This window comes from Streptomyces sp. NPDC088116, from assembly GCF_044741745.1.
Classification (GTDB): Bacteria; Actinomycetota; Actinomycetes; order Streptomycetales; family Streptomycetaceae; genus Streptomyces.
The window spans coordinates 1-54,158 of sequence record NZ_JBIUTF010000014.1 but is presented as its reverse complement, the minus strand read 5'-3'; the positions used below and the strand labels follow the sequence as shown (position 1 = coordinate 54,158).

Sequence of the window (54,158 nt, the reverse complement as noted above, 5' to 3'; positions counted from 1 at the left end):
CATCCACCGCACCGGACGTCACCACCACCAACCGCGCACCAGACAAACGCGACTCAGCCAACCAACCCCGCACCACACCCAACACACCAGACACCGCCTCAGACACCTCCCCCTCAGCGGCATCAAGAGGAAGCAGCACCGTGTCCGGCACATCAGCACCCGCGTCAAGAGCAGCGGTCAACGCAGCCAGATCGGCATACCCCATCGCCGGAACACCCAGATCCGGCACGCTCTCGCCCAGCACCGCCCACACACCCAGCACAGCACGCTCGCCGGACTCCGGTGCGGGAACCCAGTCGAGACGGAAAAGGCTGTCCCGCGTCGGAGAATTCGCGGCAGCCAGATCCGCCGCCGACACCGACCGCAGCACCAACGACTCCACCTCAGCCACCGGCACACCCACACCATCAGCAACACGGAGAGAAACCTCTCCCGAGCCCTGAACGGAAACGCACACCCGTACAGCCGCAGCGCCTACCGCCGACAGCGACACGCCCGACCACAGGAACGGCAGAGACGCACCCCCGTCACCCGAATCGCCAAGCCCCAGCACATGCAGCACGGAATCCAGCAGCGCCGGATGCAGACCAAAACCAGCGGCATCACCAGCCAACGACTCCGGCAAAGCGGCCTCTACATAGAAGTCCTCACCCTGCCGCCACACCTCACGCAGACCACGGAACGCCGGCCCATACGCCAGCCCCGCACCCGACAACCGCTCATACAGACCCTCCAGCGCCACCGACTCCGCACCCGCAGGCGGCCACGCCCGCAGATCCCAGTCAGCGGCAACCGCACTGGCGGTCAAGACCCCGGTGGCGTGCAGAGTCCACGATTCGTCGGCGTCGGTGTCCTCCTGGCGCGAGTAGATCCGTACCGCACGTCGGTCGGTGTCGGGACCCTCGGCGCTTTCGATGCCTATCTGGACCTGCACCGCGCCCTGCTCCGGCAGCACCAACGGCGCCTGAAGCGTCAACTCCTCGACCTGGTTGCAGGCGACCCGGTCCCCCGCCTGAACCGCCAACTCCACAAACACCGTGCCCGGCACCAGCACCGAACCGGCCACCACATGATCGCCCAACCACGGATGCGACCCCACCGACAACCGCGACGTCAACAACACCGCGCCCGAACCCGCGACCGTCACCGCCGCACCCAGCAAGGGGTGTTCCGTGACGCCCAGCCCCAGACCACGGGCATCCGTGGCCAGGCGCGGGGCGTCCAGCCAGTACCTCTGGTGCTGGAAGGCATACGTCGGCAGATCCACCCGGGCGGCGCCCGTGCCGGCGAACAGGGCCGCCCAGTCCACCTCCGCGCCACGTACGAACATCTCCGCGACCGCCGACAGGGCCGCTTCGGCTTCCGGCCGCCCCTTGCGCAGAACAGCCGCTGCCGTGACGTCCTCCGAGGCCGACTGAGCCAGCGCGGTCAGCACCGCGTCCGGCCCGATCTCCAGCAGCCGCGCCACACCCTGAGCGCCCGTGGCCGTCTCCAGCGCTCCATGGAAGCGGACCGGCTCACGAACCTGCCGAACCCAGTAACCCCAAGACGCCCAGTCGCCCTCGGCCACCAACTCACCGGTCACCGTACTGACAGCGGGCAGAATCGGCTGCCGGTAGTCGACGGTCGCGGCGATCTGCTCGAACTCCGCCAGCATCGGCTCCATCAACGCCGAATGGAACGCATGACTCACCCGCAGCCGGGAGACTCGACGACCGTCGGCACGGCCAACGGCCATTACCCGCTCGACCGCGTCCTCATCACCGGAAACGACTACCGCTGTCGGCCCGTTGACCGCAGCCACCGCGATCCGCGCACCCTCCGACAGTCCACCCAGGATCTCCACGACCTCGGCCTCGGTGGCCTCGACCGCCGCCATCGCACCACCCTCGGGCAGCGCCTGCATCAACCGCGCACGACCCGCCACCAACCGAGCGCCATCGGCCAGATCAAACACACCCGCCGCATACGCAGCCGCGAACTCACCAATCGAATGACCGAGCACCACATCGGGAGCCGCGCCCCAGGAACGAAGGAGTTCCACCAACGCCACCTGCACAGCAAACAACGCCGACTGCGCATACCCCGTCAGATCCAGCAACGCCGCCGCATCCGAACCCTCCGCCGCGAACAACACCTCACGCACCGGAACCCCGAAGCCCGCCACACCATCCAACTCGGCGTCCAGCAGGCCACAGACCTCGTCCAGAACCCGCGCGAACACCGGGAAACTCCCATACAACTCACGGCCCATCCCAAGCCGTTGACTGCCCTGCCCCGTAAACATCCACCCCGTACGACCCTCGGTCACCGCACCCGCCGCCACCACTGACGTATCACCGTCGGCCAGCGCCTCGACACCCGTACGCAACCCGGCAAAGTCTCCGCCCAGCACCACCGCGCGGTGGTCGAGCAGCGCGCGCGTCGTCGCCAGCGACAACCCGACATCGGCACCGGAATGACGCTGCCCCTGCTCACTGACGAATTCGGCCAGACGTCCGGCCTGGGACCGGAGTGCCTCGGCGCTGCGTGCTGAGAGCACCCAGGGGACCGACGGCAGTTCAACCGAGGGCGACTCCTTCGCCACAGCGGGAGCGGAAGGGGCTTCTTCGATGATGACGTGGGCGTTGGTGCCGCTGATTCCGAACGAGGAGACACCCGCACGGCGCGGACGCTGCCCCTTCGACCACGTACGCGACTCCCGCAACAAGCGCACCGCGCCCGCCGACCAGTCCACCTGACCCGAAGGCTCGTCCACATGCAGCGTTCGCGGCAACCGCTCGGCGCCCAGTGCCAGCACCATCTTGATCAACCCGGCGACACCCGCCGCCGCCTGGGTATGACCGATGTTCGACTTCACCGAACCCAGCCACAACGGATCGTCGTCGCTGCGGTCCTGGCCGTAGGTCGCGAGGAGTGCCTGCGCCTCGATCGGGTCGCCGAGCTTCGTACCCGTACCGTGTGCCTCCACGACGTCCACGTCGGACGTCGACAGCCGCGCGGAGGACAGCGCCTGCCGGATCACCCTCTGCTGCGAGGGACCGTTCGGCGCCGTCAGACCGTTCGACGCACCGTCCTGGTTCACCGCCGAACCACGCACCACCGCAAGCACGTTGTGCCCCAGCCGCCGCGCATCGGACAACCGCTCCAGCACCAGCACACCGGCACCCTCGGACCAGCCCGTACCATCCGCACCGTCCGCGAACGACTTGCACCGGCCATCCGCCGCCAGCCCCCGCTGACGCGAGAACTCGACGAATGTCGAGGGTGTCGCCATGACGGTGACACCTCCGGCCAGAGCTGTGTCGCATTCGCCGGACCGCAGCGCCTGGACGGCCCAGTGCAGCGAGACCAACGACGACGAACACGCCGTGTCCACCGTCACCGCCGGCCCCTCGAAGCCGAACACATACGAGATCCGGCCCGAGAAGACACTGCCCGCGTTGCCGTTGGCGACGAAGCCCTCGACGTCCTGCGGCACGGACTGTAGCCGTGACGCGTAGTCGTGGTACATCAGCCCGGCGAACACACCGGTGGCCGAGCCGCGCAGGGACAGCGGGTCGATCCCGGCACGCTCCAGCGCCTCCCACGACGTCTCCAGCAGCAGCCGCTGCTGCGGATCCATGGCGAGGGCCTCACGCGGCGAAATCCCGAACAGCTCCGCGTCGAACTCCGCCGCGTCATGCAGGAATCCACCCTCACGTACATAGGACGTGCCCGCACGGTTCGCGTCCGCGTCCGCGTCGAAGAGCGAGGAAACGTCCCAGCCTCGGTTGGTCGGGAAGGCCGTGATCCCGTCTCCGTCGGAGTCGACCAGATTCCACAGCGCCTCGGGAGACGTCACACCACCGGGGTAGCGGCAGCCCATGCCCACGATCGCGATCGGCTCGTCGGCGTCCGACGACCTGGACGGCCTCCGCACGCGATCCTGGTCCGCCGTCGTCTCGCCCAGCAGCTGTTCGCGCAGGAACGTGGCGAGTGCGGTGGGGCTGGGATGGTCGAACACCAGGGTGGCGGGGAGGGTGAGCGCGGTGGCGCCGCCCAGCCGGTTGCGCAGGTCCACCGCCGTCAGCGAGTCGAACCCGAGATCCTTGAACGCCCGCCCCGGATCGACCGCGCCCGCGGAGGCGTGCCCCAGCACCGCGGCCACCTCGGACTGTACGACGTCCAGCAGCACACGGTCCCGCTCCGCTGCCGACATGCCCCGCAGGCGGCGGGCCAGTCCGCTCACATCGGCACCCCGGCCGGCCGTCCGGCGCCGGTGGGCGACGGGGAGGAGCCCGTGCAGCACGCCGGGCAGGCCCTCGCGCCGTGCGGCGAGCGCCGTGGTCCGCAGGGCGACGGGCAGTGCGAGGGGTTCGTCGATCCGCAGCGCCATGTCGAACAGCGCCAGCGCGTCCTGTGTGGGCAGCGGCGGGAAGCCTTGGCGCCGCATGCGCGCGATGTCCGGGTCACTCAGGCGGCCGCCCATGCCGTCTGCGTGCCCCCACATGCCCCACGCGAGCGACACACCGGGCAGGCCCTGGCTCCGCCTGGACATGGCGAGCGCGTCGAGCACGGTATTGGCGGCGGCGTACGCGGCCTGTCCGGCGTTGCCGATGACGCCCGCGATGGAGGAGAACAGGACGAACGCGGTCAGGTCGTCGCTGTCGGCGGTCAACTCGTGCAGATGGATGGCGGCTTCGGCCTTGGCTGCGAGCACCTGGGCGAGCCGCTCCGGCGTCAGGTCGGCGATCATGCCGTCGCCGAGGACTCCGGCGGCGTGGACGACACCGGTCAGGGGCGCGTCCTCGGGAATGCTCTCCAGCGCCTGGGCGAGCCCGTCGCGGTCGGCCGCGTCGCAGGCCGTGACGGTGACGTGGGCGCCGAGGCCGGTGAGTTCGCGTCGCAGCTCGTCCGCGCCCGGAGCCTGCGGGCCACGGCGGGAGAGCAGCAGCAGGTTCCGTACGCCGTGCCGGGAAACCAGGTACCGGGCCACGACGGCGCCGAGTCCGCTCGTACCGCCGGTGATCAGTACGGTGCCCTGCCCGTTCCAGACACCGGGCGAATCGTCTGCTGAGGCGGTTTCCGGAACCGTACCGTCGGCGGCGGCCTCCGAAGCCGTGCCGTTCTCCGTGGCGGGCATCCGTGCCATCCGGGGCAGCCACACCGTGCCCTGCCGAACAGCGAATTCGCTCTGCTCGCCGTCGGCGAGGGCCGCGGTCAGCGCGGGGTACGAGGCCGGATCACGGTCGAAGTCGGCCAGGACGAACCGGCCGGGGTGCTCGCTGATCGCCGAACGCACCAGACCCCACACACCCGCGCCCGCCAGATCGGTGGCCTCGGTGTGCACGGCGTGGGAGGTCACTACCACCAGCCGGGAGTCCGTGAGCCGCCGTTCGGCCAGCCACGCCCGTACGGTCCGAAGGGCGCCGGACACCACGTCGGTGACCCCGGCGTCGGTGCCGTGTGCCAGCTGCAGCACCACGGTGTGCGGGGCGGCATCGCCCGCGCCGAGGGCCGTGGTCAGCGCGGCGAGATCCGCGTAGCCGGTCACCGGCACCCCGGCGGCCTGCCACTCCCCCGGGTCGCCGAGCACGCACCAGGAGCCGGGCTCGTCCGAGCCGGTCCCGTCCGATTCGACGTCTCCTCGGTCGCCGAGGTCGGCGGCGGTCCAGTCCAGCCGGAACAGGCTGTCCGCGACCGGCGAGCCCTCCGTGCCGCCGACGAGATCGACGGACGACGCGGGCCGCAGCAGCAGGGAATCCACCTCGGCGACCGGCTCACCGGCCCCGTCCGCGATCCGCAGCGTGATCTCACCCGAGCCCAGAGCCGAGCCCGTACCCGTAACCGTGTCCGTACCCGTACCCGTACCCGTGTCCGAGCCCGTACCCGCGCCGCGCCGCGAGAGCCGCACTCGTACGGTCGAGGCACCCACGGCGAAGAGCGATACGCCCGACCACAGGAACGGCAGCGACGCGCCCCCGGACGTACCGCCGGACATGCTGTCGGACGACGCGTCCTCCCCGGCGGAAGCCGGCGCCGTCAGCCCAAGTGCGTGCAGGACCGTGTCGAGCAGGGCCGGGTGGAGCCCGAACTCGGCTCCCTCCTCGGCGATGCGCGCGGGCAGGGACGCCTCCACGAACAGGTCCTGGCCCCGTCGCCACACATCCGTCAGGCCTCGGAACGCCGGTCCGTAGGCGAGCCCCGCGTCGGCCAGCCGCTCGTACAGTCCCCCGATCCCGTCGGGGCCGTCGGCCGGTACGGGCTCGGCGTCCGCCGGGGGCCAGGCACGAAGGTCCCAGTCCGGGGCCTGCCTCGCGGCGGTGAGGGTGCCGGTGGCGTGCAGGGTCCACGGCTGGTCGGTCGGCGCGTCCTGCGGGCGGGAGTAGATACGGGCCGTGCGCAGCCGGTCGTCGTCCTCGGCCGGTTCGACGCTGATCTGGAGGTGGACCGTGCCGTCCTGCGGCAGGATGAGCGGAGCCCGCAGGGTCAGGTCCCCCACCCGGTCGCAGCCGACCTGGTCGCCGGCCTGCACGGCGAGTTCCACGAACACCGTGCCGGGCACCACGACGGATCCGGCCACCACATGGTCGGCCAGCCAGGGATGGGTCTGTGTGGACAGCCGCGAGGTCAGCAGCACCGTGTCCGAGCCCGCCGGCCGCAGCGCGGCACCCAGCAGCGGATGCCCGACCGCTCCGAGCCCGAGACCGCCGGCGTCGGTCACGGAATGGCCGGCCCGCAGCCAGAACCGCTGTTGCTGGAACGCGTACGTCGGCAGATCGACCCGCGCGGCGCCGGTCCCCGCGAACACCGCGGCCCAGTCCAGCTTCGCGCCGCGTACGAACACCTCCGCCAGCGCGGACAGTACGGACTCGGGCTCCGCTCGGCCCTTGCGCAGCACCGATACGGCGGTGGCGTCCGTCCCGCTCTGCGCGAGTCCGGTCAGCACGGGGTCGGGGCCGATCTCCAGCAGCCGGCTCACGGCCTGCTGCCCGGTCGTGGTGCGGAGCGCTTCGTGGAAGCGGACGGGCTTACGTATCTGCTCCACCCAGTAGTCGGGCGTGGACCAGTCGCCCTCGGCGAGCGTCGCGCCGGTGACGGTGCTGACGGCGGCAAGCGTCGGCCGCCGGTAGTCGACGGTCGCGGCGACCTGCTCGTACTCCGCGAGCATCGGCTCCATCAGCGGAGAGTGGAAGGCGTGGCTGACCCGCAGCCGGGAGACTCGACGACCGTCGGTACGGGCCACCGACATGACCTGCTCGACCGCGTCCTCATCACCCGAAACCACCACAGCCGTCGGCCCGTTGACCGCAGCCACCGCGATCCGCGCACCCTCCGACAGTCCAGCGAGCATGTCAGCGACCTCGGCCTCGGTGGCCTCGATCGCCGCCATCGCACCACCCTCGGGCAGCGCCTGCATCAACCGCGCACGACCCGCCACCAACCGAGCGCCATCGGCCAGATCAAACACACCCGCCGCATACGCGGCCGCGAACTCACCAATCGAATGACCGAGCACGACGTCGGGAGCCGCGCCCCAGGAACGAAGGAGTTCCACCAACGCCACCTGCACAGCGAACAACGCCGACTGCGCATACCCGGTCCGGTCCAGCAGCGCCGCCGCGTCCGAACCCTCCGCCGCGAACAACACCTCCCGCACCGAAGCCTCAAAGCCCGGCCGACCCATCAACTCCGCGTCCAGCAGCCCGCAGACCTCGTCAAACGACCGCGCGAACACCGGATAGCCCTCATACAACTCACGGCCCATACCCGGCCGCTGACTACCCTGCCCCGTGAACATCCACCCCGTACGACCCTCCGCGACCGCACCGGAGACCACGGAGCCATCGTCCTCGGCAACCGCCGCCACACCACCACGCAACGCGGCGAGATCCCCGCCCAAGACCACCGCACGGTGATCTAGCAACGCACGCGTCGTCACCAGCGACAGCCCGACATCCACACCGGAATCGTGGTCTCCTCCGGCAACGAAGTCCGCCAGACGACCGGCCTGCGCCCGCACCGCCTCAGCGCTCCGACCCGACAACACCCACGGAACCACCGGCGGCTCTCCCGTGGCCTGTTCAGCGGCGGCGACCGGCTCGGCAGCCGGGGCTTCCTCCACGATGATGTGGGCGTTGGTGCCGCTGATGCCGAACGCCGAGACGCCCGCGCGGCGTGCGTTCTCACCCTGCGGCCAGGCGCGTTCCTCGGTGAGCAGTCGTACGGCTCCGGCGCTCCAGTCGACGTGGGACGAGGGCTCGTCGGCGTGCAGTGTGCGGGGCAACTGCTGTGCACGCAGCGCCATCACCATCTTGATCATGCTGGCCACACCGGCGGCGCACTGCGCGTGACCGATGTTCGACTTGACCGAGCCGAGCCACAGCGGATCGCCGTCGCGTCCCTGGCCGTATGTGGCCATCAGGGCCTGGGCCTCGATCGGGTCGCCGAGCCGGGTGCCGGTGCCGTGTGCCTCGACGGCGTCCACCTCGGCGGCCGAGATGTTCGCGGCTTCCAGGGCCTGCCGGATCACACGTTGCTGGGAGGGGCCGTTGGGGGCGCTGAGGCCGTTGGACGCGCCGTCCTGGTTGACGGCGCTGCCGCGTACGACGGCGAGGACGTTGTGTCCGAGGCGCTGTGCGTCGGACAGCCGTTCCAGGACGAGGACTCCGGCGCCTTCGGCCCAGCCCGTACCGTCCGCGTCCTCGGCGAAGGACTTGCACCGCCCGTCCCCGGCCAGCCCGCCCTGCCGGGCGAACTCCAGGAACATGCCGGGGTTGGACATGACCGTGGCACCGCCCGCGAGGGCCATGGCGCACTCTCCCGCGCGCAGGGCCTGGCAGGCGAGGTGCAGTGCCACGAGGGCGGAAGAGCAGGCGGTGTCGATGGACACTGCCGGGCCTTCCAGGCCGAGGGTGTAGGCGACCCGGCCCGAGGCGACGCTCGGGATGCTTCCGGTCAGCAGATAGCCCTCGGTCTCGGCCGCCGCCTCGTGCAGCTGGCCGCCGTAACCGTTGCCCGACACCCCGGAGAACACACCGGTTCGCGAGCCGCGCAGCGAGAGCGGGTCGATCCCGGCCCGCTCCAGCGCCTCCCACGACGTCTCCAGCAGCAGCCGCTGCTGCGGATCCATCGCGAGGGCCTCACGGGGCGAGATCCCGAACAGCTCGGCGTCGAACCGCGGTGCCTCGTGCAGGAATCCGCCGACCTCGGCGAAGTCGCCGAGGGGCTGGAGGTCCCAGCCCCGGTCGGCGGGGAAAGGAGTGATGCCGTCGCCCGCCGAGGACACCAGGTCCCACAGGGTCTCCGGCGAGGTGACGTCCCCCGGGAAGCGGCAGCCCATGCCCACGATCGCGATCGGCTCCCGGGACGCGGTGACCAGGTCCTGGTAGCGCTGCCAGAGCCGGTCGTTCTCCTTGAGGGACTCCCGCAGGGCTTCGACGAGTTCTTCGGAGGATGTAGTCATTTCGCTCTCCACGGTCGCGGCCTGCTGAAGTCTGTGTCGGGCCTGAGTCGGGCCTGAAAGGGAAGCCCTGGAAGGGAAGTCCGGAACTGATGCTCGGATCTCGTGCCTGGACTGATGCCGGGCGTTCTGCCTGGAACGGATGGCTGGACGCGTCGGCAGGGCAGCAACGGTGTCGGTGCTGCCCTGCCGACCCGCGCTACATCGGCCTCAGACGCTTCATCGCCAGCTGAATGAGACTGTCGGCGCCCATCGAGTCGAGCCCTCCGGATTCGCCGCCTTCTTCGGTGGATTCCGCCGTGCTGCCGGTTCCGGTACCGGCGTCCCCGTTGGTTCCGTTGGTCCCGCCCGTTCTGCTCGTTCCCTTGGCCCCGCCCGTTCCGTTGTTCTCATTGGCCGAGGCGAGCCGGCGCAGGATGTCCAGCACCCCCGCCTCCCGCAGCCGTGCCATCGGGATCGCCGAGAGCAACTCCCTCACCTGCGGGTCCACCCCGTCACCGGCGCCGCCCGCGTCCCGTACGGTGTCCGCCGCCGGGGCGGCGTCGGCGAGCAGGCGCTCGCGCAGGACCTGAACGAGTGCTTCGGGCGTCGGGTGGTCGAAGATCAGCGTCGCCGGGAGCGTCAGCGCGGTCGCCGAGTTGAGCCGGTTGCGCAGTTCCACCGCGGTCAGCGAGTCGAAGCCGAGGTCACGGAACGCCCTGGCGGGATCGACCGCCGCGGCGGACGCGTGCCCGAGCACCGAGGCGACCTGGGACTGTACGACCTCCAGCAGCATCCGGTCCTGTTCGGGCGCCGGAAGCCCCTGAAGCCGTCGGATCAGGCCGTCGCCACTCCCGGACCCCGTCTGGTCCGCCGCGCGCCGCTGTCGTGCGGCGGCCGGGACCAGGCCGTGCAGCATGCTGGGCAGGCTGTCCCGGCGCTCGGCGAGGGTCGTCGTCCGCAGGGTGACGGGGAGCGCCACCGGTTCGTTGATCTGGAGGGCGGTGTCCAGGAGGGCCAGCGCGTCGTCGGTGGACAGCGGCGGGAAGCCCTGGCGGCGCATCCGGGCGAGGTCGGCCTCGGCCACCCTGCCTCCCATGCCGTCGGTGTTCTCCCACATGCCCCAGGCCAGCGACACACCCGGCAGGCCCTGGGCACGGCGGGCCGTGGCCAGTGCGTCGAGTACGGCGTTGCCCGCCGCGTAGGCGGCCTGGCCGGCGGTGCCGATCACTCCGGCGATCGAGGAGTACAGGACGAACGCGCCGAGGTCCGACTTCGCGGTCAGGTCATGCAGGTGCAGCGCGGAGTCCGCCTTGGCTGCGAGGACCCGGGCCAGTCGCTCGGGGGTCAGGTCGGTGATCATCCCGTCGTCCAGTACTCCGGCCGTGTGGACGACTCCGGTGAGCGGGGCCTGTTCCGGGATGTTCTCCAGCACTCCGGCCAGCGCTTCGCGGTCGCTGACGTCGCAGGCGCCGATGGTGACCCGCGCGCCCAGTTCGGTCAGTTCCCGTTCGAGTTCCGGCGCGCCGGGGGCGTCGGGGCCTCGGCGCGAGAGCAGCAGCAGGTTGCGGACCCGGTGCCGGGTGACGAGGTGGCGTGCCACCACCGCGCCGAGGCCGCCGGTGCCGCCGGTCACCAGGACGGTGCCGGACTCCTGCCACGGTGCCGGGACGGTCAGTACCACCTTGCCGATGTGCTTGGCCTGGCCCAGGAACCGGAATGCCTCCGGGGCTCGGGCGATGTCCCAGGTGGTGCTCGGGATCGGCCGTAGCGCGTTCTGCTCGAAGAGCTCCAGCAGTACGGCCATCATCTCGCCGATCCGCTGCGGGCCCGCCTCGATCACGTCGAACGCCTGGTAGGCGACGCCCTGGTGGGCGCTCCTGACCTCGTCCGCGTCGCGGATGTCGGTCTTGCCCATCTCGACGAACCGGCCGCCCGGCTTGGTCAGCCGCAGCGACGCGTCGACGAACTCACCGGCCAGGCAGTCCAGTACGACGTCCACGCCGGCCCCGTCGGTGGCCCGCGAGAAGGTCTCCTCGAACTCCGTCGTACGGGAGGAGGCGATGCGCCCGGCGTCGATTCCGAGCCCGCGTACGGCGGGCCACTTGGCCTGGCTGGCCGTCGCGAACACCTCGGCGCCCAGATGCTGGGCGAGTTGTACGGCCGCCATTCCCACGCCGCCGGCGGCCGCGTGGATGAGGATCGACTCGCCCGCCCGCAGACCGGCGAGGTCCACGAGGGCGTAGTAGGCGGTCAGGTACACGATCGGCACCGATGCCGCCTGCGCGTAGGACCAGCCGCGTGGGATCCGCGCCAGGACGCGGGCGTCCGCGATGGCCGTGGGGCCGAAGCAGCCGTCCAGCATGCCCATCACCCGGTCGCCCACGGACCAGCCCGTCACGTCCGGGCCGACCTCCAGGATCACGCCCGCGCCCTCCAGGCCGAGGCGGCCGGCGTCGCCGGGGTACATGCCGAGGACGTTGAGTACGTCCCGGAAGTTGATCCCGGCGGCGCGCACGCCGACCCGGACCTGGCCGGGCTCCAGGGGCCGCATGTCCTCGCGTACCGGGGCGATGCCGTCCAGTCGGCCCTGGGCGACGATGTCCAGCCGCCAGCCGAGTCCGGATCCCAGGTCGGATTCCGGGGTGACGGGCGGCACGAGCACCCCGCCCGAGCCCATGCGGGCGATCCGGGGCAGCAGCACCTCGCCGTGGCGTACGGCCAGTTGCGCGTCGCCGGATGCGGCGAGGCCGGGCAGCCGCTCGGCCAGTGCGCGGTAGGACTCCGCGTGGCCGTCGGTGTCGGCGAGGACGAAGCGGTCCGGGTTCTCGGTGATGGCCGCGCGGACCAGGCCCCACACTCCGGCGCCGGCCACGGTGCCCGCACCGCCACCCGCTCCGCTGCCCGTGAGACCGGGCCGGGCGGGCTCCTCGCCCGCCGACGCGGGGATGTCGACGGCTCCCTCGGTGAGCACGGCGAGCCGCGACCCGGAGAGCCGCTCGTCGGTCAGCCATGCCCGTACGACGGCGAGCACGCCGGTGACGGCGTCGGTGACCCCGTCGGTGCTCGCCTCACCGTCAACGACGCTGTGGTGAAGGGGAAGCAGCACGGTCTCCGGTGTCTCGGCGCCGCCGTCCAGGGCCGCGCCGAGCGCGGTGAGGTCGGCGTACTCGGGCGCGTCGAGGCCTGTGGCACGCCAGTTGTTCCGGGAGCCGTCGGCGTACTCGGGCGTGCTGATGCCCGTGGCACGCAGGCCGTTCCTGGAGCCTTCGAGTCCGGTCAGGACCGCCCAGCGGCCCGAGGGGGCCGGGGCCCGGTCGGCGGGTGCGGGAGTCCAGTCGAGCCGGAAGAGGCTGTCGGCCGCCGGTGAACCGGCCCCGGCCAGGTCGGCGGGCGACATCGGGCGCAGCACCAACGACTCGACCTCGGCGACCGGTTCACCGGCGGTGTCGGCCACGCGCAGGGTCACCTCGCCGGTGCCTCGTACGGTCAGGTGTACGCGTACGGCGGCGGCGCCGACCGCGGACAGCGTCACGCCCGACCACAGGAACGGCAGTGACGCTCCCTCCGTGGCCCGCTCCCGCAGCCCCAGCGCGTGCAGGACGGTGTCGAGCAGCGCCGGGTGCAGCCCGAACGCGGTCGCGTCGGCGGACAGCGCATCGGGCAGCGCCGCCTCGACGTAGAAGTCCTCGCCGTCCTTCCAGACCTCGCGCAGCCCCTGGAAGGCCGGGCCGTAGGTCAGACCGCCGTCGGCGAGCCGCTCGTACAGCCCGTCGGTCGGCACCGGTTCGGCGCCGGCCGGCGGCCACGCGGTCAGGTCCCAGGCGCTGGCGGGACGTTCACGGTCGGACGGTTCGGCGGTGAGGGTGCCGGCGGCGTGCAGGGTCCACGGCTGGTCGGACGTGGAGTCCTGGGGGCGCGCGTACACCTTCAGCGGTCGGCGCGGCTCGTCCGGGGAGTCGGCGGGCTCGACGCCGATCTGTACCTGTACCGCGCCGTCGGCGGGCAGGACGAGCGGGGCCCGCAGCGTCAGCTCCTCGACCCGCCCGTGGCCCACCTGTTCGCCCGCCCGCAGGGCGAGTTCGACGAGGGCGGTTCCCGGGACGACGATCGAACCGGCGACGGTGTGGTCGGCCAGCCAGGGGTGGGAGCGTACGGAGAGGCGCGCCGTGAACAGCACGGTCTCCGACCCCGCCACGGTCACCGTCGCGCCCAGCATCGGGTGCCCGGTGACGCCCAGCCCGAGGCCGTCGGCGTCGGTGGCGGGAGAGGTGGCCTCCAGCCAGAACCGCTCCCGCTGGAAGGCGTACGTCGGCAGATCCACCCGCCGGGCGCCGGTCCCGGCGAACACGGCCGCCCAGTCGACCTGGGCGCCTCGTACGAACAGCTCGGCCGTGGCGGCCATCACCGTCTCCGCCTCGGCGCGGCCCTTGCGCAGTACCGGGACGGCCGTGATGTCGGACGTGCTCCGGGCGGCCAGCGAGGTCAGGACCGGGTCGGGGCCGACCTCCAGCAGTCTGGCCGCCGCCTGCTCGCCGGTGGCGGTGAGCAGCGCGTCGTGGAACCTGACGGGCCGGCGGATCTGCTCGGCCCAGTAGGCGGCGGTCGTCCAGTCACCGTCGACAAGCGCCTGACCGGACACGGTGCTGACGCCCGGGAGCGTCGGCTGCCGGTAGTCGACACGCGCGGCTATCTGCTCGAACTCCGCGAGCATCGGCTCCATCAACGGCGAATGGAACGCGTGACTGACTCGCAGCCGGGAGACTCGACGGCCGTCGGCACGGGCCATCGCGATCACTCGCTCAACGGCGGCCTCGTCACCGGAAACGACCACAGCCGTCGGCCCGTTGACCGCCGCGACCACGATCCGTGCGCCGTCCGAGAGCCCGGCCGGCATCTCCGCCACCTCGGTTTCGGAAGCCTCGATGGCCGCCATGGCACCGCCCTCGGGCAGCGCCTGCATCAGCCGCGCACGACCCGCCACCAACCGCGCACCGTCGGCCAGATCGAACACACCCGCCGCATACGCGGCCGCGAACTCACCGATCGAATGACCGAACACCGCATCCGGGCCGGTGCCCCACGACCGCAGCAACTCCACCAGAGCCACCTGCACCGCGAACAATGCCGACTGCGCATACCCGGTCCGGTCCAGCAGCGCCGCCGCGTCCGAACCCTCCGCCGCGAACAACACCTCCCGCACCGAAGCCTCGAAGCCCGGCCGGCCCGCCAACTCGGCGTCCAGCAGCCCGCAGACCTCGTCCAGGGTCTGGGCGAACACCGGGAACGCGGCGTGGAGTTCGCGCCCCATCCCTGGACGCTGGCTGCCCTGCCCCGTGAACATCCAGGCCGTACGCCCCTCGGCCACCGTGCCCGACACCACCGACACACCGTCCAGGTCGGCGAGACCCGCCCGCAGAGCATCCCGGTCGGCGCCGAGCACCACCGCACGCCGTTCCAGCGCCGCACGCGTCGTCACCAACGACAGACCCACGTCCAGAGCTTCGGTGTCCCGCTCCTCCAGGAACTCCGCCAAGCGCCCGAACTGCCCTTCCAGAGCACTGGAGTTGCGTCCCGACAGCACCCACGGCACGACCGGCAGTTGCGCCGTCGGCGGCTCCTCGGCCACAGCCGGGACGGTCTCGGGAGCCTCCTCGATGATCACGTGTGCGTTCGTGCCACTGATCCCGAACGACGAGACACCCGCACGACGAACACGCTCGCCGCGAGACCATTCCCGGCCCTCGGTCAGCAGCCGGACCGCTCCGGCCTCCCAGTCCACATGGGACGAGGGCCGGTCCACGTGGAGTGTCTGCGGCAGCTGACCGGCGCGCAGAGCCATCACCGTCTTGATGACGCCCGCCGCGCCGGCGGCGGCCTGGGTGTGCCCGATGTTCGACTTGATCGATCCCAGCCACAGCGGATCGTCGTCGCCACGAGCCTGACCGTAGGTGGCGAGGAGCGCCTGCGCCTCGATCGGGTCACCCAGCCTCGTACCCGTACCGTGCGCCTCCACGACGTCCACATCGGACGCCGACAGCCGTGCGGAGGACAGCGCCTGACGGATCACGCGCTGCTGCGACGGGCCGTTCGGCGCGGTCAGACCGTTCGACGCGCCGTCCTGATTGACCGCGCTGCCGCGCACCACCGCCAGGACCTGGTGTCCCCGGCGACGGGCCTCGGACAGCCGCTCCAGTACGAGCACACCGGCGCCCTCGGCCCAGCCCGTGCCGTCGGCCGCGTCGGCGAAGGACTTGCACCGGCCATCGGCGGCGAGGCCGCGCTGCCGGGAGAACTCGACGAAGGTGGCGGGCGTGGCCATCACGGTGACGCCGCCGGCCAGGGCCGTGTCGCACTCCCCGGCCCGCAGCGCCTGGCAGGCGAGGTGGAGCGAGACCAGCGACGACGAACAGGCGGTGTCGACGGTGACGGCGGGGCCCTCGAAGCCGAAGACGTAGGAGATACGGCCCGAGAAGACACTGCCCGCGTTGCCGTTGCCGAGGAAGCCCTCGACCTCGTCGGGTACGGAGTGCAGCCGGGACGAGTAGTCGTGGTACATGAGCCCCGCGAACACACCGGTCGCCGATCCTCGCAGCGAGTGCGGGTCGATGCCCGCCCGTTCCAGCGCCTCCCACGAGGTCTCCAGCAGCAGCCGCTGCTGCGGGTCCATGGCGAGGGCCTCGCGCGGCGCGATCCCGAACAGCTCCGCGTCGAAGTCGGCTGCGTCGTGCAGGAATCCGCCTTCGCGTACGTACGAGGTACCGGCGTGGTCCGGGTCGAGGTCGTAGAGGCCGTCGAGGTCCCAGTCACGGTTGGTGGGGAAGCCGGAGACGCCGTCGCCGCCGGAGGTGACGAGCTGCCAGAGCGTCTCGGGCGAGGTGATCCCGCCCGGGTAGCGGCAGCCCATGCCGACGATCGCGATCGGCTCGTCGGCCGGGGCCGGGCCCCGGCCCCGGCCCCGTACGGCGGAACCCTCTTCTCCGAACTCTCCGGCCTCTCCGAACTCTCCGTACCCTTCGGGCTCTTCGGCCCCGAGCAGTTGTTCGCGGAGGAACCCGGCGAGCGCGGCGGGGCTGGGGTGGTCGAACACGAGGGTCGCGGGCAGCCGCAGCCCTGTCGCGCTGTTGAGGTGGTTGCGCAGCTCCACCGACGTCAGTGAGTCGAACCCGAGATCCTTGAACGCACGCACCGGATCCACTGCGGCGGCCGACGAGTGGCCGAGCACCAGCGCGACCTGGGACTGCACCACGTCCCGCAGCACCCGGTCCTGCTCGGCGGCGGGCAGGCCGCGCAGCCTGCGCGCCAGTACGTTCTCGTCACCGTCGGCGGCCTGTCCGCAGACGCGTCGCCGCCCGGCCGCCGGGACGAGTCCGAACAGCACGCTGGGCAGGCTGTCCCGGCGCTTCGCGAGGGCCGTGGTGTTCAGCTTCACCGGCAGGGCGAGGACTTCCCCGGACCGTACGGCGGCGTCCAGCAGCGTGAGCGCGTCCTCGGTGGGGAGCGCGGAGAAGCCCTGGCGGCGCAACCTGGCCAGATCGGCCTCGCCGAGGCGGCCTCCCATGCCGTCGGTGTGTTCCCACATGCCCCACGCGAGGGACACACCGGGCAGGCCCCGTGCGCGCCGGTATGCGGCGAGCGCGTCGAGCACGGTGTTGCCCGCCGCGTAGGCGGCCTGGCCGGGCGCGCCGACGATTCCCGCGAGGGCGGAGAAGAGGACGAACGCGTCGAGTTCGAGCGAGGCGGTCAACTCGTGCAGATGCAGGGCGGATTCGGCCTTGGCGGCCAGCACCCGGGCCAGCCGTTCCGGGGTCAGATCGGTGATCATCCCGTCTTCGAGGACACCGGCCGTGTGCACCACCCCGGACAGCGGGGCGGCCTCGGGGACGGCGTCGAGCGCCCGGGACAACGCGTCACGGTCGGCCACATCGCAGGCGGCGACGGTGACGTCCGCGCCGAGACCGGTGAGTTCACGCCGCAGCTCGTCCGCACCGGGGGCCTGCGGGCCACGGCGGGAGAGCAGCAGCAGGTTCCGTACGCCGTGGACGGTGACCAGATGGCGTGCGACCAGCGCGCCGAGGCCGCCGGTGCCGCCGGTCACGAGGACCGTGCCGTCCGGTCGCCACGGGGCTGGGGCGCCGGTGTCCGCCGATGTGGCGGAGGTGGTCGTACGGCCGACACGTGGCAGCAGCACTGTGCCCTGACGTACCGCGAACTGGCTTTCGCCCGCTTCGGCCAGGCCCGTCAGGCTCGCGGCCAGCGCCTCGTACGACTCCCGCGTACCGTCGACGTCGGCCAGCGCGAACCGGCCCGGATGCTCGCTGATGGCCGAGCGCACCAGGCCCCAGACACCGGCGGCGGCCAGGTCATCGGCTTCCGGATCACCGGTTTCCAGGTCGTCGGCCGCCAGGTCGTCGGTTTCCAGGTCTTCGGCTTCCGGGTCTTCGGCTTCCGGGTCTTCGGCTTCCGGGTCCGGTCCGGTCGATGTCGCCGGCCCGGTAGGGGCCGGCCGGACAGGGCCCGGGACCGCGCCCGAGGTGAGCGCGACCAGGCGGGACCGGGCGAGCCGTGGCTCGTCCAGCCACTGCCGTACCGCGTCGAACACGCCACCGACGGCATCGGCGATCCGCGCCGCGCGGGCGACGGGGAGCAGCACGGTGCCGGGAGTCTCGACGCCGCCGTCCAGCGCGGTGATCAGTTCGGTGAGGTCGGCGTAGCGGGTCATGTCGGCGTAGCCGGTCATCGGGAGGCCGGTGTCCGGGCGTACGTCGCCGAGCACGGCCCAGGTGTTCGGCTCGCCCGTCCGCGCGGAGGGGGCCCCGCCGGACTGTGCGTCGCCCGTCGGTGCCCCGCCGGCCGGTGCCTGGATCCAGTCGAGCCGGAAGAGGCTGTCGGCGGCCGGGGACGTGGTGGCGGTCAGCCCGGTGGCCGAGACCGGCCGCAGCACCAGCGTGTCGACCTCGGCCACCGGCTCGCCGGACGCGTCGGCCACCCGCAGCCCGACCTCGCCCGGCGCGCGGACGGACAGCCGGGCGCGCAGCGAGGAGGCGCCGACGGCCGACAGTGACACGCCCGACCACAGGAAGGGCAGCAGCGCCTTGCGGCGACCGCCCGTTCCGGCGTCGGTGTCGGACTCGGCACCGGCCTCGGTGTCGGGTTCGGTGTCCTCGATCCCGAGCGCGTGCAGTACGGCGTCGAACAGCGCGGGGTGCAGCCCGAAGCCGGCCGCTTCTCGCGCGTTCTCCTCGGGCAGGGCGGCCTCGACGAACAGGTCGTCGCCGCGTCGCCAGATCTCCCGCAGGCCCCGGAAGGCCGGGCCGTACGCCATCCCCGTCTCGGCCAGCCGCTCGTACAGCCCGTCGGCGGGCACCGGTTCCGCGCCGGCGGGCGGCCAGACGCGCAGGTCCCAGTCGGCGGCGGGCGCCCCTGTGGTCAGGGTGCCGGTGGCGTGCAGGGTCCACGGCTGCTCGGCGGGGGCGCCGTCCTCGCGGGAGTAGATCCGTACGGTCCGCGAGGCGTCGCCCTCGGCGGTCTCGATGCCGATCTGTAGCTGGGCCGCGCCGTCCCGGGCGAGCATCAGCGGGGCTTGCAGGGTCAGGTCCTCCACCCGGTCGCAGCCGACCTGGTCGCCGGCCTGCACCGCGAGTTCCACGAAGGCGGTGCCGGGCAGCACGACGGTGTGGCCGACGACGTGGTCGGCCAGCCACGGATGGGTCGCCACGGACAGCCGCGAGGTCAGCACCGTCGCGTCCGATCCGGCCAGCCGTACGGCGGCGCCGAGCAGCGGGTGTCCGGTCTCGCCGAGGCCGAGCCCGTTCGCGTCGAGCGCCGGGCGGGCGGGCTCCAGCCAGAACCGCTGCCGCTGGAAGGCGTACGTCGGCAGCTCGATCCGGCGGGCTCCGGTTCCCTCGAACACGGCGCCGGGGTCGATGTCCGCACCGCGTACGTACAGTTCGGCGACGGCGGTGAGCACGGTCCGGGCCTCGTCGTGGCCCGCGCGCAGGGTCGCCACAGCAACCGCCGAGTCCGTCACCGCCGGGCCCGTCACCGCGGAGTCCGTCACCGCGGAGTCCGTCACCGCCGGGTCCATCACCGACTGGGCCAGCGTGCTCAGGACCGGGTCAGGACCGATCTCCAGAAGACGGTTCGCGCCCTCATCCCCGGTCGCCGTCCGCAACGCCGCATCGAAACGAACCGGCTCACGGACCTGACGCACCCAGTACCCCGGAGACGCCCAACCCTCCTCGGCCACCAGCTCACCGGTCACGGTGCTGATGGCGGGCAGGATCGGCTGCCGGTAGTCGACATGCGCGGCTACCTGCTCGAACTCCGCCAGCATCGGCTCCATCAGCGGAGAGTGGAACGCATGGCTCACGCGGAGCCGGGACACCCGACGACCGTCGGCACGCGCCACCGACATGACCTGCTCGACCGCGTCCTCGTCACCCGAAACCACCACAGCCGTAGGCCCGTTGACGGCGGCGACCGCGATGCGCGCACCATCCGACAGTCCGCCCAGGATCTCCGCGACCTCGGCCTCAGTGGCCTCGATCGCCGCCATCGCACCACCCGTGGGCAGCGCCTGCATCAACCGCGCACGCCCCGCCACCAACCGCGCCGCATCAGCAAGGTCAAACACACCGGCCGTATAAGCAGCCGCGAACTCACCGATCGAATGACCGAGCACCACATCCGGGCCGGTGCCCCAGGAGCGGAGGAGTTCCACCAACGCCACCTGGACGGCGAACAACGCGCTCTGCGCATACCCCGTCTGCCCCAGCAGGGCCGCCGCGTCCGAATCCTCCGGCGCGAACAGCACGTCACGGACCGACACCCCGAAGCCCGCCACACCGTCCAACTCGGCGTCCAGCAGGCCACAGACCTCGTCCAGAACCCGCGCGAACACCGGGAACGTGGCGTGGAGTTCGCGCCCCATGCCGATGCGCTGGCTGCCCTGCCCCGTGAACATCCAGCCCGTACGACCCTCCGCGACCACACCGGACACAGCCGTCGTGTCACCGTCGGCGAGCGCCCGCACGCCCTCGCGCAGTGTGTCCAGGTCTGCACCGAGGACGACGGCGCGGTGGTCCAGCGCGGCGCGGCTGGTCGCGAGGGAATGGCCCACGTCGCCCGGGGACAGGTCCCGCTCCTCCAGAAGCTCCACCAGCCGGGCGGCCTGGCCTCGCAGTGCCTCTCGGGTCCGGCCGGACAACGTCCAGGGAATCAGGGGGAGTTCGGCCGGGGCCGGGGCGGGGTCTCCGGAGGACCGCTCCAGCTCGGCGGCGGGGACGTCCTCGGGCGCCTGCTCGATGATGACGTGCGCGTTGGTGCCGCTGATCCCGAAAGCCGATACGCCCGCGCGGCGGGGCCGGTCCACTTCCGGCCACGGTACGGGCTCGGTCAGCAGCTCGACGGCCCCGGCCGTCCAGTCCACGTGGGACGACGGACGGTCCACGTGCAGGGTCGGCGGCAGTTGCTGGTTCCGGAGCGCCATCACCATCTTGATGACCCCGGCGGCACCGGCGGCGGCCTGGGTGTGGCCGATGTTCGACTTCACCGAACCCAGCCAGAGTGGTTCGGCCCCGTCCCGTCCCTGCCCGTAGGTGGCGAGCAGGGCCTGCGCCTCGATGGGGTCACCGAGCCGGGTGCCGGTGCCGTGCGCCTCCACGGCGTCCACCTCGGCCGGGGCCAGGCGGGCAGCGGAAAGGGCCTGCCGGATGACTCGCTGCTGGGAGGGCCCGTTCGGCGCGGTGAGACCGTTGGAGGCACCGTCCTGGTTGACCGCACTGCCCCGTACGACCGCCAGCACCGGATGCCCGGACTTCCGCGCGTCCGAAAGGCGTTCGAGTACGAGTACCCCGGCGCCCTCGGACCAGCCCGTACCGTCCGCGCCCTCACCGAACGCCTTGCACCGGCCGTCCGGCGCCAGCCCGCCCTGCCGGGAGAACTCGACGAAGGCCGCAGGGGTGGACATGACCGTCGCACCGCCCGCGAGGGCCATGCGGCACTCCCCCGACCGCAGTGCCTGGCTCGCCAGGTGCAGCGCCACCAGCGCCGATGAGCAGGCCGTATCGACTGTGACCGCTGGGCCTTCCAGACCCAGGGCGTACGAGATCCGGCCGGAGATCACACTGGCCGCCGAACCCGTACCGACAAATCCCTCCACGCCCTCCAACCGGCCACCACTGGTGTGCAGATAGTCCTGGCCGTTGGTGCCCGTGAACACACCGGTGGCGGAGCCGCGCAGCGAGTGTGGGTCGATCCCCGCCCGCTCCAGCGCCTCCCATGACGTCTCCAGCAGCAACCGCTGCTGCGGATCCATGGCGAGGGCCTCGCGCGGCGAGATCCCGAACAACTCGGCGTCGAACTCCGCCGCGTCGTGCAGGAATCCACCGACGCGCACGTACGACGTACCCGAATGGCCCGGGTCCGGATCGAAGAGCCCGTCCATGTCCCAGCCCCGGTCGGCCGGGAACGGCGAGAGACCATCGCCCGCCGAGGACAGCAGATCCCAGAATGCCCGGGGGGAATCGACGCCGCCCGGGAAACGGCAGCCCATGCCGACGATCGCGATCGGGTCGTCCATGGCATCGGCCGCACCGACCGGCGCGCCGTGTCCGGGGACGACGTCCGTCACCGGCGCCTCCCCCACGATCTGTTCCCGCAGGAACCCCGCGAGGGCGGACGGGGTCGGATGGTCGAAGACGAGTGTGGCCGGCAACGGCAGAGCGGTGGCCTGGGCCAGGCGGTTGCGCAGATCGACACCGGTGAGGGAGTCGAATCCGAGGTCCTTGAACGCCCGGCCGGGATCGACCGTCGCGGCCGAGGAATGCCCGAGCACGGTGGCGACCTGGGACTGGACCAGTGTGAGCACCGCCCGGCGCTGCTCGGCCGCCGAACGGCCACGCAGCCGCGCCGCGAGTTCACCGCCGTTCCCGGCGGCGGGAGCAGCCACCGGGGTCGCTCCGGACAAGTCGGCGATGAGCGGGCTGGGGCGGGTGAAGGTGACGGCGGGCACGAAGCGTTCCCAGTCGACATCGGCCACGACCTGGGACGCGCGGTCACCGTCCAGCACCTGCCGCAGGGCGGCGATAGCACGCTCCGGCGCGAGCGGACGCAGACCCAGGCGACGGAAGTGCTCTGCCACGGTCGCATCGGCGGCCATGCCATCGCCACCCCACGGACCCCACGCCACCGACGTCGCCGGAAGCCCGAGTCCGCGCCGGTGCTGCGCGAGGGCATCCAGGTAGGCGTTGGCGGCACCGTAGGCCGCCTGACCCGCGTTGCCGACAACACCGGCGATGGACGAGAACAGGACGAAGGCGTCAAGCTCCCGGTCAGCCGTCAACTCATGCAGGAGACGCGCCGCATCCGCCTTCGCCGACAACACCCGCGCCAACCGCTCAGGCGTCAACTCGGCCGCCAAACCGTCCTCAAGAACCCCGGCCGTATGCACAATCCCCGAGAGAGGCGACTCCTCAGGGATACCGTCCAGCACCGCCCGAACAGCCTCACGATCAGCGACATCACACGCCACGAACCTGACCTCAGCACCCAACTCGGTCAGCTCACGCCGCAGTTCCTCAGCACCAGGGGCCTGATCACCACGGCGGGACAGCAGCACCAGACGCTCAGCACCCGAAGACGCCAACCAACGCGCCACATGCCCACCCAAAGCACCCGAACCACCAGTCACCAACACCGTGCCACGCGGCGACCAGCACTCCCCACGACCAGCACCAGCCGCATCAGACACCAACCGCGCCGCGAAAGCACCCGAAGACCGTACGGCTACCTGATCCTCACCCCCAGCACCCGCCAGCACCGACACCAGCCGAGACAGACTCCGGCCATCCACATCCCCCGGCAGATCAACCAGACCACCCCAACGCTCAGGCTGCTCCAACGCCACCGAACGACCCAGACCCCACACCTGAGACAGTGCCGGATCCACCAACAACTCACCCGACGCAACAGACACCGCCCCACGCGTCACACACCACACACGCGCCATGGTGTCGGTGTCCGCCAGCGCCTGCACCAGAGCCAGCGTCATCTCAGCGGTGGACAGCAGAGACACAACCCCGGCCGCCTCCGGCAGGGCAGTCTCGGCACTGAGCCGGGCTGCCAGAGACTCCTCGGCACCGACCCGTACGATCGTCACCTCCGCGCCCGAGCCCCGCAGAGCCTCAACCACAGCCCCGTACCCGTCAGTTCCCTCCGGCACCACCACCAGCCAAGAACCCGACAACCGGGCAGACACCGGCAACCGCACCGGCTTCCACACCACCCGATACATCCACCCCGACAACGCCACCTGCTCCCGCTGCCGCCTCCGCCAATCCGACAACACCGGCAGAACAGAACCCAACGAAGCACCCGCATCAACCCCCAGCTCCCCCGCCAGAGACTCCGCATCACCCCGCTCAACCAAATCCCAGAACTCACCGTCACCACCGCCACCGAGTTCCACCCGCCGCCCGGTCACAACATCCGGCAACCAGAACCGCTCACGCTGGAACGCATACGTCGGCAGAACCACCCGCCGAGCACCACTCCCCGCGAACACCGCCGTCCAGTCGACCTTGGCCCCGCTCACGAACATGCGGGCCAGCGCAGCCATCAACGTCCCGGACTCGTCCTGCCCCTTCCGCAGAACCGCCACCGCATCGACGCCATCGGCGTCAGTGGCGTCCGCGTCGGCGGAATCGGCGTCGGCGACGACGAGCTGGGCGAGACCGCTGAGCACCGGATCGGGGCCCAGCTCCAGCAGTCGGCCGGCGCCCTGCTCTGTGGTCGCGGTCACGACGGCGTCGCGGAAGCGCACCGGGCGGTGGATCTGGTTCACCCAGTACTCCGGGGTGGCCCAGTCCGCCGCGCCCACCGGCTTTCCGGTGACCGTGCTGACCGCCGGAAGGCCCGGCTGCCGGTAGTCGACGGTGGCCGCGATCCGCGCGAAGTCATCCAGCATCGGCCGCATCAGCGGGGAGTGGAAGCCGTGGCTCACCCGCAGCAGGGTCACCCGACGGCTCTGTTGCCACGCCCAGTCCAGGGCCGCCTCGACCATGGTCTCGTCACCGGAGACGACCACGGCTCGGGGGCCGTTCACCGCGGCGATGGCGAGCCGCTCGTCGTCCAGGAGGCCGCCGAGCAGTTCGGCGACCTCGGCCTCGGTGGCCTCGATCGCCGCCATCGCACCGCCCTCGGGCAGCGCCTGCATCAGCCGCGCACGACCCGCCACCAACCGCGCACCATCGGCCAGATCAAACACACCCGCCGCATACGCGGCCGCGAACTCACCGATCGAGTGGCCGAGCACCACGTCCGGGCTCATGCCCCACGACCGCAACAACTCCACCAGCGCCACCTGCACAGCGAACAACAACGTCTGCGCATAGCCCGTCCGGTCCAGAAGCTCCGCCGCGTCCGAACCCTCCGCCGCGAACAGCACCTCCCGCACCGGCACCTCGAAGTCCGCCACACCGCTCAACTCAGCGTCGAGCAGCCCACACACCTCGTCCAACACCCGCGCGAACACCGGGAACGCGGCATGGAGCTCACGCCCCATCCCGACACGCTGGCTGCCCTGCCCCGTGAACATCCAGCCCGTACGACCCTCCGCGACCACACCGGACACAGCAGTCGTGTCACCGTCGGCGAGCGCCCGCACGCCCTCACGCAGTGTGTCCAGGTCGGCACCGAAGACGACGGCACGATGATCGAGCGTCGCGCGCGTCGTGCCCAGGGAGAGTCCGATATCGAGAGGAGAGCCGGGGAAATCGTCCCGGCCGTCGAGGAAAGCCGCCAGGCGGCCGGCCTGGTCCCGTACCGCCTGTGCGGTCCTGCCCGAGAGCACCCAGGGCACCACCGTGGGGCGTACCGAGGGGAGTTCGCCGGCCACCACCGGTTCCGGGGTGGGCGGCTCCTCCAGGATGACGTGGGCGTTGGTGCCGCTGATCCCGAACGAGGACACACCGGCGCGACGGGTCCGTTCTCCGCGCGGCCATTCCCGGGCCTCGCTCAGCACCCGTACCGCACCCGCGTCCCAGTCCACCCGGGACGAGGGCTCATCCGCGTACAGCGTCTTCGGCAACCGCTCCTCACGCAACGCCAGAATCATCTTGATCAGCCCGGCGGCACCAGCGGCGGCCTGAGTATGGCCGATGTTCGACTTCACCGAACCCAGCCACAACGGTTCGCCATCGCCGCGATCGCGACCGTACGTCGCCAGCAGTGCCTGCGCCTCGATCGGGTCACCCAGACTCGTACCCGTACCATGCGCCTCCACCGCGTCCACCTCGGACGCCGAGACCCTCGCCGCCTTCAACGCCTGACGAATCACGCGCTGTTGTGAGGGGCCGTTCGGAGCCGTCAGACCATTCGACGCACCATCCTGATTGACCGCACTGCCCCGCACGACCGCCAGCACGTCGTGCCCCAGCCGCCGCGCGTCCGACAACCGTTCCACGACCAGCACACCGACGCCCTCGGACCAGCCCGTACCGTCCGCACCCTCACCGAACGCCTTGCACCGGCCGTCCGGTGCCAGCGCCCGCTGCCGCGCGAAGTCCACGAAGAGGTCCGGAGTCGCCATGACGGTGGTGCCGGCGGCCAGGGCCATCCGGCACTCCCCGGAGCGCAGCGCCTGGGCGGCCATGTGCAGGGCCACCAGGGCCGACGAGCACGCGGTGTCCACGGTGACCGCAGGACCCTCCAGCCCCAGGGCGTACGAGACCCGGCCGGACAGGACACTGGCCGCTGAACCCGTGGTCACATACCCCTCGACGTCCGTGGCCAGGCCGCGCGAAGTGTACTGATAGGTCTGGCCGTTGGTCCCGGCGAACACACCGGTGGCGGAGCCGCGCAAGGACAGCGGGTCGATCCCCGCCCGCTCCAGCGCCTCCCACGACGTCTCCAGCAGCAACCGCTGCTGCGGATCCATGGCCAGGGCCTCGCGCGGGGAGATCCCGAACAGCCCCGCGTCGAACTCCGCCGCGTCCTCGATGAAACCGCCGACGCGCACGTACGTCGTACCCGAATGGCCCGGGTCGGCGTTGAACAGCCCGTCGACATCCCAGCCCCGGTCGGCCGGGAACGGCGAGAGACCATCCCCCGCCGAGGACAGCAGATCCCACAACGCCTCGGGCGAGTCGACACCACCAGGGAACCGGCAGCCCATCCCCACGACGACGATCGGGTCGTCGTCGGCGCCCAGCGGTGCGAGTGCCAAGTCGGCGCCCTCGATCCCGTCGGCCGTGACACCGATCAGCTGTCCGCGCAGGAAGGTCGTGAGCGCGGCGGGCGTCGGGTGGTCGAAGATCAGTGTGGTGGGGAGCCGCAGGGCGGTCGCGGCGGCGAGCCGGTTACGGAAAGCGACGGCGGTGAACGAGTCGAAGCCGAGGTCCTTGAACGCCCGCACCGGGTCGATCGTCGCCGGAGTCGCGTGCCCGAGCGCGGCTGCGGCCTGCGCCAGCACGATGTCGAGCAGTAGGCGGTCCTGTTCCGCGACGGGCCGGTCCTTCAGCTGTCGCGCCAGTTCACCGCCTGCCGGATCGGACGGCGCGGCGTCTCGGACTCGGGTCTGGGCCGTTACCTCGGAGAGGTCGCCGATCAGCGGGCTGAGGCGGGTGAAGGTGACAGCGGCCGCGAAGCGTTCCCAGTCGACATCGGCCACGACCTGGGACGCGCGATCGCCGTCCAGCACGGTCCGCAGGGCGGCGACGGCACGCTCCGGGGCAAGCGGACGCACACCCAGGCGACGGAAGTGCTCCGCCACGGTCGAGTCGGCGGCCATGCCGTCGCCACCCCACGGCCCCCAGGCCACCGACGTCGCCACCAGCCCGAGACCACGCCGGTACTGCGCGAGAGCGTCCAGGTAGGCGTTGGCAGCGGCATAAGCCGCCTGACCCGCGTTGCCGACGACACCGGTGGTCGAGGAGAACAGGACGAAGGCATCAAGCTCCCGGTCAGCGGTCAACTCATGCAGATGGCGTGCCGCGTCCGCCTTCGCGGCCAGGACCCGTGCCAACCGCTCAGGCGTCAACTCGGCCGCCAGACCGTCCTCAAGAACCCCCGCCGTATGCACAATCCCCGACAGCGGGAACTCCTCGGGGATGCCGTCCAGCACCGCCCGCACAGCCTCACGATCTGCGACATCACACGCCACGAACGTGACCTCAGCACCCAACTCGGCCAGCTCACACCGTAGTTCCTCGGTCCCGGGAGCTTCAGCACCACGACGGGACAGCAACACCAGACGCCCGGCACCGGAAGACGCCAACCAGCGCGCCACATGCCCACCCAAAGCACCCGTACCACCAGTCACCAACACCGTGCCACGCGGCGACCAACTCTCCCCACGACCGGTGCCAGCCGTGTCAGGCACCAGTCGGGCCGCGAAAGCACCCGAAGGCCGTACGGCTACCTGGTCCTCGCCACCGGCACCCGCCAGCACCGACACCAGCCGGGAGACACTGCGACTGTCCGCGTCCTCCGGCAGATCGACCAGACCACCCCAACGCTCAGGCTGCTCCAACGCCACCGTACGACCCAGACCCCACACCTGAGACAGTGCCGGATCCACCAACAACTCACCCGACGCAACCGACACCGCCCCACGCGTCACACACCACACACGCGCCGCGCTATCAGCCTCCGCCAGCGCCTGCACCAGAGCCAGCGTCATCTCAGCGGTGGACAGCAGGGACAACACACCGATCAGACGAGTCTCAACGGTACGGAGCCGGTCGGCCAGGGTCTCCCGAGTCTCCTCGGCACCGACCCGTACGACCGTCACCTCCGCGCCCGAGCCCCGCAGAGCCTCAACCACAGCCCCGTACCCGTCAGTTCCCTCCGGCACCACCACCAGCCAAGAACCCGACAACCGGGCAGACACCGGCAACCGCACCGGCTTCCACACCACCCGATACATCCACCCCGACAACGCCACCTGCTCCCGCTGCCGCCTCCGCCAATCCGACAACACCGGCAGAACAGAACCCAACGAAGCACCCGCATCAACCCCCAGCTCCCCCGCCAGAGACTCCGCATCACCCCGCTCAACCAAATCCCAGAACTCACCGTCACCACCGCCACCGAGTTCCACCCGCCGCCCGGTCACAACATCCGGCAACCAGAACCGCTCACGCTGGAACGCATACGTCGGCAGAACCACCCGCCGAGCACCACTCCCCGCGAAGTACGCGCCCCAGTCGACGTCGGTGCCTCGTACGTACAGTTCGGCGACTGCGGTGAGTACGGTCCGGCCCTCGTCGTGGCCCGCGCGCAGGGCCGACACGGCCACCGTCGAGTCCATCACCGCCGGGGCCACCCTCGACTGGGCCAGCGTGCTCAGGACCGGATCAGGACCGATCTCCAGAAGCCGGGTCACGCCCTCGTCTCCGGTCGCCGTCCGCAACGCCGCATCGAAACGGACCGGCTCACGGACCTGACGCACCCAGTACGCCGAAGACGCCCAGCCCTCCTCGACCACCAGCTCACCGGACACGGTGCTGATGGCGGGCAGAATCGGCTGACGGTAGTCGACACCCTCGGCGATCTGCTCGTACTCCGCGAGCATCGGTTCCATCAACGGAGAGTGGAAGGCGTGGCTGACCCGCAGCCGGGACACCCGACGACCGTCGGCACGGGCCACGGCCATCACCTGCTCGACCGCGTCCTCATCACCCGAAACCACCACAGCCATAGGCCCGTTGACCGCAGCGACCACCACCCGGCCGTCCCCGGAAAGCCCGCCCAGGATCTCCGCGACCTCGGCCTCGGTGGCCTCGACCGCCGCCATCGCACCACCCTCGGGCAGCGCCTGCATCAACCGCGCACGACCCGCCACCAACCGCGCCGCATCCGCGAGGCCGAACACACCGGCCGCGTAGGCCGCCGCGAACTCACCAATCGAATGACCCAACACCACGTCCGGGACCGTGCCCCACGACCGCAGCAACTCCACCAACGCCACCTGCACAGCGAACAACGCCGACTGCGCATACCCGGTCCGGTCCAGCAGCGCCGCCGCGTCCGAACCCTCCGCCGCGAACAACACCTCCCGCACCGAAGCCTCAAAGCCCGGCCGACCCATCAACTCCGCGTCCAGCAGCCCACAGACCTCGTCCAACGACCGCGCGAACACCGGATAGCCCTCATACAACTCACGGCCCATCCCCGGCCGCTGACTACCCTGCCCCGTGAACATCCACCCCGTACGCCCCTCCGTAACCACACCGGAGACCACGGAGTCATCGCCGTCGGCCCAGTTCGTGACGGTGGAACGCAGAGCGGTGCAGTCGGTGCCCAGCACCACGGCGCGGTTCTCGAAGGCCGCGCGGGTGGTCGCCAGCGACAGGCCCAGGTCGGCGGCCGAGGAGCCAGGGACCTCTTCGAGGAGCGTGGCGAGGCGTCCGGCCTGAGCCCGTACCGCCTCGGCCCCGCGACCGGAGAGCACCCAGGGCACCACGGGAGGCTGTGCCGGGGACGGCTCGTCCGCGACGCCGACTGGGGGCTCGGCCTCCGGCGCGTGCTCGATGATGGTGTGCGCGTTGGTGCCGCTGATCCCGAACGACGACACACCCACGCGGCGGGGGCGGCCCGCCTCGGGCCACGCCATCGGCTCGGTCAGCAGCTTGACGACGCCGGTCGACCAGTCGACGTACGGGGTGGCCTCGCTCGCGTGGAGCGTGCGCGGCAGTACGCCGTGGCGCATCGCCATGACCATCTTGATGACCCCGGCGACGCCCGCCGCGGCCTGGGTGTGCCCGATGTTGGACTTCAGCGAGCCGAGCCACAGCGGCTGGTCGTCGCCCCGGTCGGTCCCGTACGCGGCGATGACGGCGTCGGCCTCGATCGGGTCGCCCAGAGTGGTGCCCGTTCCATGGGCTTCGAGGGCGTCGATGTCGGCCGGCCCGAGCCCGGCGTTGGTGAGGGCCTGGCGGATGACCCGCTGCTGGGAGGGGCCGTTGGGCGCGGTGAGGCCGTTGGACGCGCCGTCCTGGTTGACCGCGCTGCCGCGTACGACGGCCAGCACCTGGTGGCCGTGGCGGCGGGCGTCGGAGAGGCGTTCGACGAGGAGCATGCCCGCGCCCTCGGCCCAGCCGGTACCGTCGGCGCCCGCGGCGAAGGGCTTGCAGCGGCCGTCGGCGGAGAGTCCGCGCTGCTGGCTGAACTCGACGAACATGCCGGGGGTGGACATGACGGTCGCACCGCCCGCGAGCGCCATGTCGCACTCGCCCTGGCGCAGGGCCTGGCAGGCGAGGTGAAGGGCCACCAGGGAGGAGGAGCAGGCGGTGTCGACGGTGACCGCGGGGCCTTCGAAGCCGAAAGTGTAGGCGAGGCGGCCGGAGGCGACGCTGTTGGATGTGCCGGTCAGGGCGTGCCCTTCGGTGCCCTCGGACACCTCGTGCAGACGCGGTCCGTAGTCGTTGTGCATGACCCCGGCGAAGACGCCGTTCGCGCTGCCGCGCAGGGTCGCGGGGTCGATGCCGGCGCTCTCGAAGGCTTCCCAGGCGGTCTCCAGCAGCAGTCGCTGCTGCGGATCCATGGCGAGGGCCTCGCGCGGCGAGATGCCGAAGAAATCGGCGTCGAACTCGGCTGCCTCGTGGAGGAAGCCGCCGTGCCGGGTGAAGGTCTTGCCGGGCCTGCCGGGCAGCGGGTCGTACAGCCCTTCGATGTCCCAGCCCCGGTCGGCGGGGAAGGCGGAGATCGCGTCGTCTCCGGCGGCGACGAGCCGCCACAGTTCGTCCGGGGAGTCCACACCACCGGGGAGTCGGCAGCCCATGCCGACGATGGCGATCGGCTCGTCGGCGGCGAGCGCGGTGGGAGCCGCCGCGGCGGGGGTGTGCGGTGCGTCGGCCGCCAGCGCGGCGAGGTGCCCGGCGAGCGTGGCGGGGGTGGGGTGGTCGATGGCGACGGCGGCCGCGAGCCGCAGCCCGGTCGCGGTGACGAGTTGATTGCGCAGCTCGACCAGGGTGAGTGATTCGAGGCCGAGTTCCTTGAAGGTGTGGCTGGGCTGGACCGCGTCCGGGGAGGGGTATCCGGCGACCGCGGCGACATGGGCGCGGACGAGTTCCAGCACCGTGCGCTGCCGGTGGGCCGGGGTGAGGGCGGCGATCCGGCTCGCCCAGGACGGCCCGTCGGACCCGTCGGGTCCGTCAAGTCCGCCGGACTCGGCCGGGTCGGCCGCGTCGGTGGTTTCGCCGAGTTCGCCGTCGGCGGCCGTGTGGCCCGGCGCCATCGGCGGCCTGGTGGCGTAGCCGTCGGCGGTGGCGGATTCGGCCAGCCAGAAACGGCGGCGCTGGAAGGCGTAGGTCGGCAGCGGGGTTCGGCGGGGCCGGTCGGTGAGCATCGTGCCGAACACGGTCGGCCAGTCGACGGTGGCGCCGTACATGTGCGCCTCGGTCAGGGAGGTCACCAACCGGTCGAGGCCGCCCTCGCCACGGCGGAGCGAGCCCACGCAGGCGGCCTCGTGGCCGGCCGCTTCGGCGGTCTCCCCCACCCCCGCCGCCAGGACGGGGTGCGGGCTCATCTCGATGAAGATCCGGTGTCCCTCGTCGAGGAGTCCGCCGACGGCCCGGTCGAAGCGCACGGGGTTGCGAAGGTTTTCGTACCAGTACCCGGCGTCGAGTTCCGAGGCGTCGAGCCGTCCGCCCGTCATCGCCGAGTGGAACGGGATGTCCGTGGGTGTCGGTGTGATGTCGGGCAGTGTGTCCAGCAGCGCTTCGCGGATCTCCTCGATCTGGGGGGAGTGCGAGGCGTAGTCGACGGGCATCCTGCGGGCGCGCACGCCCTCGGCGGTGAGGGTCGTCACGAGGTCGTCCAGCGCCTCGGGGGCGCCTGCGACGACGACGGAACCGGGCCCGTTGACAACGGCGATGGACAGATCGGTGCCCGAGCGTTCCAGCCTGGCGGTGATGTCGTCGAGCGGGAGCGCGACGGACACGAGGCCGCCCCGGCCGGAGAGTTCCGCGATCACCTGGCTCCGCAACGACACCAGGGCCGCGCCGTCCGCCAAGGACAGCGCGCCCGCCGCGCAGGCGGCGGCGATCTCGCCCTGGGAGTGGCCGACGACGGCCCCGGGCTCGACCCCGTACGAGCGCCACAGCCCGGCCAGGGAGACCATCACCGCCCACAGCACCGGCTGGACGACGTCGGCGGCGTCCAGTCCGGGGGCGCCCGGTACCTCGCGTACGACGTCGGTCAGGGACCACGGCACGTGAGCGGCGAGCGCCTCGGCGCACTCCTGCATCCGCGCGGCGAACACCGGGGAGGTGTCGAGGAGTTCGGCCGCCATGCCGGCCCACTGGGAGCCCTGGCCGGGGAAGACGAAGACCGGCTGTTCGCCGGACCGGCCGGTGCCGCGTACGACGCCGGGGGCGATGCCGCCGGTGGTCAGGGCGTCCAGGCCCCGGAGGAAGTCGGCCCGGTCGGCGGCGAGGACGGCTGCGCGGCAGGTGAAGTCGGTACGGGTGGTGGCCAGGGAGAAAGCGGTGTCGGCCGGATCCGGCGCGGGGTTGTCGCGGAGGTGCGCCCGTAGCCGCCTGGCCTGGGCACGCAGCGCGGTCTCGGTCCGGCCGGAGATCATCCAGGGAAGCACGGGGCGCGGCGTGGCGTCGGCGTCGATGTCGACGTGGGCCGCATCGGCATCGTCGGCGGAGGACGTACGGTCCTGGGTCTCCGGAGCCGTACGGTCCTGGTCGGGCTCCGGGCTGCCCTGCGCGGTGGGGGCGTCGGCCAGGATCATGTGACAGTTGGTGCCGCCCATGCCGAAGGCGCTCACCCCCGCCACGAGCGGCTGCTCGGGGCGCTCCCAGCCGCCGAGTTCGCGCTGTACGCGCAGGCGCAGTTCGTCGAGCGGGATCTCGGGGTTGGGGGTCTCGTGGTTGAGGGTGGGCGGGATCTCCCGGTGCCGGATGGCGAGGGCCGTCTTGATGAGCCCGACGATTCCGGCGGCGCCTTCGAGGTGGCCGACGTTGGTCTTGGCCGAGCCGACGGCCAGCGGGCGGTCGGCGGGGCGGGCGGCGCCCAGGACGGCACCGAGGGCCGAGGCCTCGATGGGGTCGCCGACCTTGGTGCCGGTGCCGTGCAGCTCGACGTACTGGACCTGTGCCGGGTCCACTCCGGCCCGCTCGTAGGCGAGTCGGAGCACCTCCTGCTGGGCGTGCGGATTGGGGGTGGTCAGGCCGTCGCCGCCGCCGTCGTTGTTGACCTCGCTGCCGAGGATGACGCAGTGGACGGTGTCGCCGTCGGCGAGGGCGCGGGACAGCGGCTTGAGGACGACGAGTCCGCCGCCCTCTCCGCGTACGTAACCATTGGCGCGGGCGTCGAAGGTGAAGCAACGGCCGTCGGGTGACAGGCCGCCGAACTTCTCGACGGCAGCGGTGCCCTCCGCGAGCAGGTTGAGGTTGACGCCACCGGCGACGGCGAGTGTGGAGGTGCCCCTGCGCAGGCTCTCGCAGGCCAGGTGGACGGCGACGAGCGACGACGACTGTCCCGTGTCGACGGTCAGGCTCGGGCCGTGCAGGCCCATGAAGTACGAGACGCGGTTGGCGATGATGCTGCGGTGGACGCCGGTGAGGCTGTGCCGGGTGAGACCGTCGGGCCCCTGTCGGCGGGCCAGCGCGGCGTAGTCGTCGGCGATGGCGCCCACGAAGACCGCACAGTCGCTGCCCCTGAGCGATTCGGGGACGATGCCGGCGTTCTCCAGGGCCTCCCAGCTGAGTTCCATGGTCAGCCGCTGTTGCGGGTCCATGGTGGTGGCCTCGCGGGGTGAGATCCCGAAGAAACCCGGGTCGAACCGGTCGACCTGGTCGAGGAACCCGCCCCAGCGGATGCCGGGCTCGCCTGGAACCGAGGTCTCCCAGCGGCCGGGCGGCGCCTCCTCGACGGCGTTCACACCGGAGCGCAGCGCCCGCCAGAACGTCTCGGGGTCCTGCCCCTGGGGAAGGCGGCAGGAGAGGCCCACGACGGCGATCGGCTCGTCCCGTCCGGCGGAGGCCGGGGCAGGGTCCGTCAGTTCGCGCACCATGCCGAGCTGCGGTGAACCGTCATCCGGGAAGACGGAGACCGGGTGGGCAGGCGTGGTGGAGCGAGCTTGATCGGACACGTTCTCTCCCGCTGTGTCGGGGCGAAGCCGCAATATGGCGGTGGGATGGCTCTCCCGGCCCGGACGACCGCCGTGCACGTGTGCGGGACGCCACGGGGATGGCCGCCGAATGCGAGAGCCACCTGGTTTACGCAGCGATTATCTGGAGGTGCGACTGGTGGAATCCCTACAACGGATCCGGCGTCACTAAGGGAATCCCTACACGTCATTCAGTAGGTACACGTGAAAGCGGCCGCCGCGGTGCGACGGCCGATCAGTGGTACGACACGACAACGGGCGGATCGAGCACAGACCGCATCGGCTCGGGCATCACCCGGATCAGGCATCGCCCGGATCAGGCATCGCCCGGGTCGGGCCGGATCGGCTCAGGCGCCGAGCCGTTCGAGGTGGGACACCGCGGCCTCGATGCCGGGCAGGGCCAGCATCTCCTCCCTGGCGCGGTGTGCGGCGGCGGTCACCGTCGGGTCGTCGAGCAGGCGGCGGCACGCGTCCGTCAGGGCTTCCGGTGCCCGCTCGGATACGTGGGTGCCGAGCCCGAGGTCCTGCACCCGCTCCGCGTTGTACCGCTGGTCGGCGAACATGGGCCGGACGACCATCGGCACTCCGGCGCGGACGGATTCCCGGATGCTGTTGTAGCCGCCGTGGCTGAGGAACAGCGCCGAACGCTCCAGCAGCAGTTGCTGCGGGAAGCGGTCGACGACCAGCACGTTGTCCCCGGCGAGGCTCCTGTCGACGGGCATGCCGAGCGTGGACACCACGGCCGAGCACTCCAGGGCGGACAGCGCCTGGACGACGGCGTTGAGCGGTTCGGCGGGGTCGTACACGGGGATGGGCGCGCCGAATTCCCTCGCCTTGGCCAGGAAGCCCAGCACGGTACCGGGCAGGCCGGTGCCCAGCGACGCGAGGACGAGCGGCCGGCCGGCGGGCAGCTCGCCCAGCCAGTCGGGCAGGCTCTCGCCGCGGGTGACGGTGCGCGGCTGCTCGTAGGCCACCGCGTCCGGGGCCGCGGGCCGCGCGAAGGAGTACTTCACCGGCATGCAGTCGAACCGCCCGTGCCGGTACACCGACGCCGGGTCGTCGGCCGGGGGCAGCCCGGCCTCCCGGCGGCGGTCGTTGAGCATCGGCAGGATCAGCTCGGGGTCGAGGAACTGGCCGGAGCCCGAGGGCGCCGGCACCTGCGGTACGCCGAGTGCCTCGGCGGCGAGGAGCGCGGCGAACTCGTAGCCGTCCCGGAGGATGACGTCGGGCCGGAAGTCGCGGGCGATCGGCAGGAGAAGCTCGTACGCGTCGTTGAGCTGGGGACCGCAGCCGAGGCCCGCCCACAAGTCATGGGCGAACCGGCTGAATTCGGCCGGTATCGGCAGCTTGCCCTCCAGGAGCAGCCGCATGCCCTGCTCGGTGATGTCGGTGAACACGCCCTTCACCTGGGCGCTCTCGCCGTCGAACACGGGCACCAGGGTGGGCGCGGTGACGACGAGGACGTCGTGTCCCGCTCCGGTCAGCGCCCGCACCAGCGGAAGCGAGGCACGCGCGTGCGAGGTCGATCCGGTGATGCTGCACAGAACCTTCATCGGGGCGGGCCTTTCCTTGATCGGGGTACAGGTCATCGGGGACGGGTTGCCGGGGCGTGGCTGCCTCAGCCGGGCTGCGGCACCGCAGCGGGAAGCCGCGCGGTGACCGGATCGCCGGCCGGGCCGGTGACCGGGCGCACACCCACTCCGTGCCAGGCGATCCCGGCCTCGCGGAGCGCTTCGGGGTCGAGGTGGTTGCGGGTGTCCACGACCAGCGGCCGGTCCAGCGCCTTGGCCATCAAGTTCCAGTCCAGGTCTCGGAATTCGGGCCATTCGGTGCACAGCACCACACATGCCGCGCCCTTGGCCGCCTCGTACGGGTCGTCGACGACGGTGACGTCGGGCACCATTGCCGCCTGGGTGTCGCCGACGGTCAGCACCGGGTCGTACGCGACGAGTTCGGCACCCAGCCGGGCCAGTTCCCCGGCGAGGGCGACCGCCGGGGAGTCCCGCATGTCGTCGGTGCCCGCCTTGAAGGTCAGTCCGAGGACCCCGATCCGGACCCGGTCGAGCGGTGTCGCCGAGTCCGTGCCGCAGAGTCGGGCGATCTTGTCGGCGATACGTTCGCGCTGGTGGACGTTGACCTCGATCGCGGCGCGCAGCAGCTGGAAGTCGACATCCGCCCGCTCGGCGGTCCTGAGCATGGCGCGGGTGTCCTTGGGCAGGCAGGAGCCGCCCCAGCCGGGGCCCGGCCGCAGGAAGGCGCCGCCGATCCGGTGGTCCTTGCCCATGGCGGTGGCGACCTGCCCGACATCGGCGCCGACGCGCTCGCAGAGTTCGGCGATGACATTGACGTAGGACAGCTTGACCGCGAGGAAGCAGTTCGCCGCGTACTTGATCAGCTCGGCGCTCGCGGCGTCGGTGATCACCATCGGGGCGTCCAGCGTGGCGTAGAGGGCCGCGACACGTTCGGCGGCCTCGCGGTCGTCCGCCCCGACGACGACGCGGTCGGGGTGCAGGAAGTCGTGCACGGAGGTGCCCTCGCGCAGGAACTCCGGGTTGCTCACCACGGAGACGTCGGGGCGGCCGAGCCGCCGGGTCAGCCGGGCCGCGGTGCCCACCGGCACGGTGGACTTGGTGACCAGTGCGCAGCCGTGCGGCAGCAGGTCGCGGATCTCGTCGGCGACCGCGTCCACCGCGGTCATGTCGAGGTCGCCGTCCGGGCTCATGGGCGTGCCGACGCAGACGAAGACGGTCTCCGCGTCGCGTATGGCCTTGTCCGCGCCCAGGACGAAGGTGAGCAGCCCGGAGTCGAGCCCTTCGCGGACGAGTTCGGGCAGTGATTCCTCCAGGATCGGGATCTCGCCGCGGGTCAGCCGCTCGACCTTGTCCGGGTCCATGTCCGCGCACACCACCCGGTGCCCGAGGGAGGCCAGACAGGCACCGGCGGTCAGTCCTACGTAACCGGTGCCGATGACGGCGATGTTGTGCCGGTGCACTGTGGACATCTCGTTCCTTCGATGATCGGTTCGGCTCGTTCCTTCGATGACCGGTTCGGTGATCAGTGATCATCCGACCGGCGACCAGCGGTCAGCGGGTTTCGCGGGTGAGCAGGTCGCTGATCGATTCAGCCGCGCGGACGGCCAGGGCCACGCTGGTGAGCGTCGGGTTGACTGCGGTGGAGGTGGGGATCACTCCGTTGCCGCCGACGTAGAGGTTCCCGAAACCCCACACACGGGAGTACGAGTCGCAGACCGAGGTGCCGTCGTCGGCCGCGCCCATGCGGACGGTGCCCTGGTAGTGCTTGGAGCTGCCTGCCGGGAACAGGTCGGGTTCGCTGTCGGGCAGGAAGGTCCCGAGCCGCGCCGCGATCTTCTCCTGGTCCGCACGGGCCTGGGCGATCCCCTCGCGGTCGCGGTCGGTGAGGGAGTAGTGGATGGTCATCTTCGGCATGCCGTAGGCGTCGGCCTCGGTGGTGGAGAACTCCACCCGGTCGTCCGCCTGGATCTCCTTGGCGCCGTACCAGACCATGCCGACGAACAGTTCGGGGTCGACGCCGTCGATCGGCGAGGTGTCGATGGTCATGACCTGTCCGTGGCTGCGCCGGCCGGAGTCGGCGAACGGCACCCAGAACCGGCCGGTCTCCAGGTCGCGGATGTCGCCGGTGAACTCCACCGAGCCACGCGCCTCGATCCCCGCCGCGGGGCCGTCCTTGACGTGCACGGAACTCACGGTCTTGGGCTGGTCGTTGAGGTAGCGGCCGAGGGCGTCCGGCCGGATGCCGGAGGCCCACAGCAGCTGTGGGGTGCGCAGCGCGTCGGCGGCCACCGCCACGGCGCGGGCGCGCACCTTGAACTCGGCTCCGGTGGGCAGGTGTTGCAGGACGGCCCCGGTGGCGCGGCCGTCCTCGAACAGGATCCGGCGGCAGATGGTCTCGGCCGCGATCCGGAACGGGCCGCCGCCGTCCGCGAGCGGCCCGAGCACCACGTCCGGGCCCGCCCACAGCGGTCGCTCCCCGGGACGCGGGGTGCAGGCGAGGGGCATGTTCTGGACATGCCTGCCCTCGGGGTAGTCGCCGTCGAACAGCTCGCTCAGCGTCTTGAGTACGAGCTGACCGCCCGCGGTGTCCTCGAAGGCGTCCGGTGTGACGGTGAGCAGGTCCTCGGCCACGCTCAGCGCCGCGTCGAACGCGTCGTCGGGGAGGAACGGGACGCGCTCGCTGTCGAGTGGGCGAGGGGCGGTGCACGCCCAGTGGACGCCCATGCCGCCGATGTTGCTGGACATCACGGCGGCGGGCATGCCCTCCTGCTCGGGCTCGCCCTCCCGCCGTGGTGCGACCAGGTGCGTGCCGCGGTCGGCGTACCTCTTGACCAGGGCCTTGTCCTCGCCGGGGGCGGTCCGGGGATCGCGCCCCTGGGATTTGGCCTGGAGGTCGCCGCGCTCCCCGGAGGGGAGGTTGCTCAGATGCAGACCGGCTTCCTCGGTGAGGCGTGGTCCCAGGTCGGCCATGAGGATCCGTGCGGACGGCACCGCCTCGTTGACCCGGCGAGCGATGGCCGAACCGACCGGGCCGCTACCGATGACGAGCAGGTCGACCTCCGGCGGGAGTTCGGGTCGGCTCATGCTTGCGCACTCCTTGTCCTGGGCCCCGTCACCACGGACGCGGACGGGGGTGGGGCGTATGAGAGGGACGTACGGGCGGACCTACGGGTCCTGCCTCAGCGGCGGGTGGACGTACGGGTCGGCTCACGGGCCGGCCGTACGAGGTCGCGCGCCGTACGGGTCAGACGGCGGCGCGGGTGGTCGCGTAGTACTCGCGGATCTGCTTGAGGAACGCGGGGTTCATCCGGGCCTTGGCCAGGATCTCGGCGGGCGGCGTGAATTCGTCGTCCACCTGGTCGGCGAACTTGCTGTAGTCCGCGCGCAGTTGCGCCTCGATGACCTTCGGCCAGGCGTTCGGGAGCTTCCACTCGTCCTCGTAGCCGGTGGCCAGGAGGTGCACGACGGCGGTGTCCACGATGTCGGCGCGGCTCTGCGCCTGGACCGGCGGGCGGACCGGGTCGAAGATGCCGAGGTCGTGTCCCGGCTTCTCGCCGAGCAGGCGGCGGGTCATCTCCTCCGCGAGGAGCGGCGACAGGTGGAGGCCGTCGCGGTAGGTGCCGGTCATCATCCACAGTCCGTCGAGGGTCGTCTCGCCGATGAGCGGGAAGCCGTCGAAGGCCACGGGGCGGTTGCCGACCTGGACCTTCACGATGCCGCTCTCGTCGAGGTCGCGGCGCAGCTGGCGCAGCGCGCAGCCCAGCAGGAAGGTGGTGTCGCGGATGCTCGGTACGTCGGCCGGCTCCGGCTCGATGGCGTTGGTGGCGCCGAGGTAGACCTCGCCGCGGCCACGCGGGACCAGGTGCAGGCCACAGGCGAAGGCGCGGTTCGGCGTGCGCAGCACGCTGGTCGGGCCGGGCTCGTCGGGGTTGACGCGGGCCAGGACGGAGACGCCGACGCCGGCGCACAGCCGGGGCATGGCGGCCGCGACGGAGGGCACGGTGTCGAGGAGGTACTGGGAGGCGGCGCCCGCGGCGAGGACGACCTGGCCGGCGGAGACGGTGTCACCGGAGGCGAGCTTGACGCCGGTGATCCGGTCGCCGGAGTGGATCAGCTCCTCACCGAATCCGGCGAGGAGTTCGCCGCCGGCCCTGGTGAAGGCGTCCTCGAGGCGCTCCAGCAGCCTGCCCGCGTCCACCGCGTGCTCGCCGGGGATGAACATGCCCATGAGGGGGCGGGTCGTGGGGTTCGGGTCCAGCCACGTGATGTCGGCCGGGTCGATGTCCTCGTACGGCTCCTTGTACCGGTCGAGGGTCTCGCGGATGGCCGTGTAGTTGGCGGAGTCGATGCCGGGGACGCCCACGGAGTTGAGCAGCATGACGGTGCCGTCGGCGGTGAGGAGCGATTCGGTCTTCCCGGTGTCCTCGGCGAGACCGGCGAGCCACTGGTCCCAGAGCTTGGTGGCCTGCACGCCGATGTCGAGCTTGGTGCGGCCCTGCTCGCTCTTGAGGAGGGTGGTGGTCACCTCACCGAAGGTGCCGAGCATGGCGCCCGCGGCGGTGGAGGCGGCCCACGGGCGGTCCCCGCGGCCGAGGACGGCGACCTTCGTGCCGCGCCGGGCGAGGGTGAGGCCCAGGGAGAGGCCCAGTACGCCGTTGCCGACGACAAGGACCTCGTAGTTCCGTCCTGCCAGGTTTTCGCTGGTCATCGCTTGAGTCTTCCCATCTGGTGGAACCGCCGCCGGGGGCAGGGGTGTTCGGGGTCGTGCTACTGGTTCGGGTGTGTCCGGTGACCCGGCATGTCCACTGCTTCGGACATGCCCGGTGCTTCAGATGCGTCCGGTGGTTCAGGCGTGTCCGCTGCCGGTACGCGGCAGTTCGGCGAGGACCTTGGTCAGGCCCTCCACGACGTCGTCGATCTCCTGGTCCCCGCCCAGCAGGACCTGGTGCGGGATCATCAGCCCACGGCTGCCGAGCTTCTCGGCGTTCGGGCAGCGCCGGGCGAGGTCCTCGGCCGGTTCGGGGCCGGTGCGCGCGGTCCAGAACGCCTCGGTGCGGTGGATCGCGCGGTTGCAGCCGAAGGCGGGGATGCCCTCGGCAAACAGGGCGCCGGACACGGTGTCCCGGTCCAGCCCGTCGAGTTCCTCCGGGTCGAGGATGAACATCGTCATGTAGTGCGGGTTGACGGTGCACCGCTCGTCGCGGCCCTGGGGGACCACTCCCGGGATGCCGGCCAGCCCCGCGGCGAGCCTCTCGTACTGCCGCTCCCGCCGCTCGGTCTGGGCGGCGAGGCGGCCGAGCTGCACCCGCAGCAGCGCCCCGGTCATCTCGGAGATCCGGAAGTTCGAGGAGGCGGTGCGCAGGCTCAGATCGCGGGCGCGGCCGCAGTTGTGCCGCATGTGGGCGATCTCGTAGCTCTCCTCGTTGGGCAGCAGGAGGGCGCCGCCCTCGCCGGCCGTGACGACCTTGGTCTCCTGGAAGGAGAACGTGGCCATCGAGCCGAGCGCCCCGAGTCCCTGGTCGCGCCACATCGCGCCGTGCGCCTGCGCCGCGTCCTGGATCACCGTGATCCCGCGGGGCTCCGCCCAGGCGTTGATGGCGTCCATGTCGGCGACGTGGCCGCCGATATGGACCGGGATGACCGCCCGGGTGCGTTCGGTCGTCGCCGCTTCGAGCTCTTCGGGATCCATGCAGTACGTGACGGGGTCCACGTCCACCAGCACCGGGATCCCACCGCGCCGCTGGACCGCCGTGGCGGTGGCGATGAACGTGTACGCGGGCACGATCACCTCGTCGCCGGGCCGCAGCCCGATGATCTCCAGGGCGAGTTCGAGGGCGTGCGAGCCGTTGGTGACCGCGAGTGCGGCGGGCGCGTGATGGAACTCGGCGAACTCCTGCTCGAAGGAGCTCACTTCCTTGCCACCGAAGCGCCACCAGGATCCCTGGTCCAGCGCCCGCCCCACGGCCGCGCGGTCCAGGTCGTCGAACTGCGGCCAGTGGGGAAAGGGCGTGGTACGCACTTTCGGCCCGCCGTTCATGGCCAGCATGAGCGTCTTCTCCTCGGGGAGGGCGCGGATGTCCGGGTGATCGGGAACGATCCTGGGTGGTCAGGAACGGTCCCGGCGGTCAGGAAGGAACGGTGCCGAAGGCGCCGCGGGTGCCGAAGGGGTCGAGCTGCATGTCGAGCCCGAGCTCCTCCTTCCAGCGCTCGGTGATCTCCTTGCCACCGGCGCGGTTCACGTCGTCGAGCAGCACGCTCGCGCCGGGGGCGAGGTATTCCCACAGCACCGGGGCCGCGGGGTAGCGGGCCAGCGTGCGGTCGCGCTGCCAGCCGGGAGGTCCGTCCACCAGCAGCAGGTCGATGGCGCCGTGCTTGTCGGTGTACGCCGTGATCTCGTCCGAGACCGTCTTGCTCGCGTACCAGTCCATGCCCTTGACCGCGGCGGGGTGCTCTTCCAACGGCGCGTGGACGACCGTCGCCACATCGGAGAGCCCCTCGGCGGCCAGCTGCGTGGTGACACGGGCGGCCCATTCGCCGTCGTGCTCCAGCGAGAGCAGCTTGCCGTAGCCGCGCTGGTTCATCATCCGTGCGAACACCACGGTCGAGGTGCCGCTGCCGCACTCGACGAGGACCTTGCGGTCCCCCAGGGCGATGTCGTCCAGCACCTTGATCATGGCGCTCGGCCGCAGTGAGACCACGGAGAACGGCAGGTAATGGCCGTTGTTCAGCAGCGGGGACAGCCGTATCCACGAAGCCAGGTCGTAGAAGGCCTGAAGGAACTGCGCTTCCATCTGCCCGTCTCCTATCTTTCGTTGGGTGGGCCGGCCTGGGTCAGCCGACGAGTCGTACGAGGTGGTCGACGGCGGCGTCCACCGGGGGGAGGGAGAGCATGTGCCGTTGGGCCTTGCGGGCCTGCTGGGCGAACCGCGGGTCCTCCAGCAGCCGGGTGCAGGTCTCGGCGACGGTCTCCGCGTTCGCCGCGGGGACGCGCAGCCCGAGCCCGAGCTCTTCGACCCGGTTGGCGTTGTGCAGCTGGTCGCTGACCTCCGGGAGGACGGCCATCGGCACACCGGCCCTGACGGCCTCGCGGACGCTGTTGTAGCCGCCGTGGGTGAACAGCAGTTGCGTGCTCTCCAGCAGCAGTGGCTGCGGGATGCGCTCGAAGACATGCACGTTGTCTCCGACGACGTCCTGGTTGAGAGGCATGCCGCGGGTGGCGACGACCGCGGTGCAGTCGACCTCGGACAGCCCCTTGACGACGGCGTTGAGCGGGTTGGCGTCGCCCTGCATCAGGGCGTTGACCATGACGGCCGGGTCCATCTGGACATCGCCCATGCCCTCGAACATGTGCCCGGCGACGAGTCCGTCGAAGAACAGGCCCAGGATGCGCGGGAACACACTGCTCGACATCACCGAGGCGAACACGTTGGTGGAGGACACCACCACCAGCGGTCGGTCGGTGGGGATGTCCCGCAGCCACTCGGGCCCGGTCTCGTCGCGGACGATGCTCGCCGGCTGCTGGTAGGCGAAGGTGTTCGCGATGTCGTGGGTGGTGAAGGAGTAGTCCGACGGCATGCAGTCGAAGCGGCCGTTGGCGAAGATCGCGTCGGGGTCGTCCCCGGCGGGCAGGTCCAGCTCCGCACGGCGCTCGTTCAGCTCCGCCAGCACCTGCTTCGGGTCCAGGTACTGCCCACCGCCCGAGGGGGCGGTCACATGCGGGATGCCGAGCTTCTCGGCGACGAGGTAGCCGGCGAACTCGACGCCGCTGCGCAGCACGATGTCCGGGCGGAACTCCTCGGCCACCTCGATGAGCCGCCGGTACGCCTCGGTGACGTGCGGGCCGCACGACGTGGCGACCAGTGTCTCCGGCGAGAACGGATCCGAGGGCATCGCCTCGATCCGCTTCTCCTGGAGCAGGCTGAGCACGATGTCGCCCATGTCGCTGAACAGCGGCTTGACCCGCACCGGTTCACCCTCGAACACACCGGCCATCTCCGGCGGCGAGACCACGAGGACCTCATGACCGGCCTCGGCCGCGGCCCGTGCCAGGGGAAGCAGGGCACGCGCGTTCGATGGCGACAGCGCAATGCTGCACAGAATGCGCACAACTATTCCTTTCCACGCGGGAGCGGAGCCGGCTGCCGCGGACAATCGCGAGCGGGAACGGGAGGACATACCGCCCGCGCCGCCGACCATCGCAATGATCTGCCTTCGAACTCAGTGTTTTCATGAGTATTCAGCGGGGCTTTTCGGCCTCCGGTGCGTCCGAAGATAGGCGATGCCGGTGCGGGCCCCAATGCCGTATTTCCATCGTCGAGTAACCGGCCCCGGCACGGGAGTTCCCGCGGTAATTCGCTGCCCCGCGAGGATCCCTATGCGGGGAGGCCGGCCGCGTTCCGCTCGTTCCAGACGGCGGCCCGGCGACGCTTGTCCTCGCGCGTCGAGGGGGAAATCAGGGAATCGACCACCTCGCGGGTCGCCGAGTACCGGAAGGCGTACTGGGCCTCCCCGGTGGGCGAGTCGTGCCGGGAGCGCCGCAGGAGATCGCGCCGTTCCAGATGGTCCAGCCATATCGCGGCTTCCGCCCGGTTGCCGCCACCCACCGCGGCGACGCCCTCGGCGCAGAACACTCCACCGAGCGCGGACGCGTTGACGAGTGCGGACGCGTTGACGAGTACGGCCTTGGCGTCCGGCGGCACGGTGTCCACCCGGGCGGCGATCACACGCTGCACGTAGTCGGGGACCGGCGGGGCCACGCGGGCGGCGGCGGATGCGGGCTCGTATCCGCTCGCGTGGTCCTGCCGGCCGGAGCCGGGCTCGTATCCGCTCGCGTGGTCCTGCCGGCCGGAGCCGGGCGCCTGTCCGGAGCCGGGCTCGTATCCGGAGCCGGGCGCCTGTCCGGACAGTGGCGGCCGTTCCCGCAGCTCACGGGCGTACTCGACGGCGAACAGCGGATTCCCGCCGATCCGCCGGATCAGCTCGCGGTGCAACTCCCCCGGCAGCGCTTGTCCGTCCCTGGTCAGCAGGTCGGCCAGCAGTCCGCTGATGCCCTCGGCGGTCAGCGGGTCCAGGGTGAGGGCGAGGGCATCGCGCAGGCCACCGCCCCAGCTCGGCCGGATGTCCAGCAGTTCGGGCCGGGCGGTCACCGCCACGAGCATCGGCACCGGGCCCGCCGTGGCGGCCAGGTACTCGATGAAGTCCAGGAGCGACGCGTCGAACCGGTGCACGTCCTCGAAGACGACCACCAGCGGTCGTTCCGCCGCGAGTTCGGTGAGGAACCGCCGCCATGTCTCGGCGTCCGCCTCCGGGCCGACCGAGTCGGAGCCGGCCGGGTCGGGGCCCGCTGTCCCGAGCAGCGCGCGTAGCCGTCCGAGCATCCACGCGCCCGACTCACCGGTACCGAACAGCCGGTGCACCTTGCGGGCCAGTTTCTCCTCCGCCGCCCCCGGGGAGTCCCCCGGCTCGATCCCGGCCCCCGAGGAGACGATCCGCTGGAGGGCGGCGAGGGGCGCGTCCCGGTCGGAGAACGAGCCACAGCCGGTCAGTACGGTGAACTCGCCGGGACCGCGCGCGGCCAGCAGCCCGAGTTCGGCGGCCAACCTGCTCTTGCCCAGGCCGGGTTCGCCCAGCACGGTCAGGAAGTGGGAGCGCCGCCGCCCGCACACGTCACCGAGCAGCCCGCGCAGCTGATCGATCTCGCGCTCTCGGTCCACCAGGGCCACCGAGGCGTCCAGACGCGTGTGGTCGGGGCGGACGACGCGCGGTTCCGAGCCGCCGCCCGGTCCTTCGGCCGGCTCGTATTCAACGGCGCGTTCACTGCTCGCGCGGGTGGTCGGGCATACCCGGATCCCGCCCGCCGGCACGGTCTCCAGCAGGCCCATGCAGCTCTCCGGGACCGCGCCGCCGACCACCGGAATCGGCCCGCTGCCGTCCGCCGCGCAGGTCACCAGCACCTCGCCGGTCGCCACCGCGACCCGGACGGCCGGCTTCCCGGGCGCCGGGCTCCCGCCACCCGGACGGCCGGCGGGAGCCCTGTGGCCGAGCCGGTCACGAATGGCGAGCCCGGCACGTACGGCACGGGCCGCGTCGTCCTCCTGGGTGCGCGGGACTCCGAACAGGGCGAAGGTGACGGGCCCGATCACGCCGACGATCTTGCCGCCGTGGCGTTCGATCTCCTCGCGGATCGTGGACGTCAGACCACCGGCCAGGCGTGCCGGATCCTCGGGGTCGCCCGGCACGTCCGCCTCGGTCTTGGTACGCACGAGCAGCATGCTGAGCCGCTTGCGCTGCTCGGTGAGCCCACCGCCGCACGGGACCGGCGGGGCCGGACCGCGCATCGCCACGTGCCACCCCGTTCCGGTGGCGTCCGCCGGTGGTTCGGCCTCGTACCGGGCCTGCCGCCATGGGGCGGGCGCCGGTTGCCGCAGGACCGGAGGCCGCCGTCCGGCGAATCCGGTGCCCGTACGTACGGGAGCCGAGGACGGGGTGGGCGGGACAGCCGGGTCGGGCCGCTCCGGGGCCGTACGGAAGGACGATGGAGAGAGCGGCTGCGTATGGGAGGGCAGCGCAGGGGACGACGGTGTGGAGGACGTCGTACGGGAGGCTGTGCGGGCGTTCGTACGGGCTGGCGTACGGGCTGGCGTACGGGAGATCTCGGCGGGCGGGGCAGCGCACTTGACCTCGCTTCCCCGCGCGATGATCGCCAGCGCGTCGGGCTGGGACAGCACCGGATCGTGTTCGAGGATCGCCCGCTCCATGTCGCGCAGTACGCGGCCGGGCTCCAGGCCCAGCTGTTCGCCGTACGCGGTCCGTGTACGGCGGTAGACGTCCAGCGCGTCGACCTGGCGACCGCAGCGGTAGAGGCCGAGCAGCAGCTCGGCGCACAGCCGTTCGCGTACCGGTTCGGTGGCGACCAGTGCCTCCAGCTCATGCACCACCTCATGGTGGCCACCGCAGGCCAGTTCGGCCTCGAAGAGGTCTTCCTGCACGGTGAAGCGGGCATCCTGGATCGTGGTCAGCTCCGGCCAGTCCGCGCCCGCTTCAGCGAGGTCCGCCAGCACCGGGCCGTGCCACAACTCCAGTGCGGCCCGCAGGGTCTTCGCCGCCGCGGTCCAGGATCCGATCTCCAGTTCCGCGCGGCCGCTGTCGACCATGGCCTGGTAGGCGGTCAGGTCGAGGGCGTCGGTGTGCACGCTGAGCAGATAGCCCGGTGCGTGGGTCAGCAGCATCGGCGCGGCGGCCGACCCCTCGTCGGGGCCACCGGATCCGCCGTGCGCACGGCCACCGTGGTCGGCCGTGCCGCCGTAACCGCCGACGCTGTCCACGCCGTCCGCGGACAGCAGACCTCGCAGGCCGGAGACCGCGTTCTGGAGCATCTTCCGCGCGGTGGGCGGAGGAGTACCGCTCCACAGCGCCTGGAGCAGAGTGCTCGTCGCGACCACTTGGTTGGCGTGCAGCAGGAGGAATCCGAGGGCGGCGCGCTGTTTCATGCCGCTCAGCCCCACCGGGCCGCCGTGGTCGAGAACCGTCAGCGGACCCAGCACCCGGAATTTCATACCGAATTCGCTCCCGCCCCGTCCGTCGCGCGGTGGATCACCCGATGCCCGGCCGGTCGGCTTTCCCTGCTCGGCCCGGCCAGGATGCTAACGGGCGGGCAACTAGGGAAATTACCGGCCTCGGGCGTGGCGGCGCCGGAGGAAGCGGGGCGGGTACGAGGTCGGGAGCGGGGCCAGAGGCGAGGTCAGGAGTGAGGTCGGGAGCGGGGCAGGAGCGAGGTCAGAAAGGGGATCAGGAAGCGCGCCAGCGCAGGGCCCGGTCGGCCACGAGGAGGGACACCACCGTCATCACACCCAGCACACCGAGGTCGAAGGCGAACGTCGCATCGAGGTTGTCGCTGACGCTGCGGCGGATGGCGTCCGCCCCGTAGGTGGTGGGCATGACGTAGCTCAGCGCCTTGAGAGGCAACGGCAGCGCCTCGGCGGGGATGAGCAGCGGCGCACCGAGCAACAACACGAAGTTGAGCACGTAGGTGACGATTGAGATCAGCTCGATGCGGTCGATGAGGCTGCCGATGACCAGGCCCAGCGCGGCGAGCGGCAGCGCGGTCAGCGGATAGACGAGGAGCAGCGCGGGCGACAGCGTCAGGTCGAGGCCGTACAGCAGCCGCACCGCGAACAGCGAGGTCACCAGGCCGGGAGCGATCAGCAGCAGCCGGGCGGCGACGAACGCCATCACGAACGCCACCTTGCTGATCGGCAGCGAGGCGTAGTACAGCATCGATCCCTCGGCCTTGATCGCGCCGATCCGCTGCGCGATCGCCGTGGTGCCGAGCGCCGCGATGGCGAACACGCCGGAGCCGCTGGCTATGTACGTGAGGCTCTTCTCGTCGTCCAGCCCCGAGCCGATCCGGGAGAAGCCGAACACCATGGTCAACGGCATGAAGATGCCGAACACCATGTGCACGTGCCAGGAGGTACGGACGGTCAGCATGTGCTCGAACCACAGGAACTTGAACGAGGTACCGAACCGGCTGAGCCGGTCCCGCAGCGGCAACTTGGTCCTGCCCTGCCCCGGACGGGACTTCTCGCGTTGTGGGCGTGGCTTCTCCTGTCGCGGGCGTGGCTTCTCCTGTGGCGAAGCCCCCGGATCGTCGGCTGTGATCGTGGTGGTGGCCGAAGGTGTGGGGGCGGGCGCAGTCGTGGCGGCGGGCGAAGGCGTGGCGGCGGCCGGGGATGTCGGGGCCAGTACGGCGACAGGGCTCCGGCCATTGGTCTCTGTCTCGGACGAGGTCGCCGCCGACTCGGCATCGGCGCCGGCCGGGACGGTCGTCGGCTTCGCGACGGCGGGGGGCCCGGCGTTCTGCTTCGGGCTGAGGCTCAGGTAGACGTCTTCGAGCGTGGGGCGGGCGAAGCGGAAGTCGTCGACACGCTTCACGCCGACATCGGCGACCAGTACCTCGATCAGCGACTGGAGTTGGTCCGGCGAGGCGGTGATCAGGTAACTGCCGCTACGGCTGCCCTGGCTGACCTCGCCGACGGTACTGAGCTGCGCGATCTCCTCCTGGCTGAGGCTGCCGCCGTCACGGACGAACAGCTCCAGCCGCGCCTTCGCGCCGATCTGCTCCTTGAGTTCACCAGGGGTGCCCATCGCGGCGATCCGGCCGCCGTGCATCACGGCGACCCGGTGCACGGCCTTCTCGGCCTCCAGCACGTTGTGCGTCACCAGCACGATCGTGGCGCCCTCGTCGGTGCTGCGGCGCTCGATCATCTCCCAGATGAGCCGCCTGTTGTGCGGATCCAGCTCGTTGGTGGGCTCGTCCAGCACGATCAGCTCGGGACGGCCCATCAGGGTCATGCCGAAGTTGACCAGCCGCATCAGTCCGCCGCTGAGCTTCTCCACCTGCCGGTCGGCATACGGGCCGAGGCCCAGTTCCTCGATCAGCTCGTCGGTCTGGCGGCGGGCGTCATGCTCGCTCTGGCCGCGCAGCCGCCCGGTGTAGTGCAACGCGCGGCGGGTCTCGATCAGCCGCATGGAGAGCCCCGTCTGCGGCAGGAAGCCGACCGTGGACTTCACCATCTCCGGGTTACGGGTCACATCGATGCCGTTGACCAGGATCGAGCCGGATGTGGGCTGTACGAGTCCGAGCAGTTGCAGTACGAGTGTCGTCTTACCGGCGCCGTTCGCGCCGAAGAGTCCGAATACCTGCCCGCGGGGCACACTGAAGCTCAGGCCGTCGTTGGCCTTGATCAGCTCCCCGTTGCGTCCCGGGTAGGCGCGGACGAGATCGTGCACCTCGACCGCTGTGTCGCCACCTGTTTTGACCATGCCCCTACGCCTTATCCCCTCATCGGCTCACGAACCAGGCACACGCCACCGGTTCGCCGCCTACGTATCGGGTGTCCTCCCGCTCCGCGGCTCGGGCACGATCACGTCGTGCTGCCACGAGCGAGGAATTCCACTCTTCGCGCTCACGTTAAGCCAGGCTGGTTCCCCGCGTCATTGGAACCTCTCCACTGTGCGCCCACGGGGAATGTCCGCCGATGCCGCAGGATCCTTTTTCCCATGGAAAGGTCTCGGGTTTTTCCCGTTCCTTCCCCTGGCGTTCCTTCTCGCTACTTCCCGTTCCTTCTCGCTCCTTCTCGCTCCTTCCTGTTCTCTTTCGCCTGGTTCACGAGCCGTCGAGTTCATCGTCGAGGAAGGCGAACATCTCGTCGTCCGAAGCGGCTTCGATGTCGAGTTCGGCGTCCCGCCGCACAACGCCGTCCGGGCCGTCGCCCGGTACTCCGTCGTCGGCTCGCACGGTCGCCCACCGTGACCTGAGTACTTCGAGGCGCCCCGCGATCTGCTTGTGTGTCTTCGCGTCCACGTCCGCGTCGGCCATCACCCGCTCGATCTGGTCCAGTGTGGCGAGGATCGAGCCGGAGCCCGCCAGTTCATCCGACACCAGCCGGGTGTGCAGATGGGACGCTATCTCGGTCGCCGTCGGATAGTCGAGGGCCAGTGTGGCCGGGAGCCGTAGCCCGGTCGCCTTGCTCAGCGCGTTGCGCAGTTCCACGGACGTCAGCGAGTCGAAGCCGAGTTCGCGGAACGCGCGGGTCGGGTCGACGCCTGCCGCGCCCTCGTGGCCGAGCACTGCCGCGGCCTGCCCGCACACCAGGCCGAGCAGTGCTTCGCGTTGCCCGGCCGTGTCCAGCCCGGCCAGCCGCTGTACGAACCCGGGCTCCACGACGGCCGACCGGTCGGCCGTGCGGCGGGTGCGGACCAGGCCGCGCAGCAGTGGTGGCACTTCGGCGCGGGCCCGCAGGGCGGACAGGTCCAACCGGACCGGCAACAGCACCGCGTCCGCCGTGGACAGGCCGGTGTCGAACAGGGACAGCCCCTGCTCGGTGGACAGGGGCGGGAAGCCGGAGCGACGCATCCGGTCCCGGTCCGCGTCGCTCAACTCGCCGAGCATGCCGCCGCTTTGCTCCCACGGACCCCAGGCCAGCGACACCCCGGGCAGCCCCAGGTCCCGGCGGTGCTCGGCCAGGGCGTCGAGGAAGGCGTTGGCGGCGGCGTAGTTGCCCTGGCCCGCGCCGCCGAACGTACCGGCGACGGACGAGAACATCACGAACGCCGACAGCTCCAGACCCAGCTCCCGGGTCAGTTCGTGCAGATGCCAGGCCGCGTCCGCCTTGGGGCGCAGCACGGCGTCGATCCGGTCCGGGGTGAGCGCCGCGATGACACCGTCATCGAGGACACCGGCCGTGTGTACCACCGCCGAGATCTTCCGCCGTGACAACACCTCGGCGAGCGCCTCACGGTCGGCCGCGTCACAGGCGACCACGTCGGCGTGGGCGCCCAACGCGGCCAGTTCGGCGATGAGTTCCTGGGCCCTGGGGGCGGCCGGTCCACGCCGGGACAGCAGAAGGAGTTCCCTCACGCCGTGCTCGGCGGCGAGATGGCGGGCGGTCTCCGCGCCGAGGCCGCCGGTGCCACCGGTGATCAGCACCGCGCCGGAGCCGACGCCGCTGACGGCGTCGGTCTCTGCCTCTGTCTCGGGGGCAAGGCCGGAGTCGGGGTCAGGGCCGGAGTCGGGGTCAGGGTCGGTCTGAGGGGCAGGCGCCGTCGCCCTTACGAGCCGAGGAACGACCAAGTGCCCCTCCCGCAGGGCCAATTCAGGCTCCGGCATCATCAGGGCACGGGACAGCGCTGCTCCCGGAAGGTCTCGGCCGGCCAGATCGAAGAGGGTGATCCGGTCCGGGCTCTCCGTCTGCGCCGACCGCATCAGGCCCCATGCGGAGGCGGCGGCCAGGTCACCGGCGATGGCGTTCCGTGTCAGCACCACCAGCCGGGAATCGGCGAACCGCTCCCCCGCCAGCCAGTCCTGCACCAGCCGCAGCGCCCGCGAAACCGTGGCGTGAACGGCCGCTAGCGGCACGGCGGTTGACTCAGCAGTCGCCCCGGTGACCGGTTCGGTGGACTCCTCGGTGGACGCCCCGGTGACCGGCTCGGCCGACAACTGGACCAGCACCACGCCCGGCACCACGTCCGCCGACGCGGCGAGTGTGGCCAGGTCCGGATACCCGTACGCGCGGACGTCGATCCCTGCGGACCCCAGCGACTCCGCCACATCGTCCGCCAGGCCGATGGCCGCCACCTCGGGCGGTGCGGCTCCGGCGCGCTCCAGCGCGGTCCCGGCCTGCTCCGGGGCAGCCTCGGTCCACTCCGTACGGAAGAGGGAGTCGCCGCCGACACCCTGGCCGGAGCCGAACTGTTCGGAGCTGACCGGGCGGACCACCAGAGCGTCCACCGAGAAGACGGGCTGCCCCAGCGCATCGAAGGCCACGATCGTCACTCCGTCCGGCCCGGTACGCGCCAGCCTCGCCCGTACCGACCGGGCTGCCGAGGCGTGCAGCGAAACTCCTTCCCAGGCAAACGGCAGGGCACCTCCCTCACTGTCGCCGTCCTGTGCCGCGCCGGTGAATCCGGCGGCATGCAGGACCGCGTCCAGCAGTGCGGGGTGCGCACCGAAACCGTCGAGGCCTGAGTCCGTCTCCGGTCCGGTGTCGGTGTTCTCGGGCAACTCGACCTCGGCGAACACCTCTTCACCGACCCGCCACGCCGACCGCAGGCCCTGAAACACCGCCCCGTAGTCGAATCCCGCTTCGGCGAGCCGCGCGTAATGATCACCGAGGTCGATCGGTTCGGCACCCGACGGGGGCCACGAGGCCATGTCCTGCGCCGCGACGGATTCGGCGGGATCGTCTACGAGCAGGCCGGCGGCATGCTGGACCCATGGCGCCCCCGGCTGGTCGTCAGCCCGCGAGTGGACGGTGACCGTACGCCGCCCGGCCCCGTACCCTGCTCCGTCACCGTCGGCGCCGACCCGTACCTGTATCTGCACGGCGTCCCGTTCGGTCAGCACCAGGGGTGCGGCCAGGGTCAGTTCCTCGATCCGGCCGCTTCCGACCTCGTCACCGGCCCGGATCGCCAACTCCACGAACGCGGTACCCGGCAGCAGGATCCGGCCCCTGACCGTGTGACCGGCCAGCCATGGGTGCGAGTCCAGGGAGATCCGCCCGGAGAGCACCACCCCGTCCGAGTCCGCCAGCGACACCACAGCGCCCAGCCACGGATGCCGGGCCGAAGCGAGCCCCGCCCCCCGCACATCGCCTGGCGTGGTGGTGACGGCGGCGGCCCTGGGCCAGAACCGCTCGCGCTGGAACGCGTATGTGGGTACGTCGACCCGCTGGGCGCCCGTGCCCTCGAAGTACGACCGCCAGTCGACGGCCACACCGGTCACATGCAGACGGGCGAGTGCGGTCACGGCGGACGTGTCTTCCGGACGGTCCTTGCGCAGGAAGGGAACCACGACGGTGTCCTCGGGCAGGGACTCCCGCGCCATCGCGGACAGCACCCCGTCCGGTCCCAGCTCCAGGACGGTACGCACGCCCGCCTCGGACAGGGCCGTGACCCCGTCGGCGAAACGTACGGTCTCGTGGACGTGCCGAACCCAGTAATCGGGCGACCTGAGTTCGGCGGCTGCGAGAGCGCCGGTCAGGTTCGAGAGCACGGGAATGACCGGCGTACGGAACTCCAGCCGCTCCGCGACGGCGCGGAATTCGTCGAGCATCGGGCGCATGAGCGGCGAGTGGAACGCGTGGCTGACGGCGAGCCGACTCGTACGTCGCCCCTCGAACCGTCCCACAACCTCCATCACCGCGTCCTCAGCACCGGACACCACGACCGACGACGGTCCATTGACCGCCGCGATCGACACCAGCTCGGAGACGCCGGGGAGTTCGGAGAGGTACGGCAGGACTTCGTCCTCGGTGGCCTGGATCGCCACCATCGCTCCGCCACGCGGAAGCTTCTGCATCAGCCGTGCGCGAGCAGCCACCAGACGGCACGCGTCCGCGAGCGACAGAACACCGGCCACGTGGGCAGCCGCCACCTCACCGATCGAATGCCCACCGACGTAGTCCGGCGTAACGCCCAGCGACTCCAGCAACCGGAACAGAGCCACTTCCACGGCGAACAGAGCCGGCTGAGCGAAACCCGTCTCGTTGAGGAGATCCGGGTCCTCACCCCAGAT

The 54,158-nt window shown here is 71.3% G+C and carries 12 protein-coding genes; all 12 read right to left on the bottom strand.

Going from position 1 to position 54,158, the window contains the following annotated elements; all coding sequences use genetic code 11:
- On the bottom strand, window positions 1-9,448 hold a 9,448-nt coding region (locus ACIOJD_RS34075; protein WP_401920390.1), incomplete at its 3' end, for a type I polyketide synthase.
- Between the two features lie 196 nt (window positions 9,449-9,644).
- Entirely contained in the window at window positions 9,645-34,454 is a 24,810-nt protein-coding gene (locus ACIOJD_RS34070) for a type I polyketide synthase (RefSeq protein ID WP_401920392.1), read from the bottom strand.
- 443 nt (window positions 34,455-34,897) lie between these two features.
- Window positions 34,898-36,103, bottom strand: a complete 1,206-nt coding sequence (locus tag ACIOJD_RS34065) for a glycosyltransferase (protein ID WP_401920388.1) — start codon at window positions 36,101-36,103, stop codon at window positions 34,898-34,900.
- Between the two features lie 65 nt (window positions 36,104-36,168).
- Window positions 36,169-37,551: a UDP-glucose dehydrogenase family protein gene (locus ACIOJD_RS34060; protein ID WP_401920386.1), complete on the bottom strand. Its 1,383-nt coding sequence runs from the start codon at window positions 37,549-37,551 to the stop codon at window positions 36,169-36,171.
- Window positions 37,552-37,633: 82 nt separating this feature from the next.
- Window positions 37,634-39,166, bottom strand: coding sequence for a GMC family oxidoreductase (locus ACIOJD_RS34055; protein ID WP_401920384.1), 1,533 nt, complete (start codon window positions 39,164-39,166; stop codon window positions 37,634-37,636).
- A gap of 160 nt (window positions 39,167-39,326) precedes the next feature.
- Window positions 39,327-40,790: an NAD(P)/FAD-dependent oxidoreductase gene (locus ACIOJD_RS34050; protein WP_401920381.1), complete on the bottom strand. Its 1,464-nt coding sequence runs from the start codon at window positions 40,788-40,790 to the stop codon at window positions 39,327-39,329.
- A gap of 138 nt (window positions 40,791-40,928) precedes the next feature.
- A complete protein-coding gene (locus ACIOJD_RS34045; RefSeq protein WP_401920379.1) occupies window positions 40,929-42,128 on the bottom strand; it encodes a DegT/DnrJ/EryC1/StrS family aminotransferase in 1,200 nt (399 codons plus the stop codon).
- Window positions 42,129-42,207: 79 nt separating this feature from the next.
- Window positions 42,208-42,873: a class I SAM-dependent methyltransferase gene (locus tag ACIOJD_RS34040; RefSeq protein WP_401920377.1), complete on the bottom strand. Its 666-nt coding sequence runs from the start codon at window positions 42,871-42,873 to the stop codon at window positions 42,208-42,210.
- A 40-nt stretch (window positions 42,874-42,913) separates the two neighbouring features.
- The gene (locus tag ACIOJD_RS34035; RefSeq protein ID WP_401920375.1) at window positions 42,914-44,188 is read right to left on the bottom strand and encodes a glycosyltransferase; all 1,275 of its coding nucleotides are present in this window, start codon (window positions 44,186-44,188) and stop codon (window positions 42,914-42,916) included.
- Between the two features lie 266 nt (window positions 44,189-44,454).
- Window positions 44,455-47,637: a BTAD domain-containing putative transcriptional regulator gene (locus tag ACIOJD_RS34030; protein WP_401920372.1), complete on the bottom strand. Its 3,183-nt coding sequence runs from the start codon at window positions 47,635-47,637 to the stop codon at window positions 44,455-44,457.
- A 232-nt stretch (window positions 47,638-47,869) separates the two neighbouring features.
- Window positions 47,870-49,906: an ABC transporter ATP-binding protein/permease gene (locus ACIOJD_RS34025; RefSeq protein WP_401920369.1), complete on the bottom strand. Its 2,037-nt coding sequence runs from the start codon at window positions 49,904-49,906 to the stop codon at window positions 47,870-47,872.
- Window positions 49,907-50,249: 343 nt separating this feature from the next.
- Window positions 50,250-54,158: SDR family NAD(P)-dependent oxidoreductase (locus ACIOJD_RS34020; RefSeq protein ID WP_401920366.1), on the bottom strand; the 3,909-nt coding region annotated here is incomplete at its 5' end.

What these genes read in the sequence shown, in the direction of transcription:
- ACIOJD_RS34060 (WP_401920386.1), bottom strand. Translation starts at nt 37,551, where the DNA reads ATGTCCACAGTGCACCGGCACAACATCGCCGTCATCGGCACCGGTTAC.
- ACIOJD_RS34070 (WP_401920392.1), bottom strand. Translation starts at nt 34,454, where the DNA reads ATGGTGCGCGAACTGACGGACCCTGCCCCGGCCTCCGCCGGACGGGAC.
- ACIOJD_RS34030 (WP_401920372.1), bottom strand. Translation starts at nt 47,637, where the DNA reads ATGAAATTCCGGGTGCTGGGTCCGCTGACGGTTCTCGACCACGGCGGC.
- ACIOJD_RS34025 (WP_401920369.1), bottom strand. Translation starts at nt 49,906, where the DNA reads ATGGTCAAAACAGGTGGCGACACAGCGGTCGAGGTGCACGATCTCGTC.
- ACIOJD_RS34050 (WP_401920381.1), bottom strand. Translation starts at nt 40,790, where the DNA reads ATGACCAGCGAAAACCTGGCAGGACGGAACTACGAGGTCCTTGTCGTC.
- ACIOJD_RS34045 (WP_401920379.1), bottom strand. Translation starts at nt 42,128, where the DNA reads ATGCTGGCCATGAACGGCGGGCCGAAAGTGCGTACCACGCCCTTTCCC.
- ACIOJD_RS34065 (WP_401920388.1), bottom strand. Translation starts at nt 36,103, where the DNA reads ATGAAGGTTCTGTGCAGCATCACCGGATCGACCTCGCACGCGCGTGCC.
- ACIOJD_RS34040 (WP_401920377.1), bottom strand. Translation starts at nt 42,873, where the DNA reads ATGGAAGCGCAGTTCCTTCAGGCCTTCTACGACCTGGCTTCGTGGATA.
- ACIOJD_RS34055 (WP_401920384.1), bottom strand. Translation starts at nt 39,166, where the DNA reads ATGAGCCGACCCGAACTCCCGCCGGAGGTCGACCTGCTCGTCATCGGT.